This is a genomic window from Jatrophihabitans cynanchi (genome assembly GCF_027247405.1).
GTDB lineage: Bacteria > Actinomycetota > Actinomycetes > Mycobacteriales > Jatrophihabitantaceae > Jatrophihabitans_B > Jatrophihabitans_B cynanchi.
Genome location: NZ_CP097463.1, coordinates 1,251,521 through 1,309,191 on the forward strand (window position 1 = coordinate 1,251,521; position 57,671 = coordinate 1,309,191).

Annotated in this window: 49 protein-coding genes and 1 pseudogene (2 of these 50 running past the window's edge); 17 read left to right on the forward strand and 33 right to left on the reverse strand. The window is 67.3% G+C overall.

Features of this window, described 5'->3' with window-relative positions; all coding sequences use genetic code 11:
• From M6B22_RS06030 to M6B22_RS06040, 3 genes and pseudogenes are all read right to left on the reverse strand, one after another.
• Positions 1 to 3,328: the 5' portion of a hypothetical protein gene (locus tag M6B22_RS06030; RefSeq protein ID WP_269444874.1), read on the reverse strand. It extends 29 nt beyond the left edge of the window; the window shows 3,328 of its 3,357 coding nt (coding positions 1–3,328); it begins with the start codon at positions 3,326 to 3,328; its stop codon lies off the left edge, out of view.
• A 139-nt stretch (positions 3,329 to 3,467) separates the two neighbouring features.
• Positions 3,468 to 3,968: a hypothetical protein gene (locus tag M6B22_RS06035; protein ID WP_269444875.1), complete on the reverse strand. Its 501-nt coding sequence runs from the start codon at positions 3,966 to 3,968 to the stop codon at positions 3,468 to 3,470.
• 315 nt (positions 3,969 to 4,283) lie between these two features.
• Positions 4,284 to 5,093: pseudogene (locus tag M6B22_RS06040) on the reverse strand (transposase); the annotation flags it as partial.
• 191 nt (positions 5,094 to 5,284) lie between these two features.
• On the opposite strand from M6B22_RS06040, the gene M6B22_RS06045 reads away from it, so the two are divergent.
• Complete coding sequence (locus M6B22_RS06045) at positions 5,285 to 6,646, forward strand: IS256 family transposase (RefSeq protein ID WP_407935646.1); 1,362 nt, start codon at positions 5,285 to 5,287, stop codon at positions 6,644 to 6,646.
• Between the two features lie 18 nt (positions 6,647 to 6,664).
• Here M6B22_RS06045 and M6B22_RS06050 read toward each other — a convergent pair whose 3' ends face one another.
• From M6B22_RS06050 to M6B22_RS06060, 3 genes are all read right to left on the reverse strand, one after another.
• Positions 6,665 to 6,877, reverse strand: a complete 213-nt coding sequence (locus tag M6B22_RS06050) for a hypothetical protein (protein WP_269444876.1) — start codon at positions 6,875 to 6,877, stop codon at positions 6,665 to 6,667.
• Positions 6,878 to 6,909: 32 nt separating this feature from the next.
• On the reverse strand, positions 6,910 to 7,236 hold the full coding sequence (locus tag M6B22_RS06055; RefSeq protein WP_269444877.1) for a hypothetical protein: 327 nt from the start codon (positions 7,234 to 7,236) through the stop codon (positions 6,910 to 6,912).
• Positions 7,237 to 7,407: 171 nt separating this feature from the next.
• The gene (locus M6B22_RS06060; RefSeq protein WP_269444878.1) at positions 7,408 to 8,307 is read right to left on the reverse strand and encodes a Fic family protein; all 900 of its coding nucleotides are present in this window, start codon (positions 8,305 to 8,307) and stop codon (positions 7,408 to 7,410) included.
• Positions 8,308 to 8,808: 501 nt separating this feature from the next.
• Between M6B22_RS06060 and M6B22_RS06065 the strand changes: the two genes are divergently transcribed.
• On the forward strand, positions 8,809 to 9,630 hold the full coding sequence (locus M6B22_RS06065) for an IS1380 family transposase (protein ID WP_269444879.1): 822 nt from the start codon (positions 8,809 to 8,811) through the stop codon (positions 9,628 to 9,630).
• On the opposite strand, the gene M6B22_RS06070 is transcribed toward M6B22_RS06065, so the two are convergent.
• A complete protein-coding gene (locus tag M6B22_RS06070; protein WP_407935646.1) occupies positions 9,627 to 10,988 on the reverse strand; it encodes an IS256 family transposase in 1,362 nt (453 codons plus the stop codon). The two genes, M6B22_RS06065 and M6B22_RS06070, sit on opposite strands and share 4 nt — an antisense overlap.
• Before the next feature lie 264 nt (positions 10,989 to 11,252).
• On the opposite strand from M6B22_RS06070, the gene M6B22_RS06075 reads away from it, so the two are divergent.
• Both M6B22_RS06075 and M6B22_RS06080 read left to right on the forward strand, forming a co-directional pair.
• Complete coding sequence (locus tag M6B22_RS06075; RefSeq protein ID WP_331459789.1) at positions 11,253 to 11,705, forward strand: transposase; 453 nt, start codon at positions 11,253 to 11,255, stop codon at positions 11,703 to 11,705.
• Positions 11,706 to 12,181: 476 nt separating this feature from the next.
• Positions 12,182 to 13,525: a tyrosine-type recombinase/integrase gene (locus M6B22_RS06080; protein WP_269444880.1), complete on the forward strand. Its 1,344-nt coding sequence runs from the start codon at positions 12,182 to 12,184 to the stop codon at positions 13,523 to 13,525.
• A gap of 262 nt (positions 13,526 to 13,787) precedes the next feature.
• Here M6B22_RS06080 and M6B22_RS06085 read toward each other — a convergent pair whose 3' ends face one another.
• The 10 genes from M6B22_RS06085 to M6B22_RS06130 form a co-directional block, all read right to left on the reverse strand.
• The gene (locus M6B22_RS06085; RefSeq protein ID WP_269444881.1) at positions 13,788 to 14,168 is read right to left on the reverse strand and encodes a nuclear transport factor 2 family protein; all 381 of its coding nucleotides are present in this window, start codon (positions 14,166 to 14,168) and stop codon (positions 13,788 to 13,790) included.
• 46 nt (positions 14,169 to 14,214) lie between these two features.
• Positions 14,215 to 14,571 (reverse strand): cupin domain-containing protein, encoded by a 357-nt coding sequence (locus tag M6B22_RS06090; RefSeq protein ID WP_269444882.1) that lies wholly within the window; start codon positions 14,569 to 14,571, stop codon positions 14,215 to 14,217.
• A gap of 104 nt (positions 14,572 to 14,675) precedes the next feature.
• Positions 14,676 to 15,860 carry an NAD(P)/FAD-dependent oxidoreductase gene (locus M6B22_RS06095; RefSeq protein WP_269444883.1) on the reverse strand — a complete coding sequence of 395 codons (1,185 nt, stop codon included), beginning with the start codon at positions 15,858 to 15,860 and terminating at the stop codon, positions 14,676 to 14,678.
• 75 nt (positions 15,861 to 15,935) lie between these two features.
• Positions 15,936 to 16,676 carry a maleate cis-trans isomerase family protein gene (locus M6B22_RS06100; RefSeq protein ID WP_269444884.1) on the reverse strand — a complete coding sequence of 247 codons (741 nt, stop codon included), beginning with the start codon at positions 16,674 to 16,676 and terminating at the stop codon, positions 15,936 to 15,938.
• A 1-nt stretch (position 16,677) separates the two neighbouring features.
• Entirely contained in the window at positions 16,678 to 18,297 is a 1,620-nt protein-coding gene (locus M6B22_RS06105; RefSeq protein ID WP_269444885.1) for an ATP-binding cassette domain-containing protein, read from the reverse strand.
• 9 nt (positions 18,298 to 18,306) lie between these two features.
• Positions 18,307 to 19,380 (reverse strand): sugar ABC transporter substrate-binding protein, encoded by a 1,074-nt coding sequence (locus tag M6B22_RS06110; RefSeq protein WP_269444886.1) that lies wholly within the window; start codon positions 19,378 to 19,380, stop codon positions 18,307 to 18,309.
• A 226-nt stretch (positions 19,381 to 19,606) separates the two neighbouring features.
• Positions 19,607 to 20,680, reverse strand: a complete 1,074-nt coding sequence (locus M6B22_RS06115) for an ABC transporter permease (protein WP_269444887.1) — start codon at positions 20,678 to 20,680, stop codon at positions 19,607 to 19,609.
• Complete coding sequence (locus M6B22_RS06120; protein ID WP_269444888.1) at positions 20,677 to 21,348, reverse strand: isochorismatase family protein; 672 nt, start codon at positions 21,346 to 21,348, stop codon at positions 20,677 to 20,679. Before M6B22_RS06120 ends, M6B22_RS06115 begins: the two co-directional genes overlap by 4 nt.
• A 35-nt stretch (positions 21,349 to 21,383) precedes the next feature.
• Positions 21,384 to 22,595 (reverse strand): CaiB/BaiF CoA transferase family protein, encoded by a 1,212-nt coding sequence (locus M6B22_RS06125; RefSeq protein ID WP_269444889.1) that lies wholly within the window; start codon positions 22,593 to 22,595, stop codon positions 21,384 to 21,386.
• Complete coding sequence (locus M6B22_RS06130) at positions 22,592 to 23,305, reverse strand: GntR family transcriptional regulator (RefSeq protein ID WP_269444890.1); 714 nt, start codon at positions 23,303 to 23,305, stop codon at positions 22,592 to 22,594. Before M6B22_RS06130 ends, M6B22_RS06125 begins: the two co-directional genes overlap by 4 nt.
• Positions 23,306 to 23,395: 90 nt before the next feature.
• Here M6B22_RS06130 and M6B22_RS06135 point away from each other — a divergent pair, with 90 nt between their 5' ends.
• The 4 genes from M6B22_RS06135 (at position 23,396) to M6B22_RS06150 (ending at position 28,158) form a co-directional block, all read left to right on the forward strand.
• Positions 23,396 to 24,328 carry a hydroxymethylglutaryl-CoA lyase gene (locus M6B22_RS06135; protein WP_407935654.1) on the forward strand — a complete coding sequence of 311 codons (933 nt, stop codon included), beginning with the start codon at positions 23,396 to 23,398 and terminating at the stop codon, positions 24,326 to 24,328.
• A 6-nt stretch (positions 24,329 to 24,334) separates the two neighbouring features.
• Positions 24,335 to 26,011 carry an amidase gene (locus M6B22_RS06140; protein ID WP_269444892.1) on the forward strand — a complete coding sequence of 559 codons (1,677 nt, stop codon included), beginning with the start codon at positions 24,335 to 24,337 and terminating at the stop codon, positions 26,009 to 26,011.
• A 24-nt stretch (positions 26,012 to 26,035) separates the two neighbouring features.
• Positions 26,036 to 26,782 (forward strand): SDR family NAD(P)-dependent oxidoreductase, encoded by a 747-nt coding sequence (locus tag M6B22_RS06145; protein WP_269444893.1) that lies wholly within the window; start codon positions 26,036 to 26,038, stop codon positions 26,780 to 26,782.
• 362 nt (positions 26,783 to 27,144) lie between these two features.
• Complete coding sequence (locus M6B22_RS06150) at positions 27,145 to 28,158, forward strand: hypothetical protein (protein ID WP_269444894.1); 1,014 nt, start codon at positions 27,145 to 27,147, stop codon at positions 28,156 to 28,158.
• A gap of 3 nt (positions 28,159 to 28,161) precedes the next feature.
• Here M6B22_RS06150 and M6B22_RS06155 read toward each other — a convergent pair whose 3' ends face one another.
• Positions 28,162 to 28,578: a type II toxin-antitoxin system VapC family toxin gene (locus tag M6B22_RS06155; protein WP_269444895.1), complete on the reverse strand. Its 417-nt coding sequence runs from the start codon at positions 28,576 to 28,578 to the stop codon at positions 28,162 to 28,164.
• Positions 28,575 to 28,838: a hypothetical protein gene (locus M6B22_RS06160; RefSeq protein ID WP_269444896.1), complete on the reverse strand. Its 264-nt coding sequence runs from the start codon at positions 28,836 to 28,838 to the stop codon at positions 28,575 to 28,577. Before M6B22_RS06160 ends, M6B22_RS06155 begins: the two co-directional genes overlap by 4 nt.
• 465 nt (positions 28,839 to 29,303) lie before the next feature.
• Here M6B22_RS06160 and M6B22_RS06165 point away from each other — a divergent pair, with 465 nt between their 5' ends.
• Positions 29,304 to 30,641 (forward strand): tyrosine-type recombinase/integrase, encoded by a 1,338-nt coding sequence (locus tag M6B22_RS06165; RefSeq protein ID WP_269444897.1) that lies wholly within the window; start codon positions 29,304 to 29,306, stop codon positions 30,639 to 30,641.
• 1,293 nt (positions 30,642 to 31,934) lie between these two features.
• On the opposite strand, the gene M6B22_RS06170 is transcribed toward M6B22_RS06165, so the two are convergent.
• On the reverse strand, positions 31,935 to 32,447 hold the full coding sequence (locus M6B22_RS06170; RefSeq protein ID WP_269444898.1) for a DoxX family protein: 513 nt from the start codon (positions 32,445 to 32,447) through the stop codon (positions 31,935 to 31,937).
• Between the two features lie 220 nt (positions 32,448 to 32,667).
• On the opposite strand from M6B22_RS06170, the gene M6B22_RS06175 reads away from it, so the two are divergent.
• From M6B22_RS06175 to M6B22_RS06195, 5 genes are all read left to right on the forward strand, one after another.
• Complete coding sequence (locus M6B22_RS06175) at positions 32,668 to 33,975, forward strand: FAD-dependent oxidoreductase (RefSeq protein ID WP_331459790.1); 1,308 nt, start codon at positions 32,668 to 32,670, stop codon at positions 33,973 to 33,975.
• A gap of 157 nt (positions 33,976 to 34,132) precedes the next feature.
• Positions 34,133 to 36,067, forward strand: coding sequence for an oxidoreductase (locus M6B22_RS06180; RefSeq protein ID WP_331459791.1), 1,935 nt, complete (start codon positions 34,133 to 34,135; stop codon positions 36,065 to 36,067).
• A 46-nt stretch (positions 36,068 to 36,113) separates the two neighbouring features.
• Complete coding sequence (locus M6B22_RS06185) at positions 36,114 to 37,235, forward strand: LLM class flavin-dependent oxidoreductase (RefSeq protein ID WP_269444901.1); 1,122 nt, start codon at positions 36,114 to 36,116, stop codon at positions 37,233 to 37,235.
• Entirely contained in the window at positions 37,232 to 38,920 is a 1,689-nt protein-coding gene (locus M6B22_RS06190) for an amidase (protein ID WP_269444902.1), read from the forward strand. Before M6B22_RS06185 ends, M6B22_RS06190 begins: the two co-directional genes overlap by 4 nt.
• A 77-nt stretch (positions 38,921 to 38,997) precedes the next feature.
• Positions 38,998 to 39,258: a hypothetical protein gene (locus tag M6B22_RS06195; RefSeq protein ID WP_269444903.1), complete on the forward strand. Its 261-nt coding sequence runs from the start codon at positions 38,998 to 39,000 to the stop codon at positions 39,256 to 39,258.
• A 22-nt stretch (positions 39,259 to 39,280) separates the two neighbouring features.
• Here the strand turns inward: M6B22_RS06195 and M6B22_RS06200 are convergent, their stop codons facing one another.
• The 5 genes from M6B22_RS06200 to M6B22_RS06220 form a co-directional block, all read right to left on the reverse strand.
• Entirely contained in the window at positions 39,281 to 40,036 is a 756-nt protein-coding gene (locus tag M6B22_RS06200) for an SDR family NAD(P)-dependent oxidoreductase (RefSeq protein WP_269444904.1), read from the reverse strand.
• Positions 40,033 to 41,751 (reverse strand): N-acyl-D-amino-acid deacylase family protein, encoded by a 1,719-nt coding sequence (locus M6B22_RS06205; protein ID WP_269444905.1) that lies wholly within the window; start codon positions 41,749 to 41,751, stop codon positions 40,033 to 40,035. The genes M6B22_RS06200 and M6B22_RS06205 overlap by 4 nt, the downstream gene beginning before the upstream one ends.
• Positions 41,752 to 41,791: 40 nt before the next feature.
• Entirely contained in the window at positions 41,792 to 43,429 is a 1,638-nt protein-coding gene (locus tag M6B22_RS06210) for a flavin-containing monooxygenase (RefSeq protein WP_269444906.1), read from the reverse strand.
• 2 nt (positions 43,430 to 43,431) lie between these two features.
• Positions 43,432 to 44,388, reverse strand: coding sequence for an alpha/beta hydrolase (locus M6B22_RS06215; RefSeq protein ID WP_269444907.1), 957 nt, complete (start codon positions 44,386 to 44,388; stop codon positions 43,432 to 43,434).
• A 65-nt stretch (positions 44,389 to 44,453) separates the two neighbouring features.
• Entirely contained in the window at positions 44,454 to 45,671 is a 1,218-nt protein-coding gene (locus M6B22_RS06220; RefSeq protein ID WP_269444908.1) for an amidohydrolase family protein, read from the reverse strand.
• A 115-nt stretch (positions 45,672 to 45,786) separates the two neighbouring features.
• On the opposite strand from M6B22_RS06220, the gene M6B22_RS06225 reads away from it, so the two are divergent.
• Genes M6B22_RS06225 through M6B22_RS06235 form a run of 3 tightly spaced genes read left to right on the forward strand, consistent with a single transcriptional unit; the run spans position 45,787 to position 47,855 of the window.
• Positions 45,787 to 46,191: a Zn-ribbon domain-containing OB-fold protein gene (locus M6B22_RS06225; protein ID WP_269444909.1), complete on the forward strand. Its 405-nt coding sequence runs from the start codon at positions 45,787 to 45,789 to the stop codon at positions 46,189 to 46,191.
• Positions 46,188 to 47,348, forward strand: coding sequence for a thiolase C-terminal domain-containing protein (locus M6B22_RS06230; protein WP_269444910.1), 1,161 nt, complete (start codon positions 46,188 to 46,190; stop codon positions 47,346 to 47,348). Before M6B22_RS06225 ends, M6B22_RS06230 begins: the two co-directional genes overlap by 4 nt.
• Before the next feature lie 33 nt (positions 47,349 to 47,381).
• Positions 47,382 to 47,855 (forward strand): pyridoxamine 5'-phosphate oxidase family protein, encoded by a 474-nt coding sequence (locus M6B22_RS06235; protein ID WP_269444911.1) that lies wholly within the window; start codon positions 47,382 to 47,384, stop codon positions 47,853 to 47,855.
• On the opposite strand, the gene M6B22_RS06240 is transcribed toward M6B22_RS06235, so the two are convergent.
• The 8 genes from M6B22_RS06240 to M6B22_RS06275 form a co-directional block, all read right to left on the reverse strand.
• Positions 47,829 to 50,441 (reverse strand): CaiB/BaiF CoA-transferase family protein, encoded by a 2,613-nt coding sequence (locus tag M6B22_RS06240; protein WP_269444912.1) that lies wholly within the window; start codon positions 50,439 to 50,441, stop codon positions 47,829 to 47,831. The genes M6B22_RS06235 and M6B22_RS06240 overlap by 27 nt on opposite strands.
• Before the next feature lie 114 nt (positions 50,442 to 50,555).
• Positions 50,556 to 51,218 (reverse strand): FadR/GntR family transcriptional regulator, encoded by a 663-nt coding sequence (locus tag M6B22_RS06245; RefSeq protein WP_331459792.1) that lies wholly within the window; start codon positions 51,216 to 51,218, stop codon positions 50,556 to 50,558.
• Positions 51,219 to 51,536: 318 nt separating this feature from the next.
• The gene (locus M6B22_RS06250; protein WP_269444914.1) at positions 51,537 to 52,280 is read right to left on the reverse strand and encodes a FadR/GntR family transcriptional regulator; all 744 of its coding nucleotides are present in this window, start codon (positions 52,278 to 52,280) and stop codon (positions 51,537 to 51,539) included.
• 81 nt (positions 52,281 to 52,361) lie between these two features.
• Positions 52,362 to 53,018 carry a hypothetical protein gene (locus M6B22_RS06255; protein ID WP_269444915.1) on the reverse strand — a complete coding sequence of 219 codons (657 nt, stop codon included), beginning with the start codon at positions 53,016 to 53,018 and terminating at the stop codon, positions 52,362 to 52,364.
• Between the two features lie 193 nt (positions 53,019 to 53,211).
• The gene (locus M6B22_RS06260; protein ID WP_269444916.1) at positions 53,212 to 54,147 is read right to left on the reverse strand and encodes a LysR family transcriptional regulator; all 936 of its coding nucleotides are present in this window, start codon (positions 54,145 to 54,147) and stop codon (positions 53,212 to 53,214) included.
• Positions 54,148 to 54,216: 69 nt separating this feature from the next.
• Positions 54,217 to 56,331: an acetate--CoA ligase family protein gene (locus M6B22_RS06265; protein ID WP_269444917.1), complete on the reverse strand. Its 2,115-nt coding sequence runs from the start codon at positions 56,329 to 56,331 to the stop codon at positions 54,217 to 54,219.
• A complete protein-coding gene (locus tag M6B22_RS06270; protein ID WP_269444918.1) occupies positions 56,328 to 57,257 on the reverse strand; it encodes a 3-keto-5-aminohexanoate cleavage protein in 930 nt (309 codons plus the stop codon). The genes M6B22_RS06265 and M6B22_RS06270 overlap by 4 nt, the downstream gene beginning before the upstream one ends.
• Before the next feature lie 79 nt (positions 57,258 to 57,336).
• Positions 57,337 to 57,671, reverse strand: the end of a protein-coding gene (locus M6B22_RS06275; RefSeq protein WP_269444919.1) for an amidohydrolase family protein. The gene runs 916 nt beyond the window's last position; only the last 335 of its 1,251 coding nucleotides appear in the window; the start codon falls outside the window, past its right edge; its stop codon occupies positions 57,337 to 57,339.

Sequence of the window (57,671 nt, forward strand, 5' to 3'; positions counted from 1 at the left end):
CACCGTGGCGGATCGGGTCGGCGATCGGTCCGCGATAGTTGAAGCCGATGTGGAATGTCGGGAGGACCTCGTTCTTCGACCTGTACCCGTCAGGCGAGAACCGCAACGGAACGAAATCCACCTCCGCTCTCAGTTGATCGACCCAGACCTTTCCACGCCGACCGTCGGGTGCTGCGGACGCCACCCTGCCGGTGAACCCCCTCGGCGTGCCGTCTGGATTGCTCGCCAAGTAGGCCAGGAAGACGCGGCGGCTGACATCGAGGCCCAACGAGCCAAGGCTGCGGAACTCTGCCTGCGCTGATGCAATTGAGCCGAGGTGGAACAATGCCAGCCCGCGGACGAAGGCGATCCTGTACTGATCAAATCCTGCAGCGCCGTGGAGAGAATTCACGAGATCAAGGCACGCATCCCACTCTGGTTGCCCGAACGGCACAGTCTGTCGCTCGCCACGAAGGAGCCTGCCCCCCGTTCGTTGTTGCCAGTACAGGTCCAAGATCAGGCGCGCGCATTTCCAGTCGTCGCGAATGGAAGCCGGTGCCGACATGAGCGTGTCCAGAGCCACCTTGACTGCGTCATCGCTCTTCGAGTTCGCTGCACGGCTGGCCAGCAGGTAGTAAGCCGCCGGGTTGTCCATCGCCGCGAGCTCTCGGAGGTAACTAACCTCAAGGTCCTTGTCGCCAAGTAGTTTGGCGATGTCTGCCTGGCGCGCCCGATATTTCGCCCGCTGGCCCGGAGATAGATCCTCTGGGTCCAGGGAGTCAAGAGAGGCTTGCGCGTCAGCCAGCAAGGTCAGCTTGGACTCAGGGTCTAGCTCTCCTCCAGTAACTGCGTCTCTGGCGGTCCACGCAAGGACGTCGACCGGGTAGATGTTCTCTGGGTCTGCCTCACGTGCACGCATGACAGCGTCGACCAGTCGATCCAGGAGCGCCGAGACTGAACCGCGCTCCGGTACATCCTCGCCCGACACGAGCTCGAACACCTGTGACCCGATGGACGCCGCGAGTTCGACATAGAGATTCAGACGCCCGCGCGCGGATGTGTCTCCCTCTTCGAGCGTCCGAAGCAGCAGCTGCTCCGAATCGCGCAAACGGGCCAGCCGCTCATCACGTTGCATCAGTCCACTGCGCTGCGATCGTTTGACGTTCTCCCGCGAAAGGTTGACCTCCATCAAGACCAGCCGTGGGTGAACCGACCCACTGCGGGCTCGCTGATCCGCAAAGGCATCAGCAAGCTCGCCGTACCACCTGGCGTACCGACCCTGCTCATCACTCTGCGGCCCGATCAGATCTAACAGATCGACGATGAACTGCACTTCGTCCCCGCCCGTACGCCCGTTCATGTCGGGTCGCACGCTCTCAATGAATGACGTCACCACGTCGATCTCGGTAAGGTCCGTGAGATCCTCACGAGCGAGCAACTCCGCTTCCAACCGGGTCCGCACACCGAGGAATTGGGTGCCGTTCGCCTCCTCCGTCCAGCGGAAGATGTCGAAGCGTTGGACGAAGTCCACGATCGCGGACGACCCTTCGCGGCCGACGATCCGAAGCGCGAGTTCGAGTGGAACGCTGAGACCCCGTCGCCCGGCAACGAGCAACATGGCGCTGAGTTGCTCAGTCGTGCTGCGTTCACCGAACGCAAGGTCTGGCAAGTCCTCCGGGGGATGCGTGGCTGGAGCCAACGCCTCGATGTCGAATCCGGCGGCCATAAGAGCCTCGGCAATAGCCGTCAGGCGCTTCTCAGGCTCACGCTGCGCCCTGTCCCGAGATAGCGCTTCCATCCCCGACTCGGCCGCGCGCATCTCTAGCGCGAGTCCGCGACGCAAGCCGGCTTCGGTCTCGGGGAGCGCGCGATACAGGAGCGCCAGGAACGACGTATCGGCGCCGCTGGCGGTGGGCGGCATCTCGATCCCGTAGGCCCCGAGCCAAGGGCCCACCTTGTCCGCCTCTTCGCTGTCCAGATGGATCGGGGCGGTCACAGTCCGCTTCCCGACCTCGGCGGTCAGATAAGTACTCCCGACTATCACCACTCGCTGCCCCCGCGCGCGCAGCTGGCGGTGCAGCGCGAAGTAATCGTCGGCATCAACCATGCCGTCCCAGATGAGCACCGTCTTCAGCCCGGCCACCGCTTCAGCCCACAGTCCGTAGGCTTCGACCTCGGTCGCACTAGGACGATCTCTGCGCCGGGATTGGTGAAGGACGGCTGCCCTCCCTGCTTTGGCAAGAGCTTGGGCGAGCCAGACCAGAGCAAGGCTCTTGCCGGCGGCCGTCTGTCCCTGCAGAAGGATGGGTCCGACGTCCTCCGGATCGTCCAGCGCTGCCTCAACCACCCTGAGCAGATCGGGCTCAAACGTTCGCGGCAGCTTCATACTGCTCGCGACAGCGCGCCACGGCGGCGCCCCCTCTGGTGCTCCAAGAAAGCCGCGGAAGCGCTGATATGTGATCGGCCCCAATGCGTAAGGGAATGGCTCGAGCAGTTCGAGGTCTACCGGCCTGGCGGTGCCGATAATGCGGTTCCACGTCGCTACGTCGACGCTCACGAACCCCGGCCCGGCTGGAATCAGCCGCGTACGGTCGACGGCCTCGCCCGAGGGTTCTAAAAGGAGGCCGGCAGTCGAGGCTCCGGCGAGGAAATCGGACAGCGACTCGGCATGGGTGACGATGACCCCTCTCGAGGCGGCGGCACCGATCAAGGAGTCCGAGACGACGTCGGCGGTGGCCGAAAAGAGGTGCACCTGCCCCGGCGCAAGGCGACTTGCGAAGTTGTATAGATCCTTGGCTGAGAGCCAGTCCCTGGACGACCACCCCTCGATTAGGAGAACGCCTCTTGGGGTGATCGCGCTGGTAGCGAGTTCCGAGAGAGCGTCAGTCGCGGCTCGCTGCGTGTCGACCCAACTGAGCACGCTGTCGGGTGGGCGCTCGTCCTCGGGAAGGTCCAGCCCTCCGAACAGATAGCGGACCTGAAGTTCGGTGGCTGACCTCGAACCCCGTCCTCCGCTCGCGGCTGTGGGAACGATTCTTCGCCATTTCGCCTCGAACCAACGGCTGGTTGCCCCGTCGATCCTCGTCGTCAGGACACCATTCCACGCTAGCGATGTGACTACCTCCAAACCGTCCGGACGCGCCAGGTCACCGATCAACGACGCGTAGGCCCGGAGATCTTCCGGCCGCAGGTCGGGCACCTCCGACGCAGGTCCCGCGGAAAGCTCTTCCGGGAAGAACCAACCGTGCTTGTCCCTCGCGTCGGCGAGCTTTGGGCGGTCGCTTCCTTGGCCGAGCAGCAAGAACCGTGGGCCTGCGGTGATGCGTGCTAGCAGGTCACGGTCACTCATCGGTGCAGTCCTCTCCGAGCCGATGATCCAAAGCGAGCAGGTTGTCTTCCAGGGGTGCGTGCATCACGTCGGGCGGCTGCAAGCGCAAGCAGGCGGCTGATGGGAGCAGGAGACCGACCGCTAGCCCGCTTAGGTCCGATCACGCTGCTAAGGCCGACTGCTTGGCCCCTGCCTTGGCAGCCGCGAAGACGACGGAAGCGACTGCTACGGCACTGACGAGAACTCCCATGAGCCGCTTGTCGAACTGTTCCGACAGGAACTGCTTATTTTCGGCATCCTTCGCCTGTGCATCGGCGTGGACATCCCGGACCTCCTTAACGAGGCGCAGACGGTCTTCAGAGCTCAGGTCTTTGCTGAGCTCGCCCTTCAGGAGGCCCAAGCGCGCCATTTGCACCTCATGAGCCAACTCCATGCTGCGCGCGTTCGACGAGAGGGTGGCGTCGTGGCCCTTCGAAACGTCGTCTATAACGACCCGCGCGAACATGGCGATGTCGGGGAGCTGACCGAGGATGTCCCCCGCAATACGCGAATCCATGTCTGACAACATCGCCATAAGCTGAAGGACGTGCTCCTTCGTCAGGTGCCGCCAGTCGGGAAGCCCTAGCGCATCCTTGACCTTAACCGCACTGACGTCACGCATGGAACCTCCACCCTCAATCGCTCGGAACAAAGTCGATCAGAATGTCAGACGTGGGGCCGCCACGCAACCTCGGATCTTCGCCTTCACGCGAGCAGGGCGGCTCATCGAGTCTGTCCGCCATCGCGCACATCCACGACCGCCAGCATTCAGTCCCTGGTGCCCATGGACAGCCACATGGATCGCATACTCGGCGGTCCGCCGGTCGACGAAGATGATCTTCGTTTCGGAGTCCTGTTCGCCCGTAGCTATCGCCATTTAGTTTGGAAGCCACCGCGGCGGTCCGGAATTTGTCAAGGCGGTTGAGGCCAGCGGGAGTTATGCGGCTGCGGTGACGGGCTCCTGTTCTTGATCTTCGGTCTGGGTGATTGGTGGGTTGATCCAGGCGGCGACGGGTAGGTCGAGGATCTTCGGGTCGGTGTCGCTGCTGAACCGGTGCGGTGTCGCCGTGCGGGCCGCGGCCAGAGCGCTTGCTCGTCGCTCGGCGATGGCTTCGGTGAGGCCGTAGTGGACGTCAGCGGGCGTGTGCAGCCCGATGCCGCTGTGGTGGTGTTCGTGGTTGTAATGCTGGACGAACTCGTCGAGGAACGACCTGGCGTGCTGCAGCGAGCCGAACCTGTCGGGGAACACCGGCGCGTACTTCAGCGTCTTGAACCAGGCCTCGGAGAACGGGTTGTCATTCGACACCCGCGGCCGTGAATGTGAGCGGGTCACGTTCAGGTCGGTGAGCAACGCAGCCACGGTCTTCGACGTCATCGAGGTGCCCCGATCGGCGTGCACCACCCTCGGGGTGCCGTGGATGGTGAAGACCTCCTGCATCATTTCCTCAGCCAGGACAGCGGATTCGGTGACGTGCACGCAGGCGCCGACGATGTAACGGGAGTAGATGTCGATCATCACGTAGGCGTCGAAGTAGGAGCCCTTGACCGGGCCCCGCAGTTTGGTGATGTCCCAGGTGAACACCTCACCGGGTCCGGTCGCAACCAGTTCTGGGCGCACCCGCGCCGGATGACGGGCCAGCCGGCGCCGGTCCTTGACCTGGGCGTTGGCGGCCAACACCCGATACATGCTCGACACCGAACACAGATACCGGCCGCGGTCGAGCAGCACCGCATAGATCTGCAGCGGCGTGCGGGCGTGTCAGATGGTCTGTGTGAGGGGTTGAGCTAACCCCGTGCGGGAGGCTCCTGCGGGAGCTGTCGCACAGATCGGAGAACACGATCATGACGATCACGATGATGCCGGGCGGCCGGGCCGCTGCGGTGAACGAGGTGCCGTCGGCGGTGGCCGATCAGCTGGTGTCGGCGACACTGGAGGACATGGCCAAGCGCAGCCGCAAGGACGAGCCGGTGCCACCGGCGCGGGTGGCGGCGCGCAAGCTGGTGGCCGAGATGGCCGGGCAGGGCTGGCTGGACGATCTGATGTCGAAGGTCGGTGACGACGGTGTCGCGTTGACCGGCGACGGCGGGTTCCTGCCGGAGATGATCAAGGCGGTGCTCGAGCGTGGACTCGAGGCCGAGCTCACCGATCACTTGGGCTACGAGCGTGGTGACCCGGCCGGGGCCGGGTCTGGCAACTCCCGTAACGGGTCGACGCCGAAGACGTTGTTGACCGAGGTCGGGCCGGTCGATCTGGACACGCCGCGGGATCGGGTCGGCAGCTTCACGCCCCGGCTGGTACCGAAGGGGACCCGCCGCCTCGGCGGCCTGTCGGACATGATCATCAGCCTCTATGCCGGTGGGATGACGGTGCGCGACATCGGCCACCACCTGCAGCGGGTCTATGGCACCGAGCTGTCCCATGACACGATCTCCAAGATCACCGACGAGGTCCTCGAAGAGGTCAAGGCCTGGCAGACCCGTCCCCTGGACGCGGTCTATCCGGTGATCTTCATCGACGCCCTGGTGGTGAAGGTCCGCGACCAGAACGTAGTGCGCAACAAGGCCTGTCACGTGGTGATCGGCGTCGATACCGACGGCGTGAAGCACGTGCTGGGCTTGTGGGTTCAGCAGCAAGAAGGCGCTCGGTTCTGGAACCAGGTGCTCGGCGAGCTGCGCAACCGCGGAGTGCGCGACGTGCTGATCGCCTGCTGCGACGGCCTGGTCGGGCTGCCAGAGGCGGTCGAGTCGACCTGGCCGCAGACAGTGGTGCAGACCTGCGTGGTCCACCTGATTCGCGCCTCGCTGCGTTACGTGTCCTACAACGACCGCAAGGCCGTCGCTGCGGCGCTCAAGCCGATCTACACCGCGGTCAACGCCGACGCCGCCTTCGACGAGCTCACCACGTTCGCCGACTCCGAACTCGGCAAGAAGTACGGCGCCACCGTCGCAGCGTGGGAACGAGCCTGGGACCGGTTCGTGCCGTTCCTGGCCTTCCCACTGGAGGTTCGCAAGGTCATCTACACCACCAACTCGATCGAGTCGTTGAACTACCAGCTCCGCAAGATCATCAAGAACCGTGGCCAGTTCCCCAATGACGACGCCATCATCAAGCTCATCTGGCTGGCCATCCTCGACATCGAAGACAAGCGCGCCGCTCTGCGAGAGAAGGACAAAGGCAAGCCGGCGAACAAGCGCACCGCCCCGCCCCGCCTGATCGAAGGCGCCACCACCACCGGCTGGCGCGCCGCCATCAACGCCCTCGACCTGGCCTACCCCGGCCGGCTCCCCGCCGGCCTCTAACCCAACGATCTTGACCACTTACACAGAAGACTTGACAGGCTCCGGCGTGCGGTCCACGAACTCCGCACTGTTGAGCACGGCCAGCACCTCGATCCGCTCAGCGACGCTGAGCCGGTTCGCCGGCGCGGTGCGTGGCGACGGCCGCGACGTCGTCGAGGCCGGCCGGGCCTCAGGGCGCCCGGCGGTGGCTCGGGCGACACCGGTCAGACCAGCCGCGTCGCGGGTTGTCATCCCAGCCAGGGTCAGCGCCCGGTAGGCGGCCATCAACGCCGCGTGGACGGCGGATCGTCCTGCGCGCTCTCGGAGATCTCCTCCAAGAGCGCGTGCGCTTTTCCCATGATGTCCAACGCCACCTCGGTCCGCACCAGACGCCGCTGCGCCTTGTCCAGCTGGCCCCGCAGCCGGGCGATCTCCGCCTGCTCCGCGCTCAACCGGCCCACCTTCGCGCCGGCCGCACGGCCCTCGAGCACACCGGCGTCACGCAGCTTGCGCCACTCGGTGACCTGAGACGAGTACAGCCCCTGCTCCCGCAGATACGCCCCGCCCTGACCAACCCGGCACGCCTCGTCATAGGCGGCCAGATGCTGCAACTTCTCCGCTGGGGCAAAGGATCTCCGCCGAGACGGACCACCGGCCCGCGGCTGGGAACCACTCATGAACCCATCATCGACGACAGGGGCAGAAAGCACGGAACTCGACATGGTCATCATCCTGAATCTCGCCCTGCCGGAGCGGACTTGCTAAGAGCCGCTGGCCTCAACTCACCCTGACACGCAGGGGTCGGCTCGATCGGCGACGGTGTCAAGGGCCTCGAGGACGCGTGGCGCGCAGTAGCGCCGGTAGCGCTGGCGGCCCGAGACCTTCACGAGCAAGTCGGTCTCGACAAATTGCTCGATCGCGCCGAGCGCGGCTGGTGCGGTCACACCAAGCTGGCGTTGCAGCAGCGGAGAATCCACGACCGGTTGGCTCAGGAGCATGTCCGCCAGTCGCCACGCCGTTGCGCCGCGGCGAGCCGTGATGACGTCGTCCCAGGTCGCGCGCACGGTGTGTAGCTCGTCGACGAGGGTCCGGCCGTTGTTGATCGCCGCAAATGTCGCGTTGGCAAGCCGCTCGACGATTGGCTCGGGGTTGCCATCCCGGTACGCGGTCAACGCGTCGAAGTAGCTGCGAATGTCGGCGAGCAGGCCGACCGACAATGGGACGGTGACTTGGCGGGTTAGCTCCTCGGCGCGCAGCAGGCTGTGCACCAATGCGCGACCAGTACGCCCGTTGCCGTCGGTGAACGGGTGAATGGTTTCGAACTGGGCATGGGCGATCGCGGCCTGGACCAGTGTCGGGAGGTCATCACGCACGAGGAAGCGCTCGAGGTCATTGATCGCCATTGGAACCCGGTCCGGATGGGACGGCACGAAGATGGCCTCGTGCGGCGACGAGATGCTCACACCGATCCAGTTCTGGACGGTGCGCCACTTCCCGGACGATTCGGGCTCGGTGCTGCCAAGTAGTGCCTTGTGCATCGCGAGGGTGACGTCGCCGTCGAGGTGATCGGCGTGCGCCACCGCGACCTCCATCGCGACGCCATTGGCGACGACGAGCGCCGCGCTCGCCGAGCTGGTGTCGCCGAGCTCGGCCAGGCCGACTGCCTCGGCGGATGCGATCACGTTCTCGATCCGAGACGATGCCGCGGCTTCGGCTCGACGCAGGGCCGTGGACAGCTGAAGCGGGTCGGCGCCGACCTGCTGGTCGAACCGCGCGATCTCCGTGGCCGCCTCGGTGGCGAGGGCGCGGGTTGCGGGTGACAGCGGTACGTCCGGAACGTCGGCGACCTCGGCGGCTATCGCGGCCCGATAGGGAGGGGCCGCCCGAGACGCGGACTCGCCCGGAAGTGTCGCCGGCTGCCACCGCAGTCGCTCGTAGGTCACCGCCGGCCAGGCCCTCGTTATCGACCCGGCAACGCCTCTGCGCACGCCGTCAGCTTAGTAAAGGATCTGGCGACATCCTTTACTTAGCCCGGATCCACCGACCAGCTTGATTGGTTGAGCGCGTCGTAACGCACGAATGTCCTTCTGGGACGGACGATTGGACTTGCTGAAGGTCCCAATTCGTTCACCCGGAAGGACACCCGTTCGGTGCGAGCATCTCATGATTTGAGTTGTGTGTCGGTGAGCTTCGATGAGCCGAATCTGGTGCCGTCGGCGGGGTTGTTGCCGGCCGCGGTGCTGGCCCAGCGGATCGACCTGGCGGGGCTGGTCGAGGCACGGCTGCGGCTGGGTCGGCATGGTGCGAACAGCGGTGCGAAGGCGTTGACAGTGATCGGGGCGATGCTGGCCGGTGGCGACAGCATCGATGACACCGGCCTGCTGCGCGCCGGTGCGCTACCGAAGCTGTTCGACGTGACGCGGGCACCATCGACGATCGGGACGTGGCTGCGGGACTTCAAGTGGCACAACGTGCGCCAGCTCGACGCCATCAGCCGCGAGCTGCTGGTTCGACTCTGGTCGGCTGGCGCTGGCCCGGCTGATCTGGCCGCGCCGATGACGATCGACGTCGATTCCACGATCGTGCCGGTGTTCGGGCGCGGTAAGCAGGGCGCGGCGTTCGGCTATACGAAGGTCCGCGGTTATCACCCGCAGATCGCCACCAGCGCCGAGACCGGGCAGGTGCTGTTCTCTCGGCTGCGGGGCGGAGCGGCCGGCGCCGCCCGCGGCGCGAAGTCGTTCCTCACCGAGACGTTCTCCCGGGTCCGCGCCGCAGGGGCCACCGGTGAGTTGACGCTGCGCGCGGACTCGGCGTTCTACTCCAAAGCCGTCCTGGGCACCGCGGCGAAGTTCGGAGTCCGGTTCTCGATCACCGCCCGCCAGGACAAGCGTGTCCGGGCGGCGATCGACGCGATCGAGGAATCGGCGTGGACGCCGATCCCGTACTGGCTCTCGACACCGAGCCTGTCAAGTCTTCTGTGTAAGTGGTCAAGATCGTTGGGTTAGAGGCCGGCGGGGAGCCGGCCGGGGTAGGCCAGGTCGAGGGCGTTGATGGCGGCGCGCCAGCCGGTGGTGGTGGCGCCTTCGATCAGGCGGGGCGGGGCGGTGCGCTTGTTCGCCGGCTTGCCTTTGTCCTTCTCTCGCAGAGCGGCGCGCTTGTCTTCGATGTCGAGGATGGCCAGCCAGATGAGCTTGATGATGGCGTCGTCATTGGGGAACTGGCCACGGTTCTTGATGATCTTGCGGAGCTGGTAGTTCAACGACTCGATCGAGTTGGTGGTGTAGATGACCTTGCGAACCTCCAGTGGGAAGGCCAGGAACGGCACGAACCGGTCCCAGGCTCGTTCCCACGCTGCGACGGTGGCGCCGTACTTCTTGCCGAGTTCGGAGTCGGCGAACGTGGTGAGCTCGTCGAAGGCGGCGTCGGCGTTGACCGCGGTGTAGATCGGCTTGAGCGCCGCAGCGACGGCCTTGCGGTCGTTGTAGGACACGTAACGCAGCGAGGCGCGAATCAGGTGGACCACGCAGGTCTGCACCACTGTCTGCGGCCAGGTCGACTCGACCGCCTCTGGCAGCCCGACCAGGCCGTCGCAGCAGGCGATCAGCACGTCGCGCACTCCGCGGTTGCGCAGCTCGCCGAGCACCTGGTTCCAGAACCGAGCGCCTTCTTGCTGCTGAACCCACAAGCCCAGCACGTGCTTCACGCCGTCGGTATCGACGCCGATCACCACGTGACAGGCCTTGTTGCGCACTACGTTCTGGTCGCGGACCTTCACCACCAGGGCGTCGATGAAGATCACCGGATAGACCGCGTCCAGGGGACGGGTCTGCCAGGCCTTGACCTCTTCGAGGACCTCGTCGGTGATCTTGGAGATCGTGTCATGGGACAGCTCGGTGCCATAGACCCGCTGCAGGTGGTGGCCGATGTCGCGCACCGTCATCCCACCGGCATAGAGGCTGATGATCATGTCCGACAGGCCGCCGAGGCGGCGGGTCCCCTTCGGTACCAGCCGGGGCGTGAAGCTGCCGACCCGATCCCGCGGCGTGTCCAGATCGACCGGCCCGACCTCGGTCAACAACGTCTTCGGCGTCGACCCGTTACGGGAGTTGCCAGACCCGGCCCCGGCCGGGTCACCACGCTCGTAGCCCAAGTGATCGGTGAGCTCGGCCTCGAGTCCACGCTCGAGCACCGCCTTGATCATCTCCGGCAGGAACCCGCCGTCGCCGGTCAACGCGACACCGTCGTCACCGACCTTCGACATCAGATCGTCCAGCCAGCCCTGCCCGGCCATCTCGGCCACCAGCTTGCGCGCCGCCACCCGCGCCGGTGGCACCGGCTCGTCCTTGCGGCTGCGCTTGGCCATGTCCTCCAGTGTCGCCGACACCAGCTGATCGGCCACCGCCGACGGCACCTCGTTCACCGCAGCGGCCCGGCCGCCCGGCATCATCGTGATCGTCATGATCGTGTTCTCCGATCTGTGCGACAGCTCCCGCAGGAGCCTCCCGCACGGGGTTAGCTCAACCCCTCACACAGACCATCTGACACGCCCTCGACACCGGAGGTATCCGGCGCCGACGTCGCAGAAACCAGCTACACCGCCTTCGCCGGCACCAAGCACGCCCGAACAGTGCGGCTGATCGTGCGCCGTGTCCGACCGACACCCGGTTCGCAGCTCGCGTTGTTCGCCACCTACGACTACCACGCCTTCGTCACCGACCGGCCCGGCCAGAGGCTCGACATCGAAGCCGATCACCGCCGCCACGCCATCGTCGAGCAGTCCATCGCCGAACTGAAATCAGCCGGGCTCGCGCATATGCCCTCCTCGTCGTTCACGGCCAACGCCGCGTGGCTCGCGCTCACCGTGATGGCCCACAACCTCGGTCGCGCTGTCGGCCTGCTCGCCGACGGCCCGCTGCACCGCGCCACCGCCACCACCCTGCGCCGGGCCGTGTTCACCGTCCCCGGCCGGCTCGTGCGCTCAGCGCGCCGATGGCGACTACGCCTGCCCGCAGGCTGGCCCTGGGCCGCGCAGTTCACCACCGCACTGAGCGCGATCATCGCCATACCGGCTCGCTGCTGAACACCCGCGCCGCCGACCACCACAACCAAGGACTCTCGGAGAAGCCGGCAGACCGGCCAGCTCGACCTGCCCGCCCACGGCATCACCGCAGCCAAGATCAACTACCAGCAAGCATTGATCAACTCACGGTTGCACGGTGGATCTGGGCTTAGAACGACGCTAAGCATCAGATCCCGACGCGCGCCGTTGGCACCAATGGCTACCAAAATGGCTACCACGCAGATTGTGATGATCTTGCAAGTGCCTCTAGGCCAATGATTTCGGGTGGAGCTGAGGGGACTCGAACCCCTGACCCCCACACTGCCAGCCGGGACTCCGTGTACACGATCAGGCCGCTTTGAGCTGCGTGATTGCGCTAGACTCCCTTGTAACGCAAGGGATCTGTGCCAGGTGATGTCGTCTCGTGCCGACGCGTGCCGCGGAGTCGACCGGGGTCAGATCCGGGTCACGATCTTGATCGGAAAGGAGCATGCGGGATGGGGCAGTCACGCAGACGGATCGGGCGGGACGGCACCCCGCGCTACACCGCCTACTACGACGACATCACCGGGCGGCGCCGCTCGGCCGGCACCTTCGCCACCGAGAAGCAGGCCGATCGGGCCTGGCAGCGCGCCGAGGCCGGGGTCGCCGAGGGTCGAGTCACCGACCTCGGGCGGGGCCGGCAGCGCTTCGCCCGCTACGTGTCCGAGGTGTGGTTCCCCAACCATCGCATCGAGCTGACCACCCGGCAGAACTACAGCTACTACCTCGAGCGGCATCTGCTGCCCGCGTTCGGCGGCTACAAGATGATCGAGATCATGCCGGCCGACATCCGCGACTGGATCACCAAAGCCAGCGCGGACGGCGTGAAGCCGGCGACGATCAAGTACTGCCTGTCGGTGCTGTCGGCGATCTTCACCACCGCGTTGAACGACCAGATCACCACGCTGCACCCGTGCAAGGGCGTCAAGGCCCCGACCGTGCCGGCCAAAACCCGCCAGATCGTCACCCCGGACCAGTTCGACCTCATCCACCACGCCCTCCCCTGCCGTGAGGTTCAACTGCTGGTGGAAACCGACATCGAGACCGGGCTGCGCTGGGGTGAACTGATCGAACTGCGCAAGCGCGACATCGACTGGGACAGCCGAGTCCTCACCGTCTCCCGGGTCGCGATCGAACTCGAACCGCGCTTTCACCCCGACGGCGGACGGTTCCTGGTCAAGCAGTACCCGAAAGATGACGAGTGGCGGCGCATCACCCTCTCCCGCCACATCTTCGACCAACTCGCCGAGCACGTCGCCAACATGCCCGATGAGCTCGGCGAGGATGCGCTGCTGTTCACCGCCCCCGAACCCACCAGCGCCCGCCGCCGCCCGGAACAACTGCCCGACCCCGACAGCCTCGGGCTGACCGAACCAAACCAGGCGGGACGGCAATACCGACACGGCACCATCACCGCCTACAACATGGCCCCGTGCCGCTGCCAACACTGCCGCGACGCCTACGCCGCCTACCGCGCCAACCGCCGCGCCGCCGGCATCGACCGACCCCGCGGCACCCGCCGCCTGGACACCGACGGACATATCCCCCGCGCCTGGTTCCGCACCAACATCTGGACCCCAGCCCTGCAAGCCGCCGGGCTACGGTTCAAAGTCCGCTTCCACGACCTGCGCCACGCCCACGCCTCCTGGCTACTCGCCGGAGGCGCCGACCTACAAACCGTCAAAGAACGCATGGGCCACGCCCGCCTGAGCACCACCGAGAAATACCTGCACACCCTCCCCCACGCCGACGCCGCCGCCGTCAACGCCCTCGACGCAATGCGGCACCGCTCGAGCTGACCGAACCACGACGCCGGACCCGGCACACCCCGCACCCAAGAAGACGCTCGGCACGGGTGACGGCCACAGGACACCCGCACGCTCATAGCGATGATCGAACAATCGCGACGCTCGGATCGCGGCGATAGCGGGAGTCGTCACAGCGACGTCGGTATACATGACAATGCAGTTGACACTGGGCGCTTTTCGTTGGTTCGTGCGCAGCGTCAGCCGACGCCGTGCCGGGCAGGACCTGATTCGAGTCTCGAACGAGGCGGGCTGGTCACACACCAACGGCGTGGTAGGCCACGAAACGCCAGCCCCCCGACATCTGCGCCCACACGGCGAGGGCATGAGTATGCAGCGTGCGCGGCCGCCCGTCGACCTGCACCTGCGCCGACATCACCTCGGTGAACGCCACGGTATTTCCGGCGACCACCTGTCCCTGCACTTCGCAATCGATCGTCTCATAACGATAGAAGCCACTGCGACACCGATCCAGATAGGTCTGGCAGTTGTCGGTGTGACCACTTGAATGCGTGTAGAGCAGATTCGGATGGCAGAGCCGCTCCAACTGGTCGAAGTCGCGAGCCGTGAGGGCCTCCAATCGCTGCCTCTCCAGCTCAAGGAGTAGCACGCCAGGTCCGGTCGAGGTCACCGTCACGACTACACCCTGGAATCCCGGCCCGCCGCGCGCACCGAGTATCTGGTCACTTCAACCATGTACGTGCCGGAGGGCTCTTGATCTCTATCCAGACCGATGGGTCCTCCACGGCGACCATTTGATGCTCGAGTTCTGGCGGGTGATAGAAGGAATCGCCCGCGGATAGCTCCCAGGTTTGCTCACCCAGGCGCATCCGCACCCGACCGGACACGATGTAGCCGACGCTGTCGTGGTCATGGACGTGTGGCGGGGACTCGGAGCCGCCTGCCATCGTCACCTCAAGGACGTTCATTCGCTCGGATTCAGCGAGGACGCGCACCTGAGCGGGACGTTTGAGTTGGCGTCCCTCGACGGTCTCGAGCACCACGTATTCGGCCTCGTTCCTGCGTACGACGTAGGTCACTGGGCGGTCTCCCATCATTCTCGTGAACTGCGTTTGGACCTGCGTCGACCGCGAAGGCGCGGTTGACCGGCCCCGCGCGGGGGCGTCGGCGGTTGGCCCGGCGATCACATCTTCGGCGGCATGAATCTCATCGGCGAATATGCGTCTGCGTCTACGTTCAGCTCGGTGCTGCCACTGAGGACCAGGTCCGAAACCAGCTTCCCGGTAGCTGCCGAGAGGTGGATCCCCTTGCGGCCGTGACCGGAAGCGACGTAGACGTTGTCGAAGGCCGGTGTCGTTCCGATCATGGGCAGGAGATCGACTGACATGGGACGCCCACCTGCCAGATCCTTGATCACCTCGGCCTTGCGAAGGAAGGGGAACCGTTCCAGCCCGGTGTCGAGCAGCAGTTGCGTGTCATCCGGCAACGCGTGGGTCTCGAAGACGGGGCGGATGTAGGCATCAGTCGGTCGGAGCCCACCTCCCGGTGCGGGGTCGGGTGTCGCGGCGAGGAGGAAGTCTCCGTTGGGGTACTGCATCAGCGCGATTCTCTCGATCACGTGGTGCTTCAATGCGAGATCGCCGGGAATCCTCAGCACGTGCAGCTGGCCCTTGAGGTTGCACATCGGAAGCGGGAATCCCAGCCACACGGAGGCTGTGGGAGTCCACGATCCCATGGCTATGACGACGTGATCGCATTCGATGGTCGAGCCGTCAGCCAGTCGCACTCCGGACGCCCGTTCGGACTCCCAGGTGAGGCCGATAACCTCAGCGATCTGCAGCTTCGCGCCACTGTGCCGAGCGGCGGACATGTACAGACGAGCCAGCTTCCACCCGTCGATCTGGATCACCGACCCGAAGAGGTACCCGCCGAGAACGCTGGGAGCGAGAAGTGGCTCGTGGCGGCGGATCTCGTCGGCCTCGAGCCAGACCGCTCCAGCACCGGCCGCTTCGAGTTGCGCTCCGCTCGCGGCGTACATGTCACGTAGGTTGGCGAGCACCTCATCGGTGAAGGCGGGCGCGAGACCGGGACGGTCGTTGAACCATCCCGGCTCGTCCTCGAACGTCTTGAGGTGATCCATGTTCTCGCGGATGAGCCGGATGCTTTCGAGTCCGAGCGCGAGGTGGGGGCCCGGGGAGAAGTCACCGCCGAAGGCGTTGAAGAAGCCTGGACCATGGCCACTTGACCCAGCCGCGATGTCTTCCTTCTCCACCACCGTCACCTGGGCGCCGGCGCTGCTGAGGAAATAGGCGGCGGAGGTTCCTACTACACCGCCACCGATCACGACGACATCGGTTGCCTTACTCAAGATCTGACCCCTTCCAGAAAGAAAGCACCGGGCCGTCGCCGATCTCGACGCGGCTGCGGTCCGTCATGACACGCTTTAGTGTTCGAGCAGAAGCCGGCCGCAGCCGCGGATCTTGTCCTCGATTCCGTTGTCACGCAACGCCATCCACCAGGTCGCGGCATTGATCGCGATGACCGGTTTGCCCAACCAGCGCTCGGCCTCGTCGGCCAGGGAGACCATCGACAGGTTGGTCCCGCACTGGACGACGGCCTCCGCGTCGCCGTGCACGTCGAGGATCGCGCGTCGCAGCTCGTCCTCGGTCACTCCCGCGATCGACACCGCCGTGGGACACTTCAGGCCCTTGATCGCCACGACCTCGAATCCCAGGTCCTGGAAGAAGGTGACGACGTTGGCGTCCCCGACGGGCTGATAGGGCGTCACGACGCCTATGCGACGAACTCCGTACAACTTCAGTGCACGCTCGCATGCCTCGGCGCCGGTCGCCAGACCGAGGTGCGTCAGCTCGGTGATCTGCTGCGTGAAGCGGCGGTTGCCTTCCAGGCCACCCCAGAACGTCTCAGCGCTCATGCCCATGACGACGTAGTCGGGTTCGCAGGTCATCACGCGTTCGCATGCGGCGGCGATCTCGGCCCGTATCTGTACGAGCAGGTTCTCCATACCCGCGTCGTCGGCGATTCCCTGGTCACGGATATGTATTCGACTGACGTGTGCCGTCACTCCTGGCACCGACATCCGGTAGAAGTCCGGTTCGACAATCGTGTTGGTACTCGGTGCGATTACGGCGAACTTGCGCCGCCATCCGAGCGCGTCCGGCATGTCAACTCCTCTCTTCGTGTTCGTGCCCGGTCCGTGTACCTGCGGATTCGGAGAGTACGGCGGATATGCACGAATGCTTGGAGTCTCGGGCCGGGGCCAATTCGGCCGTGATGCGCCCTCGGTTCAGGACCAGCACCCGGTCTGCGGCGTCCCAGACCTCATCGACGTCCTGGGAGCAGATCATGACCGCGCAGCCGTCCCGCGCGGCCTGTCGGATCAGCCGGAAGATGTCGGCGCGTGCCGCGGCGTCGACCCCCGCGGTCGGCTCGTGCGCGCACAGGATTCGGGGCGACAGCGAAAGCGCACGCGCAACCAGCACCTTCTGCTGATTACCTCCGCTGAGGTAGGCGACCTGTCGCTGCGGGTCGGTGGGTCTGATGTCGTACGTGTCGATCTGCTCAGCGCAGGCTCGCGACAGCGCACGCGACCGTACCGGAGCAACGGCGCGCCAGCCACGGGTCGTGATCAGTTGGGTGATGGCGAGATTCTCCTCGGTCGAGAGCAGGCCGGCGATCCCATTGCGCAGCCGATCGCCCGGGATCAGCCCGATGCCGTGTCGGACGGCGCGCCCGGGCGTCAGACGGGCCAGATCGAAACTCATGTCGGCAACGGTCAACCGACCTGCCACAGGAACGGCGCCGACCGTCGCGTACGGCAGTGCGTCGACGCCCGAGTCGGCCAGTCCGGTGATCCCGAGCACCTCCCCGACGCGTCCCTGGATCGCAATGTCCTGGAAAAGGTCCGACTTCAACCGGAGAGAGAACCCGGGCGCCTCCGCAGGCGGGTCGTGGATGTCGCGTGCCTGCAGCACCGCGAGTTCGATGCCCATAGCCGCCTTCACCACACTGTCAGGGGAGATCTCGTCCCTCGACAGGCTCGCCACGACCTGACCGTCACGCAGGACGGTCACCTGATCACACAACGCGACGACCTCATCGATGCGGTGGCCGACGAACAGGACCCCCCACCCTTCATCACGTAGTCGATGTACTGCCGAGACCACCGCGCCCGAGTCGGCCGGGCCGAGCCGTGCCGTCACCTCGTCGAGGACCAGCACGCCCGGACCCGCCACGTCCGCGTCTTGCAGTTGGTGCAGTGCACGCGCGAACGCGACTACCGCCTTCTGGGCCTCGCTAAGATCCACCGCGCTCGAGCGGGGATCGACGTCGAGGCCCAGTCGGCTCAGCAATTCCCGCACGATCCGATCACCCGCGCGGGCGTCCACCCGGCCGCCGAATTTGGTCGGGCTGCTGCACACCAGCACGTTCTCTGTGATGCTGAGCGCCGGCGCGATGCCCAAGTCCTGGTGCACGACGCCGATGCGTGCCTTGGCCAGCTCGGAGGCGGTGATCGGCTGGTGCAGGCTTCGATGCTGTGCCCGCACCTGCGTGCCCGCCTCCGGCCGGTACACGCCAGTGATGATCTTCACGACGCTCGACTTGCCGGATCCGTTCTGACCGACCAGGCCGTGGACACTGCCGCCAGCGACCGCTAGCGATACACCGCGCAGGGCACGGGTAGCCCCGAAGCGGATCGATGCGTCGCGGACCTCGAGCAGTGCCGCGTCAGCAGCCGTGGCTGCGCCCATCACGGGCGTGCTCGACGCGGCCTGCCCGGGCACGAGGCTCGTTCAGCCACCCAGACCCCACAGGGACTTGAAGCCGCTCTCCATCTCCTGGTTCAGCGACTCGGCGCCGTACCAATCCTGTGACGCCGCGGCGGTGAGGGTCAGCGTCAGGCTCTTGACGTTGTCAGGGGTAAAGGCTCGGAGCGGAATGTTCTCGACGACCGGGTCGTTGCCGGTCATGAGGCGGAACGCCTGATCCGCATATGCCCACGCCTGCCAGCCCATGTCGCTGCCGACATCCACGACCACGTGATTGCCCGAGGCCAGGTCCTTCATCTCCGGCAGGTTGGCGTTCTGGGTGATGATCGGAATGTCCTTGCCGGCGAGCGCCGGGAGAATGAACGGCGTCATGCTGTCGAACGCGACCACGATGTAGTTGATGTCCGGGTGCGCGGCCAGTTGGGACCGGACATCGGCCTGCAACTGGGTAGACCACTGCGCGATCGGAACGTTGATCACCGTCGAGGTGCAGGTCGAGCAGTTCGCCTTCAGCGCGTTGACCGCTGCGTCGAGCATCAGCTTGCCCTGCTGGACCTCCAGCGTGGACACGCCCAGGATGTTCGCCTTGCCGTTGGACAGCGACACGACGGCGTTACCGAAGACCTTGCCCTCATCGGATGCTGCGTTGGCCACGACAGCGGCGGCCCCGTCCGGCACCGGGCTGTCGGGGTCGAGGATGTCACCTTCGATGACCGGGATGCCTGCGGCCTTGGCCTGCTTCATCTGACTGCCGATGATCGACGGCCCCGGGCCGTCGGCGATGATCACACCCGCGTGCGCCCCGATCGCCTGCAACATGCAGCGAGTGATGTCGGTGGGGTTGCCCTTGCCGTCGCACACGTTCAGCTTGACGTTCGCGGTCGCCAGCGCGATCTTCAGCTGGCCACCGACGATGTGGAAGAACGAGTCGGAGTAGTCCAGCGGGATATACCACACCGTCTTGCCCGCAAGTCCGGTTGCATCGATCTTCGGTCCGGGTGCGGTGAAGCCGGAGACCTGCTGCTGTGCCTGTTTGAACGCGGCAGTCGCGGCATCGACCGCGCTGTTGGCCGAGGACGACGACCCGGCGGTCGTCACCGAGCCTGCCGGGCTATTGCTGGACGCAGTCGTGCCTGGACTCGTCGTGCCTGGGCTCCCGGAGGAGCTGCAGCCGGTGACCAGGGCCGCGGTCGCGAGGACGACTGCGGCGACAGCCAGGTAGCGGCGGGTTGCGCTCCGCTGGCCCACCATAGGGGGGGCTGCGCAGGGATGCGGCTGAGACATGTGGTTCCTCCGTTACGCGAAGAGATGGAAGAGGTGCGGGTTAGTCCTTGCTGCCGGTGAGCCGGCGTCGAACGAGAGTGAACCCGGCGACCGCGAGAACGAGCGCGGCGCCGTAGAACACGTCTGCCGCCCAACCAGTGGCGCCGAGGATCTGCAGTCCGACGATGCCCGTGGTCAGGAAGTAGATTGCTGCGACGGTGCCCCAGGCGTTGAATCGCCCGATCGTGAAGACCACCGTGCTGAAGAAGGCTGCCGCGAAGGCGGGCAGCAACTGCGTCTCGGACAGCCCGGGGCTGATGCCTCCCTGGCTTGCGAGCGCGACGATTCCCGACAGCGCCGCGAGCAGCGACCCGGCCAGGTAGGCACCGAGCCGGATACGGTGCGTCTTGATTCCGACGAGGACGGCGGCGGCCCGCGACTGGCCGGCGAAGGTCATCTGCCTGCCGATGGGACTGGCCTGTAGTACATAGGCGACGACGAGGGCGACCACGATGATGTACAGCACGGAGATCTGGATGCCGAAGTAGAGGTGCGTGAACGCATCGGTGAAGCCGGAACTGACCCCGGACAGGGTCTGGGAATTGCTGACCGCCAGCGCGACACCGTCGAGCAAGGTAGCCATACCCAGCGTCATGATGATCGAGTTGAGGTTCAACACGACGACGAGGACCGCGTTCACGACGCCCACCGCGCACGCCGCAGCAACCGCGAGAACGATGCCGGCCCACAGCGGCCAGCCGTCCATGACCGTCACCGTTGCCACGATCGTCGACACCAGACCGGAGTTCGCGGCCACCGACAGGTCGTAGTCGCCCACCACCAACGTCGGCACGATGGCGATCGCCAGGATCACCAGGGAGCTTTGGGAGTTGAGGATCGCCTGGACCGTACCGGTGGTCCAGAAGGTGTGCGGACGCAACCCGGCGAAGATCGCTATCATCAGCGCCCACGGGACGAAGATCACCAGGCGATGCAGGCCCAGACTGCTCACGACCTTGCGGGTGGGCGCGACCGGTTCGGAGTTGGTGCGGCTGCCGCCGGTGTGGTCGGCCTCACGCTGCTGCTCGACGGGTGCTTCGTGACCCGGCGAATCGAGGCTGCTCTCGCTCTTCATGATTCGTCCTCGATCTGGCCCTGTAACCTCGGCCCTAGTGCGCTGAGCGCTTGGGCGAGACTGATGACGTCGGCGTACTTGGCGTTCAGGTCATACAGGTTGGCGCGCTGCCGTTCGGCGCTGGTGTCGGCGACCGCGTCGGCGACCACGACGGCCGCGAACTCGTGCTGCACCGCGTCCACCGCCGTGGCCCGTACACACCCGCTGGTGGAAAAGCCCACGATCACCACGGTGTCTGCGGACAGCGCGGACAGCCGTGCGGCCAGGTTGGTACCGAAGAAGGCGCTCGCGTATGACTTGGTAATGACCGGTTCGCCGGTGGGAGCGATTGCGGGGGCGATCTCGGCCAGCGGGCTGCCGGAGTTGAACACCGACAGTGCGGGGACCTTGCGCGCGAAGACGGGCGCGTCGATCTGTGCCCCGTTCGGATAGCTCACCGTCGTGTAGATGATCGGAATCCCCGTCGTTCGGGCGGCCGCGATGAGGTCGGCCATCGCTTTGACCGCGGCGGGCCCGCTGTCGAGCCGCAACGGGGAGTCCGCGTCGAGGTAGGCGCGCGCGGCGTCGACGACGAGCACGACCGGCCGCCGCCCGAACCCCGCGGCGCCACCGAACCCGGACTCCTGGGTACGCAACGGCTGCTCCGGCGCTCGCGAGTCGCCGGTCATCGGACCGTCACCCTTGTTCGGCACGTACTCATACGTCAGATCACCCCTTGCTCGGCGAGCGAGGTCAGGTCGGAGTCGGATAGGCCCAGCAGGCCCTTGAGAACCTCGTCGTTGTGGGCGCCCAGGCGTGGGCCGACCCATCGCACGGTGCCCGGCGTCTGCGACAGCCGCGGACTCACGTTCTGCATCGGGAACTCGCCCAGGTCCGGGTGCGTAATCCGGATGATCGCGCGCCGAGCGGCGAAATGGGCGTCCGAGAGCATGTCCTGGGCGGTGTAGACGCGGCCGGCCGGCACGCCTGCCCGGTGCAACGTCTGCAGCAGCGTGTCCGCATCCGCCTGCGCGGTCCAGTCCATGATCAGCTGATCGAGTTCCTCCTGGTTGGCCCCACGCGCGCCGTGCGTCGCGAATCGCTCGTCCGCCGACAACTCCGGGCTGCCCATGGCGGCACACAGCCGGCCGAACACCGCGTCCTGGTTGGCGGCGATCAGCAGCGACGTGCCATTCCGCGTCGGGTAGACGTTGCTGGGTGCCACGTTCGGGAGGATTGCGCCCGTCCGTTCCCGCTGGTAACCGGCGATCTCCCACTCCGGGACGAGCGACTCCATCATCGCGAGGACCGCTTCGTACAGCGCGGTGTCAACCACCTGCCCGCGTCCGGTCCGTTCCCGCGCATGGAGCGCTATCAGCGCGCCCAGCGCGGCGAATGTGCCGGCGAGCGAGTCTCCGATCGAGATGCCGCACCGCGACGGCGGTTCGTCCGGGGTACCCGTGACGTAGCGCAGCCCACCCATCGCCTCGCCGATGGAGCCGAAGCCGGCCCGCTCGGAGTAGGGGCCGTCCTGGCCGTACCCGGTGACCCGGACCATCACCAGCCGCGGATTGATCGCAGACAGTTCGTCGTAGCCCAGCCCCCAGCGTTCCATCGTGCCGGGCCGGAAGTTCTCCACCAGCACGTCGGCCTCGGCGACCAGCTTGCGGACGAGTTCCTGTCCCGCTGCGGAGCGTAGGTTGCAGGTGACCGACTTCTTGTTGCGGGCCACGATCGGCCACCACAGGCTGGCTCCGTCGAACTTCTCTCGTCCCCACGCCCGCATCGGGTCTCCGCGTCGTGGCTCCTCCAGTTTGATGACCTCCGCACCGAAGTCGCCCAGGAGTTGGCCACAGAATGGGCCGGCCAGCAGCTGGCCGGCCTCCAGGACCCGGATGTCCGACAGCGGCCCGGAGCTGTTGTGCTGGCTGCTCATCTCCAGGCACCGCCGAACTCGCTGGGGGCAGCGCGGAACTCGCCACGTCCGTCCACCACGTCGCCCGCCTCCGCGTCGCGCGCCCTGCGCAACGACGCGTGCGCGGCACTGACGTGCGAGTGCATCACGGCCTCGGCCCATCGCCCGTCGTTCGCGCGCAGCGCGGCGACGATCTCGCGGTGATGGGCGAAGCTGCGGGTGAGCTCGTCGGGTGTGTAGTGACGGAAGCTGTGGGTGACCAGGGGCACTCGGATGACTCCGCCGAGCAGCGCCACGAGGTAGCGGTTTCCCGAACTCTCATGAAGCTGACCGTGGAACTCCAGGTTCAGCCGGGAGATCGTGGCGAAGTCGGTGTCCTGTTTGCCGTACAGCTCGTGCTCGATCTGGTCGCACAACTGCTCGAGATGGTCGATCTGCGCGCAGTCAATTCGTGCCGCGGCCTCGCGGCACGCGTAGCCCTCCAGCATGCCGCGCAGCTCATAGATCTGGTCGAGGTCGCGACTGCTGCACTCGGTCACAAGCGCCCCGCGGTTCGGCTGGAGTTCGACCAGCCCTTCGGCGTGCATCCGCTGCAACGCCTGCCGAACCGGTGTGCGACTGGTCCCCAGGGACGTCGCCAACGCCTCCTCGCGCAGCCGGGACCCGGCCGGGTACCGGCCTGTCAGCAGTCCGGTGAGCAGGTCTTGGTAGATCGCCTCGCTAGCAGCCACGACTCTCCTGTTGTATACAAAACCATGCGAGCGCGGCTAGCATCACACGGTGATCGCTGGTCGTCAAGGTCTTTCGGAACATGATCTCGTATACAAGTATGGGGAGCGTTTGTGACTGTCGTCGATATCGTCGAAGTAGGACCGCGGGACGGCCTGCAGAACGAGTCCCGCGCGCTACCGGCACAGGTGCGCGCCGAACTCGTCGAGCGCCTCGTCGGCGCCGGGCTGCGCCGGATCGAGGCGTGCTCCTTCGTGAACCCGCGGCGCGTGCCCCAGATGGCTGACGCCGAGCAGGTCATGCAGGCCGTGCCCAGGGCGGCGGGGGTGTCCTACCTCGGGCTGGTGCTGAATGAGCGCGGCTACCACCGTGCCGTCGCCTGCGGCGTCGACGAGATCAACGTGGTGGTCGTGGCCACGGACACGTTCAGCCGCCGCAACCAGGGGGTTGACACCGCCGCGGCCATCGATGCGTGGCTGGCGATCAGCGAATGGGCCCGGCGTGACGGGGTGATCGCCACGGTGACCATAGCGGCGGCCTTCGGCTGTCCGTTCGAGGGCGATGTGCCCGAGGAGCGGATAGTCGACATCGGCCGGCGGGTGTCGGCCGGGCACCCTGCCGAGATCAGCCTGGCCGACACGATCGGGGTCGCCGTACCGGCCCAGGTGGAACGGCTATTCGCCGCGGTCCGTGAGACGAACGCCGAAGTTGCCCTCCGCGCGCACTTTCACAACACGCGCAACACCGGATACGCCAATGCGATTGCCGCGCTCGGGGCGGGCGTCACACGGCTGGACGCGAGTGTGGGCGGCATCGGGGGATGCCCGTTCGCCCCCCAGGCGACTGGCAACATCGCCACCGAGGATCTGGCCTGGATGCTGTCGCGTTCAGGATACGAGCCGTCGGTCGACCTCGCGGGCCTGATCAGCACACGAGTATGGATCGAAGAACAACTCGGAACGTCGGCACCGGCGACGCAGGGCCGCGTGGACCCGTTCCCCCGGGCCACGCCGGAACGCGGGTGACGCGTCGTGGCCGACGTGCCGAGGACGATTGCCGAAGCCGCTGCCCAGCTTCGCGCCGGTGCGGTCAGCAGTAGCGAGTTGACCGCTGCGGCCCTTCGCCGCGCGAAGGCGCTGGATCCCGAATTGGGCGCCTACGCCCGGCGCTTCGACGACGAGGCGCTCGCCGCCGCTGAACGCGCCGATCGCGAACTTGCCGCCGGTCACGATCGGGGCTCCCTGCACGGCATCCCGGTCGCGGTCAAGGACGTGATCGCGAGCCGGGAGGGGCCGACGGGCGCGCAGAGCCGGGCGGTCGAGCCTTCGTGCTGGCTCGGGCGCGACGCACCCGTGGTGCGGCGGCTCCGGCGCGCCGGCGCGGTCATCACCGGCAAACTGACCACGATGGAGTTCGCGATCGGCATGCCCGATCACGACGCTCCGTTCCCCTTCCCCCGCAATCCGTGGGATGTGAACACCTGGCCGGGCGGATCGAGTTCCGGTGCCGCGATCGCGACCGCTGCGGGGCTGATCTTCGCCGGACTGGGCACGGACACCGGCGGCAGCATCCGTATCCCCGCGGCGTTCTGCGGCGTCACTGGCCTGATGCCGACCCTCGGCCGGGTACCGACGTCCGGGGTCTTCCCCCTCGGTTACAGCCTCGATCGGGTGGGCCCGATCGCCCGTAGCGCCCGGGACTGCGCGACAGTGCTCGCGGCGATCGCCGGCCCCGACCCGAGCGACACCTCATCGAGCACGCAGTCGGTGCCGGACTTCGGCGCCCAGCTTGATCGCGACCTGGTGGGACTGCGCATCGGCGTCGCCAGGCCGGACGTCGGCACAGTTGAGCAGGATCGCGCGGTTGCCCCACAGTTCGAGGCGGTGGCGAACACCCTGGCGCAGGCCGGCGCCAGGGTCCAGGCCGTGCGACTTCCGTACTACGCCGAAGGGCTTGCCGCGGCCAGGATCACCATGTTGGTCGAGGCGCTCACCTACCACCGGGCCAACCTCGCCGCGCGACCGGACGACTATGCGCCAAGCACCAGGTACGTCATCGCGCAGGGCAGTCTGATCCCGGCAGCGGACTACGTCCAGGCCCAGCGGGTGCGTCGTGCCGTGCAGACCGCGCTGACCGAGACGTTTCAGCAGGTGGACGCGGTCATTATGCCGACCTGTGCCACCGGTGCGCCGGAGTACTCCGGCCTCCTCGGCCGGGTGAACGCCATCGCGGACGTGATGGAGGCCGTGTTCACCACCTACTGGAACGCGGTGGCGCATCCGGTGGTCGCGCTCCCAATGGGCTTCACCGCCGCCGGGCTGCCGCTGTCGGTGCAGGTCGCGGGCAGACCGTTCGAGGAGGCCACCGTCCTCCGCGTGGCGGATGCCGTCCAACAACGCACGGACTGGCACTTACGAGTCCCCTCGCCGCTGCCCGTCGACAGGCATCCAGTGGCTGCGCCGAAGACCACGGCGGCCGTGGCCGGACCCGACGGCAGTGCGCACGCGGCTGTACGGTCGGCGCTGGCGCGGATGGGGGTGTCACTGCCCGACGCAGAGAAGGAGCTGCTCGCGAACGATGTTGGGCCGTTGGCTGCGATGGTCGAGTCTCTGCGCAGCCTCGATGCTGCCGAGGACCACACGCCGGCACTCGAGTTTCAGACCCGTCCCAGCCGATCGAGATGGTGGTGTGATGAACCGACACAGTAGGCGCCGCACTGGTGGTGGCGCCCGATGAGCGCTGTACTCGTCGCCGGCGGGGCTACCGGAATCGGAGCCGCCGCCGTACGTACGCTCCGGCGCCGCGGCGACCAGGTGGTGCTCGCGGACATCAACGCGGCAGCGGCCGAGGCACTGCTTCGCCAGGATGATCACGGCCCGGCATGGTTCGTCCCCAGCGATTTCGCCGATCCCGGCGCGGCCGCCGCGGTGGTCGACGCCGCTCTCGCGCGTACCGGCGGTGTGCTCGACGTCGTCTTCTACAACGCGGGGATCCTCGAAGCGCACGACCTCGGCGACTGGACGGTGCAGGCGTGGGCTCGCTCCCTGCAGGTCAACCTCTCGACACCGTTTCACCTCGTCCAATCTGCCACGCCGGCCCTGCGCCGCAGCGATGCCGGCCGGGTCATCCTGACCTCGTCGACGGGCGCCTTCCGCGGGCACGGCGGGCTGCACGCCTATCACGCGACCAAGGCGGGCCTGCTCGGTCTGGTCCGCGGGCTGGCCGACGAACTCGGCCCGGACAGGATCACCGTCAACGCAGTGTGCCCAGGCTGGATCGACACGCCGTTCAACGAGCCCTTCTGGAACCAGCAGCCAGACCCCGACGCGGCACGCCGGGCACTGGAGGCCTCGATCCCACTACGTCGGCAAGGACTGCCGGACGACGTGACTGGCCTCATCGTCTTCCTTGCCTCCGACGCCTCCGCGTACATCACCGGACAGGCGCTCATAGTCGACGGAGGCTACACGGCAGTCTGATCAAGGCCAGGGGTACACGACGGGCATGCACGCATTTGCAGGCCTACGGTGCCGAGGCGTTCAAGCCATCTCGCTACCAATTCCAGGCCGAGGTTCTTGGCGGAAGACGGATCCTACGACGGTGCCGGCCAACACTGCACGGCGAGCCAGTTGGACGCGTGCAATCGCACATCGGCATGACCGGCGGTAACGCATGCGTCCGGATCTGGCCTTGAGCGGCCCGCTCGCCAGTGGCGCATCACCGTCCGAGCCGTCCTGACGATACCCGTGTCGAGACAGAGGACGCGGATATCGTTAACTCGACGCTCGAGCAGACATCGCGCTCGACGAGGTGCAGTTCGGCGAGTCGGGAGGTCACCCTGATGGGCGAGGGTGAGAGCCGCAAGACCAAGCGCGCGCGGGCGGCGAAGGAACGGGCCCGGGAGACGCACGCCAGGCTGATCGTCCAACGCCAAGGAGATCCGCGGTTCGTGCACCAGACGAGGACCGAGACCGGTCGCACCATCCACCTCCGCCCGCAGGAGATCGAACTTTTGCGGCGACAGCGCGAGAGCTTCGTCGCGAAGTTCGGTCGCGAACCCACCGGCGACGATCCGCTCTTCTTCGATCCAGACCAGGACGTGCCGGTGGCCCTGGATGAGGAGGCGATGTTCGCCGAGTTGTACGCCGCGACGAAGCGGGCCGGTGTCGACACGGCGTTCATCCAGGCGTGGCACGAGGTCGGTTACCTGATCACCGACGACAACCGGCACCTGTTCAGCGCACACGAGATCGAGGCCTACGAAGACGCGGTACACCGCGCATGGGACCGCGCCGAGGCCGACCCGGACGGTGAGAGCCTCAAGGACGACGACGCCGACCGGGGCCATGTGATCGACCTGAGCGAGGAGAGGGTGAGTGCCGCGCGCGAGAGCGTCCTCGAGCGTCTCGGGCTGCACGACGAGCAGACGATCGCGATGGCGCGCACCTCGCTTGCGGGCCAGATCGGCCGCGTTATCCGTCACGGCCGCGATGAGGACGGTGACCCCTTCGCCGAGGTCGAGATCATCGGAACGTCGATCTACCGACCGGTCGAGAGCGACTCCGTCGAGGAGCACGTCGAGAACGTCGCATCGACACTGCGGGAGGAGTCGCTCGACTGGCTCGACGGCAAGCGCCGCCACCACGTCGACAGCACCCGGATGCCGGCCCTGGCTGACTTCATCGCCCTGGGCACGGATGCGCAGCTCATCGCGTGGGTCCAGACCAACTCGATGGCGAAACGACCTTATAGTCATCGGTCATCGCGGCGAGTCGGCCGTGGGGAACGCCGTCACGACGAATCCTCTGGCCTGCGGGCCGGCGAACACGCGCAACGCGCAGCCTGCGGAAGCTGACCGTCATGAGGGCAGCAGTGTGAACGCGGGAATGTGGCGTGGCCGCACGGCTCGGAAGTGACGGTGGTCCAGCGTGATGATCTCGTGCAGCTTGAGCCGCTCGGCGAGTGCGATCACGGACGCGTCGACGGTGCCGAGCGGGAAGTCGGCGTACTGACGAACGAGCTCAGCCGTCCGGGTGAGATCCGCTTTCGTGAGCGGGAGCAGCTTGAACGCGCCGGCTGCGACGGAGTCCAGGAACTCCGCTTCGGCCGTCGGCTCGTTCTCGAGCAGCCAGCACACCTCGACCAGTACCGTCGTCGGCAACAGCGGTGTCCCGGTCAGCGACCCGAAGAACTCGACGCAGCGCCGGTGGTGCGTGTCGTTGCGGCTGAGCAGAGCGACCAGCGGACCTGTGTCGACGATCGTCGCGTCGGTCACGAGGAGCGGGCGAGCCGTTCGCGGATCAACTCGTCATGACGCACCGCCGCATCGGACGGGCCGGTCCGCCAAATCCCAGCCAGCGCGAGCAGCCGCTGCCGGGCCCCGGGCGCGTCGGCGGATTGATCTGACGGAGCGCCGGCCAACAGCTCGTGCAGCTCGGGGTCGGCTTCGGCGAACACGCGAAGACGCTGCACCTGCTCCGGCGAGAGCCGGTCGACAAGCCGGTGCAGCTCCTCATAGTCCCGCGCCGCGGCCACACAGGCAGTCTAATCCGGCTTCCAAGCCCCGGCCGGCAGCGCGATTCCACGCGAGCCGCCAGCCGCCTAACGCGTCACGCCGCCTGGCTTCACCATCACACGACCGAAGCCGCTACTCGAACCTAACGCATCCACACTGCCTACGGTCAGGGTCGACGAGGGGTCGCTCGTGCCGTTTCGTTCGCGGCCAGGATCGGTCGAAGCAATGCAGGCCCGGAAATCTGGGCATTCAAGTGGAGCTGAGGGGACTCGAACCCCTGACCCCCACACTGCCAGCGGGGTGTCAACGGTTCAGCTACTCCTTGTGTCTTCGGGCCGTCGGGTTACGATGAGCCTTATTTTACTGCGGATATGCGGTGCCGGCGATGCCATCTGATGTCGGCTCGTATCACCGCGTGACGGCGGGTCGTAGGGTCAAATCAGGGTCCAGCCGAAACCACACCGCCGAGGCTCATGGAGGTGCTCGTGGGGCAGTCACGTAAGCGGGTCGGCCGCGACGGCAAGGCCCGCTACACCGCCTACTACGACGACGTCACCGGCCGGCGCCGCTCAGCCGGCACCTTCGCCTCCCGCCGGGAGGCGGACCGGGCCTGGCAGCGGGCCGAGGCCAACACCGCGCAGGGCCGGCACAGCGATGCCGGCCGCGGCCGGCAGTCGTTCGCCCGCTACGTGGAAGACGAGTGGTTCCCCAACCATTCGATCGAACTGACTACCCGGCAGAACTACCGCTACGTCTTGGACAAGCACATCCTGCCGACCTTCGGCGGGTACAAGATGATCGCCATCCTGCCTGCGGACGTGCGGACCTGGGTCACGCATTTGAAGGACCAGGGAGTCAAGCCGGCAACGATCAAATACTGCCTGTCAGTGCTGTCGGCGATCTTCACCACCGCGCTGAACGACCAGATCACCAGCCTGCACCCGTGCGCCGGCATCAAAGCCCCGACCGTGCCGCCGGCAACACGGCGGATCATCACCCCCGAGCAGTACGCGCGCATCCACACCGCCCTCCCCAACCAGGAGATGCGGCTGCTGGTCGAGACCGACATCGAGACCGGGCTGCGCTGGGGCGAACTCGTCGAACTGCGCGTCCGCGACCTACGCCTGGACGCCAACGCGCTGATCGTGTCCCGGGTCGTGATCGAGATCGCCGCCAAATTCCACCCCAACGGCGGCCGGTTCCTGATCAAGGAGTACCCGAAAGACAAAGCACCGCGCCGCGTCGGGCTCTCCACCCACGTCCGGGACCTGCTCGCCGGCCACATCAGCGGCAAGACGCCTGACGATCTGCTCTTCGCCGCACCCGCCCGGGACCGGCGACACGAACCCGACCCGCTCCGCGACCCGGCCGGCCTAGGCAGCACCGAGCCGAACGCGGGCGGCAAGACGTACCGGCACGGCACCCTGACCGCCTACAACATGGGCCCGTGCCGCTGCCAACACTGCAAAGACGCGTACGCCAGCTACCGCGCCCAGCGGCGTGCGAGTGGCGCCGACAGATCCCGAGCCGCGGACCCCTCATCCCCCGGTGAGGCGGATCCACACATCTCGCGCTCCTGGTTCCGCCAACAAATCTGGGTGCCCGCCCTCACCCAAGCGGGCCTCGGCTTCCACGTGCGCGTGCACGACCTGCGCCACGCCCACGCCTCCTGGCTGCTCGCCGGCGGCGCCGACCTGCAAGCCGTCAAAGACCGAATGGGCCACGCCCGACTCACCACCACCGAGCAGTACCTACACTCCCTCCCCCACGCCGACGCCGCCGCCATCGCCGCCCTCGACCACATCCGCAAACGAACACCCTGACCGGCACGCCAACCCCAACCGAGATCAAATCGCAGACGAGAATCTGCGGCGTCAGGAAGGCCCACCAACCCCTTCGCAGACGAGGCGAGACCATGGTGAGCCGACGGCTGCGGGGCCGATACCGGCACATACAACCCGGCCGTCTTGAATCCAAGGCGTACGGCGCCCCGCCCGATTCGCGCGACCGCGCACATTTCGATCAGTTAGTCGTCCTCAGCCGCGGACCGGTCGCCTCGGCAGACACCCCCACAGAGGCTCACGAACCCTGCCAACGCCATCCACGCCGGAACAGCCGAACCGGACACGCATAGCACCGACGCACAGCAGACCGCCACCAGCACCGATCAGACCTTCAATCACGCCCGCCCACGCCCGCCCGCGGCCTTGAGCGGACAGCCTCAACGGACGCAACGCGGCGTGAGCGGACACGTATGTCACCGACACAAGTGGCCATCGAAGCGGATGCATGAGGATGTGGGTCCACCAACGCGCAGGCGCAGCATGTCACAGAACAATCCGCCGTTCGAGATCGACATCGCTCGAGCTATCGGCCAGTCAGGACCACCGCGATGATCATCGGCGGCCGAACCGCGAAGCCCTTGGCGGCTGTAACGGCACCACTGATCGCGAACGAGACGAATGCCGACTGCGCGAAGGCGCCGAAGCCGGCCGCCAGAGCCGCGCGACCAGGGACGGGGGCACAACCGACTGGTCAACCGGCTGTGCGAACGGTCTACCCACCGTCCCGGACGGGATCGGGGCGAACGCAGAGAGCAAGGCCGAGTGCGGCTACCGCGGCGAAACCGAACACACCGCGCCAGCTGATCACTACCACGATCGGCACGGCCAAGCCAGTTGTGAAGCCCAGTCCCGGGCGGGCGGCCACCTGCTTCAGGCCCAGCGCCGTGCCGTGTCGGGGAAACACTCAGACGATCACCGATGAACAGGTCAGCCGGTTAGGCGATCGCTATCGCCAACCCGGCGGCCATCGCGAATGGAAGTAGTAGCAACCAGTTGCGGGCCTCTGCCGTGTCGGCGAACGAGACCGCCGAGACGAGGAGCCCGAGCCGCATGCCCGCCGTCGCTCCTACCCGCTGGCAGACAACTCCGGCTGCCATCGAACAGAGCTCCCCCACGCCGAACGCGATGGAGATAGCGGCCCCAGTGCCACGTTGCCGAACCGGAGATCGTGACGCATGTGCGGCGCCATCGTCCCGATCAGGACAAATGGCACGGTCGCGAGGGCCTGCGCGCTCGCTGTCCGCGCGATCGCCCGCGCCTTCGCGCCGGGCACTACTGCGGTTCGGGTTCAGCCTGCGGACGCCAGGACGTAGCCACGGTCAGGCCCGCTCCGCCGAAGCCAAGACCGACGCAGGTCAAGATCGCACCGAATCCGCTCAGCGGTAGGTCGACGGCGTGGTCAATCGACAGATATCCGGCACCAACACCGGCGAGCGCCACGGCCACGATCGAGATCATCAGGACGTATTCGTAGCCCTCGCCGGGCCGGAAGATGAAAAAGCCGTTCCGGAGATGATTCGTCGTCAGGGCCACGACCATCGTCCCGAGCACTCCGCCACAGGCGAGGGGCGTCAGGGCTCCCGCCAGAAGCAAGGCGCCGCAGCCGAGTTCGCTCACGCTCGCCACCCACGCGTGGACCAATGGGGGTCGCATGCCGATCGATGCGAACCAGCGCGCGGTCCCGGCGATCTTGCCGCCGCCGAAAACGTGGTTCCACCCGTGTGCCAGCATCGTCAGCCCGAGCGTCGCGCGGAGCAGGACGGCCGCGACGTCAAGGGAGTGCATTGCGCCTCCTCACAGCAACCAGTCCGGCTGCGGTTACAACTATATTACAAATACCAGACTGTTGGCTGTTGACCCGATGCGCTGATCCACAAGGTGATCGCTTGGCTCCCGGAGCGCATCAAAACGCTAAGATCGCTTGCCGGTAAATGTCTAGTATTATAACCTCGGATCTATGGTAGCTGAAACCTTGAGAGTCGATTTTCTGGTCGTAGGTGGCGGAATGGCTGGACTCACGGCCGCGGCCCGTGCGAGCGCAGCCGGCTGCCAAGTGGCTTTGGTGGAGAAGGCGCAACACACCGGCGGCTCTGCGGCGATGTCCGGTGGCGTTCTGTGGCAGCCGGCGAGCCGGGACCTGCTCAGAGCCGTCGATCCTTCGGGCGAGGCCGAGCTGGTCGACGTCTTCTTCGACCGCTTCCCCGAGGCGCTGGCCTGGGTTCGAGCCACCGGAGTCGAGGTGGGCGATCGGACCGGCGTGCTCGGCTACGGGGTCGGGCAGATCATCGACATCATCGGCTACCTCCGCGCCTGCGAGCGACAGGTTCGCAGCTCCGGCGGCTGGGTGGTGACCGGGGCGTCGGTGGACCGGCTTGTCCTTGACGGCGACGCCGTCACTGGCGCGGTCGTGACCGATCGCGACGGTACGTACGTCGTCGAGGCGAAGTCGGTCCTGCTCGCGACCGGCGGGTTCCAGGGCGACCCCGGTCGACGACGCCAGTACCTCGGTTCGGCGGCCGAGACGATGCTGCTGCGCTCGAACCCGGTCAGCGCGGGTGACGGGCTGCGCCTCGGCCTCGCGGCGGGTGCGGCTACGTCCGAGCACATGAACGGCTTCTACGGGCACCTGATGATCTCGCCACTGTCGGCGCTCCACGAAGCAGACTTCGTCCGCCTGTCCCAGTGGTACTGCACGCACAGCATCGTAGTCAATCTCCAGGGCGAACGGATCACCGACGAGTCCCGCGGTTACGCCCTGTGTGCCCAAGCTGCGATCGCGCAGCCCGAACCGAGAGTCGCGGTGTTGTTCGACGAGCGAGTTCGCTCCACCCTTGCTGTCGGCTCTACCGGCGTGCAAGGCCTGGAGGTGGTCGATCGGCTCGCGGAGGCCCAGCGGGTCGGTGGTCGTATTGCCCAGGCCGACACATGGGAGGCGCTCGCCCAGATGATCGGTGAGTGGGGCTTCGATGGGAGTCGAAGTATGCAGACGGTCGAGACCTTCAACTTGGCCCTGGGATCGGACGAGGTGCTCTCGCCACCCCGGGACCGCTATCGAACGGCGCTCGACGAGGGGCCGTTCTTCGCCGTCGAGGCCCAGCCGGCGATCACCTTCTCGATGGGCGGCCTGCGGATCGACAAGGACGCGCGCGTACTTCGAGCCGATGGACAGGCCATCGATGGCCTCCTTGCCGCCGGTGCGGACAGCGGAGGAACCTTCGCCCACGGTTACGGCGGCGGCCTTGCCCTCGGCTCGGTGTTCGGGACGGTCGCGGCCGAGCACGCGGTTCGGCGGGCCGGACGAGTGTCGGCCTGAGACGGATCGTCGATCCTCGTTTTCCGCGCCCCGCCACGACCAGGAGAAGGTGAACAGTTTGTCGGCTGATACGCAGGAAACGTCTGATCCCACCGAACCGACGACACCGGCCGCATATCGGCGGCTGTTCGAACCGCTGACGGTCGGAAACTTCACCGTGCGCAACCGCATCGTGAACACGACCCACAGCACCGCACTGCCGGAACAACGCGAGCTGCGCTATCTGATCGAGCGGGCCCGTGGTGGAGTGGGCATGATCGGCCTGTTCGGCAGCGAGGGATCGGCGAACTACACCGTCGGCCACGGGCCGGCCCAGCGAACCCCGGACTGGGACCAGAAGCCGCTGCCTCCGCTCACCGACGCGGGCATCGCGTACTACGACGATCTCATCATCCCTCGGCTGGCAAAGCGGGCGAGCGCTCTCGCCGCGGAGGGCGCACGCACCTTTTCGCAGGTCTACCACCTGGGGGCCGCTCCGCACGCCCTGCGTACCGAACCGCCGGTGGGGCCGTCGGCCGTTCCCGATCCCTACGATGCGTTCGTACCGCACCCGCTGAGCGAGTCGGAGATCGGGGATCTGATCGCGGCGTTCGCACACAGCATCCGCCGGGTACGCGACGCGGGCGTCGACGCCGCGGAGATCCACGGAGCCCACGGCTACCTGATCACCCAGTTCCTGTCGCCGTACTTCAACCGCCGGACCGACCAGTGGGGCGGCGAGCGCCCCAATCGAGTTCGCCTTCTGATCGCCATCATCGAAGCGGCACGCGAGTACGTGGGCTCCTATCCGATCGGAGTACGGCTCGGTGTCGACGGAGACGGATCCGGCCGCGGTCTCTCCGTCGAGGAGCTGGCCGCCATCGCGGCGCTGATAGCTCCCCACGTCGCGTACATCAGCGTGTCGGGTGGCAACTACTCCGGGTTCGGCACTGGTTACGAGCTTGCCTACGTGAGCCCGTGGTACCGCGAGCCGGCCCACAACGTCGCTGCCGCGGCTGCAGTACGCAAGGCAGTCGATGTGCCCGTGATCGTCACCGGGCGCATCGCCGACCCTTCTGTCGCTGAAGGCATCCTGGCGGACGGCTCCGCCGATATGGTCGGCATGGTCCGCGCGCTCATCGCCGATCCGGACCTGCCGAACAAGGTTCGGGCGGGACAGCCCGAGCGCGTGCGGATGTGTCTCGGACTCTCCGAGTGTCATCACATCGGTTCGCACCGCACCCCGATGACGTGCGCGGTCAATGCGGCCGCGGCGCGCGAGGACGAACTGGAGCCGGTCGCGGCGGCCCGACCCAAGACCGTCGTCGTCATCGGCGCCGGACCGGCCGGCATGGAAGCCGCACGGGTCGCGGCCCTGCGCGGGCACACGGTCTACCTCGCCGATCGAGCCCGGTCCATCGGCGGGACGCCGCGGCTGCTGGCCAACGACGCCAACCGTCGCAACCTTCGTGATCAGGCCGCGTTCTTCGAGGGCGAGCTGGCTCGCCTCGGCGTTCAGCTGATGCTCGGAAACGACGTCTCGGCCGAGGAGATCGTCGAGTTCGAACCCGATGCCGTCGTCGTGGCAACCGGCGGCACCGCGCTGATCCCGGAGCTACCTGGCCTGAGCGCGGCCACCGCGATCACCGCGACGATGGCGCTCGACGGCAGTGTCACCCTCGCCGATCGTGTCGTCGTCGTCTGCGGGTTGGACCCCGATATCGCCGGAGCGACCCTCGCCGAGTTCGCCGCGGACCGCGGCTGTGAGGTCGAGCTGATCTCCGAACACCTGGACTTCGCGAAGAACGCCGAGGACGCCACCCGGCTGACGCTCTTCGACCGGCTCGTTCGCAAAGGAGTTCGCGTCTCGAACTGCCACCGTCTCCTCTCGATCGGATCAGGCCACGTTCAGCTTCAGCACTCACTCACCGGCGAGATCCGCGTTGTCCCCGATGCGCAGGCACTGCTCGCGTGCGGGCTCACGCCGAATGACGCGCTGGCGCGCGCGCTCGAAGGACGAGTACCTGAGCTATACGTCGTCGGAGACGCGCTCGCTCCGCGCCGCATCATGCACGCGACGCTCGAAGGAGCGCGGGTCGGGCGAGAGCTGTAGTACGAACGGCGCGCCGCCCGCAGCATCGAAAGATCGGAGTCGACACATGAGCGACGTGACGCGGCCGCGAGGACGTCCTCGCTTCGGCCTGGCCTACCACCTGCAGAATCCGTCCCGCTGGCGCCGGGCGCCCGAGGACCTGTACCACGAGTCGATCGAGCACGCCGCCTGGGCCGAGACGATCGGCTTCGACTCGATCTGGGTGAGCGAGCACCACTTCGAGCCGGACGGCTATGTGTCGTCTCCCTTGATCTTTCTTGCCGGAGTGGCGACGTGCACCTCCCGGATCCGGCTGGCCTCGAACGTCATCGTGGCCCCCCTGCACCATCCACTGCGACTCGCGGAGGACGCCGCCGCCCTGTCGATCCAGTCGAAAGGCCGCTTCGACCTCGGAGTCGCGGTGGGGTACCGCGACGAGGAGTTCCGCGCCTTCGGGCAACCGTTCCACCGGCGGGGCCAGCTGACCGAATCCCATATCGCCCGGCTGCGAGGTGCTTGGGCGGGCCAGCAGGTTTCGGTGGACGATGCCTTCCCGGACGGACCGGCCGTGACCGTCACACCGATCCCGACCAAGCCGCCGAGGATCCTGCTCGGGGGGAAGGCGCCCCGCGCGATCGAACGCGCGGCGCGGATCGCAGATGCCTATCTCCCGCCCGCGCGACCGGGACGCGCGCGGCAATTCTTCGACGAGTATCTGGACGCCATCGAGCGCGTCGGCCGGGACCGTACGGCTGCGCAGATGATGTGCACCGTGCCGGCGGTCATCAGCGCCGATCCCGAGCGCACGTTGGCCACCGTCGGCGAGCACCTGTTGTACTACGTGAACAACTACATCAAGCTCGGCGCCTTCGCCGAGCCCGCGCCGTTCACCCAGCCCTCCGACCTCATCACGGCCGGCTACCTCGAGCTCTGGGACCCGGATACCGCGGTCCGCGAACTCACCGCGCTGCTGGGTGGCTATCCCGCGATCAGTGACGTCCGCTGGTGGGCGCAGTTCCCCGGAGAGCCGTTCGAGCAGGCATACGAACGAGCCGAGTTCTTCGCCAACCACATCAGGCCGAGAGTGGACGCCGCGTTCGAGCATCTTCGGGTCGACCGGATCGAGGATGATCGGCGGGCCGGCGAGCCCGGCTGCGGGACGGCGCGCTCGAGCGGACGACAGCCGTGAGCCGGGACCCGCAGTTGCCGCCGCGCACCATCGTCGATGCCGTCGAGGCGTTGCGATCGGGCGCCACGACGAGCGTGGACCTCGTCCGGACCGCCATCGAAGCCAGCGAGAGCAACAACGCTCGGCTCGCTGCCTTGGTCGAGCTCTATCGAGAGTCCGCCCTGGAAGCGGCGATCGAGGCCGACCGGGTGCTGGATCGCGCTGGACGCGCGGCGCCGATCCTCACCGGCATCCCCCTCGGGATCAAGGACATAATCACCACGCGGGAAGGGCCGACCACGGCCGAGAGCGACGCCTCCGGCGCCACTTCGCTGGCCGGTGACGCGACCGCAGTCCGCCGGCTTCGCTCGGCCGGCGGCATCATCATGGGCAAGACGGCCACGATGGAGTTCGCGTTCGGTATGCCCGACGAGCCGCGCGGCCGAGTACTTGCACGCAACCCGTGGAACGTCGAGAAGTGGGCGGGTGGATCGAGTTCCGGCTCGGCCAGCGGTATTCAGGCCGGCATGTTCCTCGGTGCGCTCGGCACCGACACCGCCGGCAGCATTCGGCTGCCGGCCGCCTTCTGCGGCATCTCCGGGCTGAAACCCACGTTCGGTCGCGTCCCCACGTCCGGTTGCCTACCGCTCGCCTACTCGCTGGATCACATCGGCCCGATGGCTCGAAGCGCCGCGGACTGCGCGCTACTTCTACGCACGCTCGCCGGACCCGACGGGCACGACCCGCAGGGTACCGACCAGCCCGTCGAGGACTACCTCGCCGGACTTTCCGGCGACCTGACCGGCATCCGAGTCGGCGTGATCGAGGCGGGAGCCGCGAACGACGCGGAACCTCAGCACGCCGTCGCCTTCCGCGAGTCGCTTCGTCAGTTCCAGTCGCTCGGCGCGCGGCTGGTCGACGTTCAGCTTCCCTCCTTCGTCGAGGCGTCCACCGCCACGATGACCACGTTGATCGCCGAGGCCGCTGCGGAGCACGCCGAAGGGCTGACATCCCAGTACCTGGCGTACGGGCGATCGCTGCGGTCGCGGCTACTGACGTCTGCTTTCTTGTCCGCGACCGACTACATCCAGGCGCAAAGAGTTCGCCGCGTGGCGCAACTGCAGCTCGCGCGGGTCTACGACGACGTGGATCTCATCGTCCTACCCACATCGATCTTCGCGGCCTTCGACTGCGCGCAGCTGTCCGCGCGCGACGAGGTGGATCTCAAGAGTTCGACGGGCATCCCGACGGCGTACTGGAACGCGGTCGGAAATCCGGTGCTGTCGATTCCGATCGGTTTTGCCCGAAACGGCTTGCCGCTCGGCTTACAGATCGCCGGTCGGCCCTTCGACGAACGCCTCGTCCTGCGGGCCGGTGACGCGTTCCAGCGGATCACGCGCTGGCACCTCGAAACACCGACATCGCTACCCACCGGTTCGGTGCCCGAGCCGGCCGATCCGGGACCACGCGGTCACGCCGGCGAGCACCCCCGATCAGCTGACATGAGTCCGCCGACGGACCGGGGCTCGACGGCTTCGACCGTGGTACGTGGCTTGTTGGCGATGGCTGATCTCACGCCGCCCGAGCTCGAGTTCGCGAACGCCGTAGCTCGGTTCGGCCAGACGCGCGAGGACGTCCGAAGTGTTCGAGTTCTGGGGAGCGCGTCCGCAACCGTACCGGCTACCCGCTTCTCGGCGGTTCCGTGACGCCGCCGACGCCGTCCTGGGCCGGCGGACACGCTGCGAACCTTCGCTCATCACCGTGCCTACAGAATGGATCGGTCATGCCTGCATCGACCTCGAATCACCGAGACGACGGCCACCTCTACATCGCCTTCGCCGAAGGCGCGCCGGCGGATCGACACGTCAGCGCCGTGCCGCTGGTCGCCGGCCTGGAGGCCCTGTGCGGGTACCCCGTGATCGCGACGTCCGCGCCGACGCCTTGGCGGCACGCGATCGCGGCCGCCACCTGTCCGGCCTGCCAACGCGCCGCCATCGCGGTCGCGGGCGCGGGCGCTCTCACGCGCGAGTCGGTCGTCGGCTAGGTCGGCTGGCGGGCGAACCACGTCACTGCGCGGTCAGCCCGCCGTCGACGACCAGTTCGGCCGCGGTCATGTAGGACGATTCGTCCGACGCCAGGAACAGCACCGCGTAGGCGACTTCATCGGGCTCGCCGAAACGGCCCATCGGCAGCTGGGCCATCCGGCGATCGCGGTACTCCTCGGTGGTCCGCTCGAACATCTCCGTCCGGATGACGCCGGGGCACACCGCGTTGACCCGGATGCCTTCGGCTGCGTACTGAATGGCAGCCGCGCGGGTCAGCTGGCGGACGGCTCCCTTGCTGGCCTGGTAGGCGACGAAGCCCGCCTGCCCGACGATGCCGGAGATGCTGGCCAGGTTCACGATCGACCCTCCGCCGGCCGCTCGGAGCGAGGGCGCGCCGTGCCTGATTCCGAGGAAGACGCCCGTCTGATTGATCTCGATCACCGATCGCCAACCGGCCACCGTTTCGTCCTCGAACCCCCCTGGTCGAACGACGCCGGCGTTGTTCACGAGAATTTGGATCGGCCCGTACCGAGCCTCGGTCCGCTCGACCGCGTGCTCCCAGTCCTGCGCGCTCGTGACGTCGAGGTGTACGAAGTCGACCTCCAGGCCGTCCTGACGCAGCTCGCCCGCCAGCTTCTGTCCGACGTCATCGTTGAGGTCGCCGATCATCACGCGCGCACCGTGCCGCGCCAGCAGGCCGGCCTGGCTCGCGCCGAGGCCCTGAGCAGCGCCGGAGACGAGGGCGATCTTGTCGCTGACGCGCCCCACCGCGTTCACGCGGCCTCCCGGCGGGAGCGAAGCAGCCGCCCGGGCAACGCGTCGGTCGATCGGCCCGCGGCATACGTGAGTTCGCCCCGCACAAAGGTGTACGCGTAACCCTCAGTTCGTTGCGAGAGCCGTCGGCCACCTCCCGGCAGGTCGAAGGTCATCGCCGGCGGGTACAGTCGCAGTCCGTCCAGGTCGATCACGTTGATGTCGGCCTTGAAGCCAGGTGCCAGCACGCCTCGATCGATCAGTCCGACCGTGCGGGCCGTCTCCCGGCACTGACGACGGATCACGTCCTCCAACGCGATGCCGTTCGTTCGGTCCCGGGCCCAGTGCTGCAGGAGCGTCGTCGGGAAGCTCGCGTCGCAGATCGTCCCTACGTGTGCTCCCCCATCGGACAGACCGGGAACGGTGTAAGGGTCGGTGAGCAGTTCGCGTACGACGTCCAGCGAGCCGTAGGCATAGTTCGACGAGATGAGGTACAGCATCGTCGTGCCGTCCCCCGCCGCGATCAGGTCGTACGCGAGCTCCTGCGGCGCCCGGCCCACCTGCTCGGCGCGGGCGGCGATCGAGGTCCGTGGATCTGGTTCGTAGTTGGGCGGGTCCGAGAGCTCGTACATTTGCGCGTACCGGTGGATCAGTCGCCCGCCGACGAGGTTCTCGTCGACCAGCTCGTCCTGGGCGACCAGAGCGGCCGCCTTGACCGCAGGGTCACGCATGCGGAACGCCTGGTGATCGACGGGCAACGACGCGAGCTGTCGCAGTACCGGGTTCAACATGAACGGATGCAACGTGCACTGCAGTCCGAGCAACAGGCCGATGCCCCGCGCGGGGACCTGACCGCGCATCCGGTGCCCGGCTTCGTTGGCCCGGCGCAGCTGCCGCAACACCTCGCGGTAGGTCTCCGGGGTGTCGTGCCGCTGTCCCAGCGAGACCGAGAGCGGACGCCCAGAGGCCGCGGTCATCGCCGTCATCAACTCGAAGTCCGCCGCGACGTCCGGGAAGTCCGTGACCAGCTGCAGCACACCCTTACCTGTGCGCCCGATCGCCGCGGCGATGGCCACGAGTTCGTTGTCCGGGGCTTCGTAGGACGGGATCAGCTCTCCGGTGACGCTCTTGTGGTTCAGGGTGCGCGACGTGGTGAACCCGAACGCGCCGGCCTCGACCGCGTCGGCGGCCAGCTCGGCCATCGCGGCGATCTCGATATCGTCGGCCACCTCGCGCGCGCTGGCCCGCTCCCCCATTGCCCACACCCGGAGCGCCGCGTGCGGTACCTGCGCAGCCACGTCGATGTCGAACGTCCGCGCATCGAGCGCGTCCAGGTACTCCGCGAACGACGACCAGTTCCACGCGAGCCCTTCGTGCAACGCCGAGCCCGGGATGTCCTCCACACCCTCCATGAGCTCGATCAGTCGGTCGTGATCGTAGGTATGGGACGGCGCGAATCCGACACCGCAGTTTCCCATGACGACGGTCGTGACACCATGCCAGGACGACGGGGCCAGGCGTGAGTCCCAGGTGGCCTGTCCGTCGTAGTGCGTGTGGATGTCCACGAAGCCGGGAGCCACGACGGCGCCGCTTGCGTCCACTTCGCGCCGGCCGAGGCCGCCGACCCGACCCACCTCCCGGACGGTGCCGCCGGTGACCGCGACATCGGCACTGCGGGCGGCCGCGCCGGTTCCGTCGACGACGCAGCCACCTCTGATCACCAGGTCGAACTCGCTCACTTCGCCTCCATCGTTGGCTCTCAGCTGGGTCGGGTACCGGTCAGGGCTCGAACGTGAAGCCCGGGTAACCGGCGGCGACGATCCGCTCGCACTCCGCCTGGTAGGCATCGACGCCGCCGGCGTAGAGTGTGAAGCGTCTTGGCTTGCCCGGGATGTTCGCGCCCATGTACCAGGAGTTGGCCCGCGGGTAGAGCGTCTGCTGGGCCAGCGCGTCCACATGGTCGGTCCAGTCGGCCTCAGCCTCGGCCGTGGGCTGAACGGTGCCGTACCCGCGCGCCTTCATGCTTTCGAGGATGCCGACGATCAGCTCCACGTGATGCTCGATCGAGACCACGACGTTGCTCAGCACCGACGGGCTCCCGGGGCCGGTGACCAGGAAGAGGTTCGGGAATCCCGTCGTCATGAGGCCGAGGTACGTATGCGGGGCGTCGGCCCACGACTCGCTCAGCGCCCGTCCCTGCTCGCCGCAGATGTCGATGGCGAACAGCGGCCCGGTGATCGCGTCGAAGCCGGTCGCGAAGACCAGATCGTCGAGCCGGTACTCCCCGTCTTCGGTGCAGATTCCGTGCGCCGTGACGGACCGGATAGGAGACTCGCGGATATCGACCAGACTCACGTTGTCGCGGTTGAACGTCTCGAAGTAGTCGATGTCGACGCAGATGCGCTTGCTGCCGATCGGATACCCCTTCGGAGTCAGTCGCTCCGCCAGGTCCGGGTCACGAACGGTCTGCCTGATCTGCCCCCGCACGAACTCGGCGGCGGTCTCGTTGGCATCGAGATCGGTGTAGAGGTCCGCGAACGCGGCGAGGAAGTTCGCGCCGCCGCCCATCGCCCAACGGCGGGCGTACTCATCCGCCCGCTCAGCCGGCGAGGCCGTCAGCGCCGACTGGCTGCCGCGGTCGACATGGATCCCCGACCGCGAGCGCCGGTTGAGCTCCCGGCGGGCGGGGTAGTCGGCTCGGATCGCGGCCAGTTGGGCGCTGGTCAGCGGACGGTTGACGGCCGGGATGCTGTAGTTGGGCGTTCGTTGGAACACCGTCACGTGGCCCGCCCCGCGCGCGATGGCGGGAATGGCCTGAATGCCAGTCGATCCGGTGCCGATCACGCCAACCCGACGATCGGCGAACTCGACTCCGTCCGCGGGCCAGCGCGCCGTGTGCAGGATCCGGCCTTCGAACGCGTCGAGGCCGGGCAGGTCCGGCACGTACAGGGTCGACAGGTTGCCGATGGCGAAGATGCACAGCGCGGCCGAGACGTGCTGGCCGGAGTCGGTGGACACCGCCCAGCGCCGATCCTGCTCGTCGTAGTGCGCCGCCATCACCCTCGTGCCGAACCGGAAGTCCCGCCGCAGGTCGAATCGATCCGCGACATGGTTGAGGTATCGCAAAATCTCCGGCTGGGCCGGGTAGCGCTCGGTCCACACCCACTCCTGCTCCAACTCGGCGGAGAAGGAGTAGGAGTAGTCGACACTCTCGACATCGCAGCGAGCACCCGGATAGCGGTTCCAGAACCAGGTTCCACCAACGTCGTCGCCGGCTTCGAAGCCGGCCACCGACAGGCCCAGCTCGCGCATTCGATGCAGCGCGTACATACCGCCGAATCCGGCACCGACAACGACGACATCGACGTCCGTGACGTTCTTGCCCCCCGGCGTCGGGCTCGTCAGGTTCGCTTCCATGGTCAACCTCGCTGTTCACTGATCGTTCGCGCAGGGCCGACACACGAGCGCATCTCGTCGAGGATCGCGGTGAACGCGACGCGGGCAGACGGCTGGATGGCGTACCGGGACAGGAAGCCGTGCATCTGACCGTCGAACCGGCGGGCTAGGACCGGCACGCCTGCGAGCCGCAGGCGGTCGGCATAGGCTTCGCCCTCATCGCGCAGGACGTCGTGCTCGGCCGTGATCACGAGCGCCGCTGGAAGCCCGCGCAGATCGCGGACGCGCAGCGGCGAGACGGCTGGGCTCGTCCACACCGACCGGTCCGGCGCGTACAGCTCCCAGAACCAACGCATGGTGTCTCGCGTCAGCAGTAGCTGGTTCTCCGGATCCCGATAGGACGGCGTCTCCAGGTCGCCATCGGCGACCGGATAGATCAGCACCTGCAAGGCGACGGGCGGCCCGGCCGCGTCTCGGCTGCGGACAGCGGCGAGTGCGGCCAGGTTGCCGCCCGCGCTGTCACCGGCCACGATCAACGGCCCACCAGATGTCCATTCGGACTGCACCCGGCCCGCCCACCTCACCGCATCCCACGCGTCATCGACCGCGGCGGGAAAAGGGTGCTCGGGCGCGAGCCGATAGTCGACGATCGCGACCACGCAGTTCGTGCCGAGGGCGATCTCACGACCGAGCGCCTCGTAGTCGTCGACCGCTCCCACGACGAAGCCGCCTCCGTGGAAGTAGACGACGCACCCGTTCGGGTCCGTTGACGGGCAGAGCACCCGCACGCGCATCGCCGAGCCGTCCGCGCGGGGCACCAGCACGTCGCTCGCGCGGTGAACCGGTCGCTGTTGGGCCGCCGGCAGCCGCGACCGCGCCACCTGTTCGCGGGCCTGGGCGGGGGTCAGCTCGTGGAGCGGACGGACACCGAGATCGGCAAGCTGCTCGAGCACTCGACGGCTGTCGGCGTCGAGGCTCATCGTCCGCGTGACTTCGCGGCGCCAGCGTCCCGCCGCCCAGGCGCCGGTCGGTAACCGGAGGTCATTTAGAGGCTGCCCAGGGCACTCGGCTTGAAGCGGAAAAGACGCTCGGCGTTCCCGCGGGAGATCTGGTATGCGGTCTGGGCGTCCAGCCCGGCCAGGGCCTTGTCCGCGTATCGGATGCTGTTCGGCCAGGTGGAGTCCGAGTGCGGATAGTCGGTCTCCATCATGATCTTGTCGATCCCGATCTTTTCGATGATCTCCATGCCGTGCGGGTCATGGATGACGCAGCCGTACACGTTCTGGTGGTAGTAGTGGCTGGGCAGCTCGGGCAGTCGCTCACGGGTGTCCGGCTGGTGTTCCCACGTCCAGTCCGCGCGCTCGAGCACAAAGGGAACCCAGCCGATGCCGCCCTCGGAGATCGCCAGCTTGAGCCGGGGGTGCCGGACGAACACCCCGCTGAGCAGCCAGTCGAAGCAGCTGATCAGGCCGTTGAAGGGTACGAAACCGGCGCGGACCGACGGCGGCATGTCGTCCGCCGTGATCACGGTCGCCGACGAGGATCCGATGTGAATGCACAGCGGTAGGTCCGCGGCAGCCATAGCGGCAAAAACCGGATCCCAATGGCCGGCGCCGTCGTGGATGGACGGCAGCCCGAGCTTCCAAGGATTCTCGGTGAAGGTAATACCGCGTGCGCCCTTGGCCGCCGTACGCTCGATCTCCGCGACCGCGAGCTGCGGGTCCCACAACGGCACGATGCACAGCGGGATGAGTCGGCCGGGCGCGGAGCCGCACCACTCGTCGATCATCCAATCGTTGTAGGCCTGCACGCAAAGCAGCGCGAGGTCCTTGTCCTTCGCCTCGAGGAAGATCTGGCCGGCGAAGCGCGGGTACGACGGGAACGCCAAGGAACCGAGCACTCCATCGCGGTCCATCTCACGCACGCGCGCCAGCGGCTCGTAGTACGCCGCCGGCATCTCGGCAAAACTCCGCGGGGCGAAGTCGTACTCGTCCTGCTCTCGGCCGGCCACGGCGCCGAGCCCACTGGCAGATGTGGGGACCAGGGTGTCCTCGTAGGCCCACAGCTCGACCGGCCGCTTGGTGTCGACGGTGAAGTTGCGGCTGCGCAGCATCGCCGCCAGCTCGATGTCCTCCGGGCCGACGTCCCGCACGATCACCCGCGGACCGACCTCGAGATACCTCTTGGGCAGGCGGTCCTGCCACACCCCGGCCGGTTCGATGATGTGATCGTCGACCGAAACGATTGCCAGGCCCTCGCCCATCGCTCACCCCAACTGTGTTCGCCGTTGCGCTTCCGACTACAAGCTAGTAGTTAATGACTGAGTGTCAAGTGTCAGACTAATGTCTAATTACATGAACCGCTATAGGAGGTCATCCGTGTCTGCCGTCGCACCCGTCGAGACTCCGGAAACCGCGTACATCTGGGCCGGCTACCGCGCCGGGCAGCTTCGCCTACAGCTGTGCGACGGGTGCGGCCACCCACGATTCCTGCCCGCGTACCGCTGCTCCGCGTGTGGATCGCCCGACTACACGACGATCAGCTCGGCCGGTGCCGGACACGTCTATAGCTTCGCCGTCACCCGCCGACCGGAAGAGCTGCCCCTCATCCACGACTTCCCGGTGATCGTCCTCGTGGAGCTCGACGAGGGCGTGCGGTTGATCTCGAACCTGGTCGATGTCGCGCCGGCCGATGTGCAGATCGGCCTCAGGGTGCAGGCGTACTTCGACCCGGTAACGGCGGAAGCGACCGTGGTTCGGTTCCGTCCGGTGAGCGCCTCGTGACGGCCGAAATCACACCCGTCATCGCCGGGATCGGCGCGACGGAGTTCTCGACCAGTTCCGGCCGCAGCAACATGTCGCTCGCGGTGGAGGCAATCAGCCGGGCAATGGCGGACGCCGGTCTGGACAGTCGACAGATCGGCGGCCTGGTGACGTTCTCGGTCGATCCAAACGACCCGGTGTCGACGGCGACGGCTCTCGGGCTCTCCGAGCTCACCTACTTCTCCATCACGCCGTACGGCGGTGGCGGCGGCTGCGCGAGCGTCCAGGACGCAGCCATGGCCGTGCGCGCCGGCCTCGCCGACGTCGTAGTGGCCTACCGAGCGGCCAACCTGAGGTCGGGAACCCGGTATGGGCGCCCAGGGCCCCTGACGACATCCCCAGCGGAGAACCTCTATCTGCCCTATGGCCTGGTCACACCGGCTCAGCGAGCCACGCTGCTGACGACGCGTTATCTCTCCGACTTCGGCCTCACCAATCAGGACCTCGCTCCGGTTGCCGTGACGCAGCGGCAGTATGCGGCGACGAACCCCAAGGCGCGATTCTTCAAACGTCCGATCACCGTCGAAGATCACCAGAACTCGCCCTGGATCGTGGAGCCTGCCCTTCGACTGTTCGACTGCTGCCTGGAGACCGATGGCGGAGTGGCCGTGGTCGTCACCCGTGCCGACCTGGCGGCCACGCTGGACTGCACGCCGGTCGAGATCCTCGCCACGGCCCGCGCCATGATCGGCGGTACCGGCGGGATCCTGAAAAACTTCTATCGCCCGCGGATCTACGAACTCCCCGAGACGCGCGCCGTGGCCCGCCAGCTCTTCGACGCCTCTGGTCTTCGCCCATCCGATATCGACGTTGCCCAGTTCTACGACCACTTCTCGCCGTTCGTCCTGCTCCAGCTCGAGGCCTTCGGGTTCTGCGAAGACGGCACCAGTGCCACCTTCGTCGCCGACGGCCAGACCCGCATCGACGGGCGGCTGCCCGTCAACACCCACGGCGGGCACCTGTCCGAGGGGTATCTGCACGGCATGAACGCCATCACCGAGGCCGTTCGGCAACTCACCGGGAACGCGGCCAATCAGGTGGACTCCGCGCGACACGCACTCGTCTCCTCTGGTCCGGGCCTGGCCACCAGCGGTCTCATTCTCCGGGCGGCGGCCTGACCGCATCGCCACCGATCCGATCGAAGGAGCCCCATGGCCAACCAGCGCGCGCTCGTTCGCATGTCCGAGGCGGAGATCCAGCACTTCCTTTCTGGCCCGCACACGATGTGCCTCTCGACCGTGGACAAGGACGGCTTCATCCACTCGGCCGCTATGTGGTACGCCCTCCTGGACGGACAGGTTGCCGTGCTGGCCAAACGTCGATCACAGAAGGTCGTCAACGCCCTCAGGGGTGGGCGGCTCACCGGTCTCGTGGAGGACGGCACGACGTACACCGAACTGCGCGGTGTCTGCCTCATCGGCACGCCGCGCGCCGATGACCGGCCCGAGGTCAAGGTGCGCGTGGCCCTATCGCTTTTCGATCGCTACAGCCCCGACGGCGCCACGTTCGATGCGCAGGCATCGACCTACAACCGGATCGTGCTGTGGATCGAGCCGATCAAGGTCGCTTCGTGGGATCACGCCAAGCTGCGTCCGAAGTCAGAGGACACCCTCCCGCGCGAGTGAGGCGATCTCATCGGCGGACAGCCCGAGGATCTCTCGTAGCACGTGCTCGGTGTCCTGCCCGTAGTTCGGTCCACTGCGATCGAACGGTCCGCCGATGTACGGCGGCGTTTCGCTGAACGCGACCGGCACCTCTTTGACCGGCCACCGCCCGATCTCGGCCTGGTCCAGCTCGACCAGCCAGCCCAGGTGCGCCAACTGCGGATCGGTGTCGCAGCGATCCTCAGCGGTCTGGCAGACGCCCGCCGGCACACCAGCGGCCTGCAGCGCAGCCATCAATGCGAACGGCTCCCAGTCCCGCGTGGCGCCGGCCATCAACGCGTCGAGACGATCCTGGTGCTGTATCCGATCGGCCAGGCTGACGAAGTCGGCGTCGTTCGTCCACTCGACCCGGCCGAGAACGCGCGTGGCCGCGATCCAGTGCTCCTGCGTGAACGCCGCTATCGCGATCCACCGGTCAAGACCGTCCGTCGGGTAGACGCCGTGCGGAGCTGCCGGCCGGTAGGGCGATCGATTGCCGATGCGCTGCCAACTGCGGCCGTTCGCGCTGTGATCGAGCACCGCCGTGCCGGTCAGATAGAGGCCGGCTTCCACCTGGGACGAGTCGATCCAGCAACCGCGACCGGTCGCGTGCCGCCGGTACAGCGCCGCGAACACGGCCAGAGCCATCTGGTATGCGCCGAACCAGTCGAGGTACGAGTAGCCGATGCCCGCCGGACCGTAGGGCTCCGGCAGGCCGGACATGTCGCTGAGCCCCGACATCGCCTGGGCGGTCGGCCCAAACGCCCGCAAGCCGCGGTACGTTCCGTGCTGGCCCATGCCGCTCTGCTGTACGTAAACGAGATCGGGCTTCACCGACCGCAGCACGTCGTAGCCGAGACCCATCCGGTCCATGGTCCCGGGCGAGAATCCTTCGACGAGGACGTCGGCGGTACGAACCAGTTCGAGCAGCAGCTCCCGTGCTCGGGGAGCTTTGAGGTTTAGGCTCATCGCCAGCTTGCCGGCGTTGATGTCCATGAAGGCGCCGCTGCGATTGACACTCGTCGTAGGCGTCGGGGTCAGCGGCCCGGTCGCCCGGTCGCGCTCGGCCCGGCCGCCGTCCGGCGCGGTCCCCAGACCGCCTCGCATTCCGTCGAGCCGGCTCTCGTGCTCGACCTTGATGACTTCGGCACCGTGCGCGGCAAGGAATCGGCCGGCGCCGGCACTGGCCAGGAACCAGCTGAGGTCGACCACCCGGACACCGTCGAGCGCGAAGGGCTTGCCCCGTGGGCTCAGCCGGCCCGGCCCTGACGTAGGGGGCGGTATCGACCGGGGACGAGTCGCACGCGCGGCCACCTCGGCGAGCACGCTCTCGGTGTGCTCGCCGAGCATCGGGGCGCGCGGGCCCGTGCGCCACCCCGCGTCCGGGCAGAACCACCGCGAGGTGACGTGGGTGAAGGCCCGACCGAGCTCGGGGAACTCGACGTCGGTGAAGGTGTCGCGCGCTAGCCAATGGGCATCGCCGACGTTCTCCTCCGGACGGCGCACCGGCGCCCACGCCATGCCCGCCGCCTGGCCCTCCAACCACAGGTCCCGGTCATAGGTGAAGCTGCGCACGAAACGATCGACGACCGCGTCGACGTGGAACAGGTTCTCCGGGCGGTGCAGCACCGCCGGGTCGGCGTACCTCTCATCGGCGAGATCGTCCGCCAGCCCGTACGACGCCAGCACCTTGGCGATCGTCGACACCGTCGATCCGAAGCCACGCAGGTAGGTGCGGTAGGGCAGAATCCACCGGCCGTCCTTCGTGCGGGAGACGCCGGGCGTCATAACTCCGGCCGCACTGGCCGAACCGTCGGTCCGCCGGCCGAAGGAGTGGCGGCAGGTCAGCCGTCCGTGCGGAACCCGGTTGAAGATCCAATCCGGCACGTCGGTCTCGGTGTTACCGCTGACGACCTGGTGCACCGACGCGCTCAGTCGCTGTCCGCGACCGGACCGCTGACGGCTGAGGAGCGCGACGATCACCTGCATCGCGGCCAGCTCGCCCACCATGTGGTAGGCCTGCCACATCTGCGGAGCCACCGGCGGCGCGTCGTACGTGCCGTCCGGCTCCGGGTCGTACCCGCAGTTCATGATCACGCCGCCGAGCGCCAGGTGGATCAGGTCGCTCCCCTGGTAGTCCGCCCACGGACCGGTGTCGCCGAACGGGCTGATCCGGACCTGGACCAGACCCGGATTGCGCTCGGCCAGTACGTCCGGCCCCAGTCCCCGGTCGGTGAGGTAACCGCGCGGGCGTGAGTCGATCAGCACGTCGGCGTCGGCCACCAGCTCCAGGAATCGATCCCGATCCTCGGTTGCGTCCAGGTCGAGGACGACGCCACGCTTGCCGAAGTTGTAGTGCCAGAAGTGCAGACTCCGGTTCGGGTGCGGGATGTCGTCGAGGAACGGCCCGAACGCGCGCGTGCGTTCGCCTCCGAGCGGCTCGATCTTGATGACATCGCCACCGAGCCCACCGAGCAGTCGTCCGCAGAACTCGCCGAGTTCGTCTGCGACTTCGACGATCCGGACGTCCGAGAGAAAGCCTGCCTGCTGGTCCTGGTCGGTCGACAACAGCCTGCTCCTGGTCAACTAGCGACCGCGCTGATCCGCGGCCCATCTGCCATACATCAATTGTCAGGCTATTATATGGAACGCGAAGAGGCTAGGTGTCGGCCGAAAAATGACCTATCGAGCGCGCCGGGCCGAGGCCGGGCGACGGGTACTTGGCGCACCCTGCGCCACGCTGGCCAGATGCGCCAGATGTGACCGCGTGGCCCGCTCGGCCCGATCGGGGTCGCCCTCGGCGATCCCCTCCAGGATGTCTCGATGCTGCCGGACGGCTTCGCGCGCGCTCTCGGCAGAGTGCCGCACCAATCGAACCGGCTGGGTCAGGTCGTGCAGCGCGCCCAGGAGGGCGGCCAACACGTCGTTGTGCGTCGCCCGCGCGACCAGATAGTGGAACTTGGCGTCGAGCGGGGGGACCGCGGGATCCTCGAACGTCATAACCCGTTCGGAGTCGAGCACGTTGCGGATCGCGGTTACGTCGTCCTCGGTGCGGTTGGTCGCCGCCAACCGAGCGGCCGGGATCTCGAGGATCTCGCGAACCATGGAGATCTGATCGTGGTCGATGGTCCCAAGCGACAGCGTCGCCCGCATCGACGCGGCGATCATCTCCGCCAGTTCCGTCGGGCCGATCTGGCGCACGAAGCTACCGCCGGTCGCGCCCGGCTGCGTGAGGATCAGGCCCGAGGCGGCGATCGACCTGAGCGCCTCACGGATGGTCGCCCTCGACACCCCGAACAGCTCGGCAAGTTCGGCCTCGCTCGGCAGCTTGTCGCCCTGCTGCAACTGGCCGGTCGTGATCGCCTCCCGCAGCTGCTCCTCGACCTGCAGGCGTGGGCGCTTGACACTCTTGGGGTTGAATCCGGTTGGCGCAACCACGCAGTCACCTCGGCGCTAGAAATCGCATTTATCTTACATCAGACATCAAGACGCTCGACTCGGACTCTATAGCAAGTCCGAACGCAAATCAGCTAGCCGGCTGGTGGAATCGTAGGGACAACTCTGCCACGTAGCGCCAATTTCGTCCCGCCCGAGGCGCGCGCAGCCTGCCTCAACCCAACCGGTCTGACAGTTAGCCAGGGCCAGCTGATCCAACCCTGGCGGTCACCGGGCTCCGGCGACGCGCTTCGGCGCGCGCTTACGGGCCGCCTTCGGGCTCGCTGATGCTGGCGTGCGCGCCGACTCGAGCACATGCCGGCGCGAACACTTCTCCGCTTGATCCGGGTCGCCGGCGGCGATCGCCTCGAGGACCTCCCGCTGCGTAGGCGAGTTCGCGCCGCGCGCGCTGTCCGTGTCCGCCACCGGTTCGGTGAGCTGTCGCATGGCGCCGAGCAGGGCGGACAGCACGTCGTTGTGGGTAGATTTCGCGACCAGTGCGCCGAAGGCGGCCGCGCTCGGCTTGTCGTTCTCAGCATCGGCGTCGCTCGCATCGAGCGCACCTCGGATCTCAGTGACGTCCATCGCGCTGCGGTTTGTGGCCGCGAGCCGGGCGGCCGGAACCTCGAGCAGCTCACGCACGACCCGGATGTCATCTCGGCTGACCGTGCCGAGCGCGAGCGTGGCACGAATCGGGACGGCGATCATCTCGGCCAGTTCGGCGGCGCCGAGCGTGCGGATGAAGCTGCCGCCGCTCGCCCCGGGCTGGGTGTGGATGAGCCCCGATGCACCCAAGGAGCGCAGTGCTTCACGCACGGTGACTCTGGACACGCCGAACAGCTCAGCGAGCGCCGCCTCGCTGGGCAGCTTCTCCCCTTGCTTGAGCTGCCCGCTCGCGATGGCCTCGCGAAGCTGGTCCTCGACCTGCAGCCGAGGCCGCTTGACGCTCGTCGGAGAGAACTTGGTCGCCATTCGCGCAGCCTCCATTTGTCGGTCGGCTGCATATTCTAGCGTCAGACAGTGAACTGCTCTGCACCCTGCGGGGCGCCGCGCTCAAGCGGCAAGTACAACACCCAGGATGGCGCGGACCCGACCGAGCAGATCGAGATCCCGGGCACCGAGGCCTCGCCCGCGTCCGAGCCACAAGCGACCGACCTGATCACCGTCCTCTTGGAGCGGCCAGGTGTGGCACGCCTCGCCCGGCAACACGACGGTCTCGTTCGGCGTGGCGCGTACCGACGAGCACCGCGGCGAACCGCCGTACTCCTGCGCGCGCGAATCCTGGATCAGGACAGTGCGGTCGATCGTGCGGGCCAGCTCCTTCGTCAACGCTTCGATGCCGGCCGATCGGTCGGGCCCGTCGAGCGACTCGGCCACCGCCGCGGCGGCGGCCGCGACCAGGGTCGTGAATCTGTCGTCCGCGGATCCCGTGACCTGGACCCGGATCTCCACCCGCTGGTCGCCAGCGGCGTGCTTCCAGGTGCGAACGGATCCGGCGACGCGCGCCCCGGCCGACCACGAACCGCGCTGGCAAACACCGGCCGGCGTCGTCACGGCCAGCTCGACGGTCCGCGCTGCCAGCCCGTCGCCCACTGCTCGGGCCAGTCGGTCCAGGGGCGCCGCAGACTGCGATCCGACGATCCGCAGCTCCGGCGAGGCCGGCGTGGGGGCGTCGTAGTCGGCCTCGGCGCGCAGCATCCTGTGGTTCATCAGCCATCCTTCCGCTGGTCTGGCCGAGGTGCCTGCCGGCCCTCGTTGGCCCTCGACAGCAGTGAACTCCGGCGCTCCTACGCTGTCCAATGCAAGTTGGACCGCGACACATGCGTTCGGCGCATGGCGGTTCTCGCACCGCAGGTGATCGCCGAAGCCCGACCGCGCCAAATGCACTCGGCCTCCCCGCGACTCAATCTCCCGGGAACTTGCCGACGGCAGCTCGTTTGAGCAACGCGATGAGACGGTCGGCGACCACCCGCGCGAGCGGGCTCAGGGGCGAACTCTCGACCGTCACGAGGCAGGCCTCCAGGTTGGCCCGGTCGCTCGGTAGCTGAACCGGGAGCGCGACGAGGTCCGCGGCCCACCGGGATCCGGACAGCAGCACCGGGGCGAGGACGAGCGCGTCCGAGCGCCCGCCGATCTCCGCGAGCAGGCGGTAGTTGTCCGCCTCGAGACTGGGGATCTGCAGGCCGAGCGAGGCCAGCACGGTGTCGTCCAGGATCCGTCGGATGGGACTCGACCCGATGACCGGGTAGCGGCCGAGTTGACGCGCGGAGAAGTCCGAGCCCCGGAGCAAGGGATGGTCCTTGCGCACGAGCAGACCGTAAGTCGGAGCCATGCTGACGCTCTCGATGCGCAGCCGGCTCGAGACGGCGAACTCACTAGCTCCCGGCCAGGTTCCGCCTACGTAGAAGGCGATCTCACCGTCGAGCAGCAGTCGACGCAAGGCCGCGTCGTTGTCCACCCGGACGACGGCGCGCATTCGTTGCGCGAACACGAGGTCGGCCAACTCGGGGAGATAGAGGTTGGCAGCGAGTGGCCCGAGTCCGAACGAGACGGAACCGGCGCCCCCGGAGCTCACCACGCGCAGCTCTGACTCCAGTTCCTCCGATCGCCGCACGAAGTCCTCGGTTAGGGCGATGAACTGCAGCCCGGCCCGCGTGAGAATGGCCCCCGAACGGCTCCGGTCGAAGATCTTGATGCCGAACTGCCGCTCGGTGGCCTGCACGCTTCGCGTCAGAGCCGGCTGCGACATGTTGATGACCTGGGCAGCGCGCACGAAGCTCCCTTCGCGCGCGACCAGAAGCACGTGGCGGAGCCGGGGCAGGTCGATCACGCGTGCCATCCCGTCGATCGAAGCGTGCCGCCACGCTACAGGGAACTACGCCCAGTGCCTCGATAGCGGCGCACGTGATCAGTGAATGACGGCCGACGGCGCACTCTCGATCACCAGGGCGTCAAGTGCGCTGATACCGCCATCGGTATCGATCCGGACCGGGTTCACGTCGAACCCGGCGATCGTGGCCGTCGCCGCGAAGGCAGCCGATATCCGGGCAACGGTCTCGACCAGCGCGGCGAAGACCGACGGCCGATCCTCGGCCAGCAGCCCTCCGGGCAGCGTGCGGCGAAGTGCCCGACTGACCGCCCCTTCGCTGAGTGGCGCCGGCAGAAGCGTGGTGTCCCCCATTGATTCGGCGAACCAGCCGCCCGTACCGATGCCGACGACCGGACCGAAGCGCGGTTCGGCTACCCCTCCCACCAGCAGGTCCAACCCGTCAACGGCCGCGCGCTCACAGACGACGCCGTCGAAGTCGGGCAAGGTGGCACCCCTATCGGCGAGATGCTCCCAGGCCCGCACCGCGCCGTCCGCCTCCGTGATACCCAGCTTCACCAGACCGGCCTTGAACTTGTGCGGAGTCGCAGCCGACGATGCCTTGAGCACCACCCGGGGTCCTAGCTGCGCGAACGCCTCCCGGACGTCGCCCTCGTCGTGCACCACGACGGCCTCGACCAGTGGGACCCCAATCTGCTGCAGAACCCGCCGTGAATCGATGTAGCCGAGAACCGCGCCCGGTTCGCGGGGCGACAAGGTCCATCGTCGGGCCGCCGCCAGCCGGTCCGCGGCGTGCCCACCCGCGAGCTCCCAGCGATCGAAGACCGCGTGCAGAGCGCTTACCGCCTGAGGCAGGCCGTCGAGCGTCAGCACGCCGGCGTCCTCGAGCAGCCGGCGCGCCGTCTCGCTCTCGTTTCCGGCCAGGTAGGTCGACACGAGAACTCTCCCGGCCAACCCCTCCCTGCCGCCCAGCCCGGCCAGCAAGGGCGGGATGACCTGGTGCGCCGCGACGTCCTGCAGCGTGGGCAGCGCGACAAGGATGCCGTCGTACCGTCCCTTACGGTCGAAGACCTGGACGACCTCACGGAACAGTTCGGGTTTGGTGAGCATCTCGCCGGTCGGATCGAGCGGGTTCCCCGCCCGGCCGAGGGACAACATGCTCGAGATGCGCGCCTCGTCCTCAGGGTCGAGCGCCGGGAGCTCGAAGCCGGCGTGCTCGGCCGCGTCGGCCGCGGCGACCCCGATGCCGCCGGAGATGCTGATCACGCCCAGCGAACGGCGTCCGGAGAGCGGTGCCCGCATGTCCCATCGCGCCAAGGCCGCCGCTGCCTGCCAGAGTGCGTCGACGTCGTCCACGACCGTCACCCCGAGCTCGCGGGCGACGGCGAGCTCGACGTCGTGCGAGCCGGCCACCGCGCCGGTGTGCGTCGCCGCTGCCTGCCGCGCCACGTCTCCGACGCCCATCGCCAGCAGGAGCAACGACTTACCGTGTTCGAGAGCCATCGCGCTACTGGCGATCAGCCGATCGGGATCGATGCCGCTCTCGATCGCGAGCATCACCGTCGTCAGGCCGGGGTCGGCCAACGCGAAGTCAACGAAGTCCCAGACGGACAGGTCGATGGCATCGCCGGTGGCCACGCTGTAACCGATCCCGAGACCGGCCGCCTGAGCCCGGTTGAACACGACGTTGCCGAGCCCGCCGCTCTGCGTCACCAACGCCACCGGACCCGTCCGGAACTCGCGGAGCTGGTTACGAGCCGCCCGAGGGCAGTACGCCGCCGCGACGTTGATCAGCCCCGCGGTGTTCGGGCCCAGGATCCGCAGGCCGCTCGCGGCGATGGCATCCTCGAGGTCCTGTTGCAGTCCGAGAGCGCCGAAGCCGGCTGTCACCACGGTGGCGCTCGAGGCCCGACCCTTGGCGGCGCGAAGCACGTCGGGCACCACGGCCGCCGGCGTGACGACCACGAGGGTGTCGACGGGCTCGCCGAGCGCATCGAGGGTCGGGACACACGGCACCCCGCACAGTGTCTCGTGCCGGGGATTGACCGCGACGATGCGCCCGCGGTAGCCGTGGTCGACGAGATTGACCAGCGACGCGCCGCTCATCGACTCCAGTCGGCTCGATGCGCCGACGACGGCCACGGACGCCGGCGCAAGCAGCGAGCGCACGGCCTCCGTCGTAGCCGGGTCGATCATCGGGCCGCTCCGTCGAGAGAACGGGCGACACCAAGGATGCGCCGCGCGTCGTCGGCGGACGCGACCTGACCGCCCTGCGACCGCACGAGCTCGACCGCTGCGCGCACGACCGATGCATTCGACGCCTCCGGGGCGAAACCTTCGATCGGCGGCGAGCCGAGGCCGACTCGTAGGTGGCCGCCGGTACGGACGGCGTGCTGCTGCAGGCGACGCTCGGTGTCTGCGGCGACTCCGATCGGACAGCAGAACCATTCGTAGGGCATGTCGGCCGGAATCATCGCCCGAAGCCGATCGAGACTCTCCGCAATCGGATCGAGCCCGAAGTGGAAGCGTTCGGTCAGGAACAGGTTCAGCACGACTGGACCATCGACCAGCCCGTTGCGCCACCAGGTGACGATCTTTCGCAGGGTGCCCGGCTCGAAGACTCCGAACAGCGGTTTGAGTTCGAGACGGCGGGCTTCGGCGCAGAACCAGAGCCATTGCGCGAGCGGCGACTCCGGCTCGCCCGCCGATTCGGAGGACTCGAGCTTGGCCATCCAACTCGGCTTGATAGCTCCGGTCCCGGGATCGACATCCATCATGTCGAACAGATGGGGGTCGATCGAAATCAGGTTCATCCCCACCACCCGCTGCACATCAGGAAGGAAACGCCAGCGAGACCGCCCGTTCACGCCGTGCCCTTGCGGTGGGTACCAGTTCAGCGAGTTCAGGTCGGTCAGACCCTGCAGCGCGCTCACGTAGTACGCCGTGTCGTCGGGTGCCTGTCCCCCACTAGGCGTGCGCCCGTGGAAGTGGATCACCGAGGCGCCCGCGCCCAGTGCTCCGGCCATCTCCTGCCGCACCTGGTGCGGCAGGATCGGGACGCCGGGTACGGCGTCGGTACGGACATCCTCGTTGAGGACCGCTTGGATGATTGTCTGGCTCATGACCGCTTTCTGGTGACGACCCGGTGCCGGCGGACGAGCCGTGGGCGGGTGGACGGGGCACGTTTGCCGGTACGAACGATCAGTAGGGGAGCTCGAGCTTGAGCATCCGGATGGCGTTGCCCCGGAGAACCTTCCATCGGTTGAGATCCGATAGGTCCTTCGTCAGGCGCTCGGCGACCTCTCGGCACTCGGGCCAGGTGCTGTCGGCGTGCGGGTAGTCGGTCTCGAACACGACATTGTCGGCGCCGATCTCGTCCAGGCACCGCAGCCCGTGGGCGTCCTCGAACACGCAGGCATACATGCGCTCACGGAACATCTCACTGGGCGGCAAGGTGAGAGCGGACGAGGCGTTGTTCCACGCGCGGTTGTAGTCGAACACGACATCGGCCCGTTCCAGCACGTACGGCAGCCACC

Excerpts from the sequence above, each read along its gene's own strand:
- M6B22_RS06035 (WP_269444875.1), bottom strand. The coding sequence starts at position 3,968 with ATGCGTGACGTCAGTGCGGTTAAGGTCAAGGATGCGCTAGGGCTTCCC.
- M6B22_RS06045 (WP_407935646.1), top strand. The coding sequence starts at position 5,285 with ATGGCCAAGCGCAGCCGCAAGGACGAGCCGGTGCCACCGGCGCGGGTG.
- M6B22_RS06050 (WP_269444876.1), bottom strand. The coding sequence starts at position 6,877 with ATGACAACCCGCGACGCGGCTGGTCTGACCGGTGTCGCCCGAGCCACC.
- M6B22_RS06070 (WP_407935646.1), bottom strand. The coding sequence starts at position 10,988 with ATGGCCAAGCGCAGCCGCAAGGACGAGCCGGTGCCACCGGCGCGGGTG.
- M6B22_RS06080 (WP_269444880.1), top strand. The coding sequence starts at position 12,182 with ATGGGGCAGTCACGCAGACGGATCGGGCGGGACGGCACCCCGCGCTAC.
- M6B22_RS06100 (WP_269444884.1), bottom strand. The coding sequence starts at position 16,676 with ATGCCGGACGCGCTCGGATGGCGGCGCAAGTTCGCCGTAATCGCACCG.
- M6B22_RS06115 (WP_269444887.1), bottom strand. The coding sequence starts at position 20,680 with ATGAAGAGCGAGAGCAGCCTCGATTCGCCGGGTCACGAAGCACCCGTC.
- M6B22_RS06120 (WP_269444888.1), bottom strand. The coding sequence starts at position 21,348 with ATGACCGGCGACTCGCGAGCGCCGGAGCAGCCGTTGCGTACCCAGGAG.
- M6B22_RS06125 (WP_269444889.1), bottom strand. The coding sequence starts at position 22,595 with ATGAGCAGCCAGCACAACAGCTCCGGGCCGCTGTCGGACATCCGGGTC.
- M6B22_RS06145 (WP_269444893.1), top strand. The coding sequence starts at position 26,036 with ATGAGCGCTGTACTCGTCGCCGGCGGGGCTACCGGAATCGGAGCCGCC.
- M6B22_RS06150 (WP_269444894.1), top strand. The coding sequence starts at position 27,145 with ATGGGCGAGGGTGAGAGCCGCAAGACCAAGCGCGCGCGGGCGGCGAAG.
- M6B22_RS06170 (WP_269444898.1), bottom strand. The coding sequence starts at position 32,447 with ATGCACTCCCTTGACGTCGCGGCCGTCCTGCTCCGCGCGACGCTCGGG.
- M6B22_RS06175 (WP_331459790.1), top strand. The coding sequence starts at position 32,668 with ATGGCTGGACTCACGGCCGCGGCCCGTGCGAGCGCAGCCGGCTGCCAA.
- M6B22_RS06185 (WP_269444901.1), top strand. The coding sequence starts at position 36,114 with ATGAGCGACGTGACGCGGCCGCGAGGACGTCCTCGCTTCGGCCTGGCC.
- M6B22_RS06195 (WP_269444903.1), top strand. The coding sequence starts at position 38,998 with ATGCCTGCATCGACCTCGAATCACCGAGACGACGGCCACCTCTACATC.
- M6B22_RS06210 (WP_269444906.1), bottom strand. The coding sequence starts at position 43,429 with ATGGAAGCGAACCTGACGAGCCCGACGCCGGGGGGCAAGAACGTCACG.
- M6B22_RS06215 (WP_269444907.1), bottom strand. The coding sequence starts at position 44,388 with ATGAGCCTCGACGCCGACAGCCGTCGAGTGCTCGAGCAGCTTGCCGAT.
- M6B22_RS06220 (WP_269444908.1), bottom strand. The coding sequence starts at position 45,671 with ATGGGCGAGGGCCTGGCAATCGTTTCGGTCGACGATCACATCATCGAA.
- M6B22_RS06235 (WP_269444911.1), top strand. The coding sequence starts at position 47,382 with ATGGCCAACCAGCGCGCGCTCGTTCGCATGTCCGAGGCGGAGATCCAG.
- M6B22_RS06250 (WP_269444914.1), bottom strand. The coding sequence starts at position 52,280 with ATGGCGACCAAGTTCTCTCCGACGAGCGTCAAGCGGCCTCGGCTGCAG.
- M6B22_RS06255 (WP_269444915.1), bottom strand. The coding sequence starts at position 53,018 with ATGAACCACAGGATGCTGCGCGCCGAGGCCGACTACGACGCCCCCACG.
- M6B22_RS06260 (WP_269444916.1), bottom strand. The coding sequence starts at position 54,147 with ATGGCACGCGTGATCGACCTGCCCCGGCTCCGCCACGTGCTTCTGGTC.
- M6B22_RS06265 (WP_269444917.1), bottom strand. The coding sequence starts at position 56,331 with ATGATCGACCCGGCTACGACGGAGGCCGTGCGCTCGCTGCTTGCGCCG.
- M6B22_RS06270 (WP_269444918.1), bottom strand. The coding sequence starts at position 57,257 with ATGAGCCAGACAATCATCCAAGCGGTCCTCAACGAGGATGTCCGTACC.